The following is a 57,167-nucleotide window of genomic DNA, read 5'->3' on the forward strand; positions in this document are numbered from 1 at the left end:
CCGGAGGGCTTCTGCTTGCGGATGACGATGTCGCGCGGGCCGGGTGCGATATCGGCGACGATCTCATTGCCGTCCTGTCCGTCGCTGGTCAGCAGCGGCGCGGCCGCAAAAGCCTCTTCCTTGCGGCGCGAGCTTTTCCAGGCCCAGGACCCCGCATCCCATTTGTCGGGACGCTGCGTACCCGTCGTGTAGATGATCGGGATGCCCTTGCCGCGGCAGGTCTCGATGAGCTTTTGCAGCACCGGCATGGCTTCCCAGGCATATTCGCCGCAGGAAGTGCGCCATTTCTTGATGCTCTCGAGGATCGGCGTCGGCTTCTCGTCGCAGAAGGCGTAGTTGACGTCGATGATGAGCAGCGCCGGCCGCTTGCCCCAGTCCGCCAGCGAACCGAATCCGGAGGAGGCAAAGACCGCCTTGTCTTCCTCGCTCAGATACTTGTCCCAAATACGCTCGGTCATGGTCATAGGTCTCCCAGGTTGGTGTGAAGATGGATGCTCGTGTGGTCTGGTCGTCAGCAGGTGCCGGCCGCCGAGCAGGAAGACGGCACCGAAAGCGATGAGAAGCAGGGCGTTTATGAAAAGGCCGCCGTCGTAGCCGATGTGGCCGACATCGACGATGATGCCGATAGCGAGCGGGCCGACCAGGTAGCCAAAGTCACCGCCGAACCGCAGCAGGCCCATGGCGGCGCCCTGCTGCCGGGCCGGAACAACATCCACGGCGAGGGCGCCAATCGCCGGTCCGCCAATGCCCGAGGCAAGGCCAATGGCAATCATGCCGGCGAAGAGCATGGCGGGCGTGTCGGCCAAGGCGATGCCGGTCAGGGCAGCGGCGGTGGCCAGTAGCGAGAAGCAGATGATGGCAGCGCGCGGCAGCCGGTCCACGATATAGGCCGCCACCGGCAGGGACATCAGGTTGGCCACGGCCGACAGCGACATGGCCAGACCGAGTTGGTCAGGCCCGATGGCGTAACGCTGATCCGCCAGGAGGGGGATCAATTGCCACTGCCCGGCTGTCCGGGTCAGGAAGAAGCCGAAATTGGCCAGAAGGACGCAGAGGAAGGGCAGGATCAGCAACAGACCCAGCATGCTGCGAGAGCCTGCATGGTGAGGTTCTTCGAGATGCGACTTTCCATCCTTGAACAGCAGGAGCGGCAGCAGACCCGACAGCAATCCGATGATCGCGGCGACCCAAAATGGCCCGGAAAGGCCGAACAGATTGGCCGCCAGGCCACCGACACTGGGTCCGAAGGCCCCACCGACCAGGGTCGCCCCCTGAAACATCGACATGACCTTGCCGCGCATACGCCGATTACTGTTCTGCGCCAGGTAGATCATGGCGGCGGTCATGAAGAGGCCTGACCCCACGCCCTGCATGATACGTCCGGCCAGGAGGACCGTGTAGTCCGGCGCAACTGCGCCCATGACGGCACCGAGGGAGCAGAGCAAGAGGCCAATGCCGAGCAGGGGCCGGATCCCCACACGCGAGGCGAAGTGCCCGGCGGGTAGGTCCGCCACCAGCCGGCCGGCGGCGAAGACCGTGATCATCAGCCCGATCTGCCAATCGGGCACGGCAAAGCTCTGCGCATAGATGGCCATCACCGGTGTCAGCATGCCGAACAGCATCATGTGCCCGGCTACAGCCACCAACGCGACCGGTAGATAGGGCATGGCCTTGAGTGTCTCTCGCCATGTGGCGGGGGAAACCGGTAGGTCGCCGAAGAGCGCGTTCATGCCCTACTCCGCTGGCTCGGCCGGCTTGGCTGGTGCCTTGAGCGGGCCCCGGCTGACCGTGACGGCGGAGAAACCGAGTACGGTCGCGACCAGCACCGCGCCCCCGCTGTAGAAGGCCGCCGTCAGACCGAAAAGCTGACCCAGAACGCCGAACATGGCCGGGCTCAGCACCTGCGAGAAGCGATTTGCCAAAAGGCGCAGGCCCATCAGCTTGCCGCGTTCGCTTTCGCCTACTGCATCCACCATGATCATGATGCTGACCGGCAGGTTGACGCCGACCGCACCACCGATCACGGCGGCCAGCAGCAGCATGGTGACGGGACTGGTCACGGCCAGGGGCGTCAGAACGACGCCGAAAGCGGCAATCGTGCCGGCCGCCAGCAATATCCACTCGAGGGAATAGCGCTTCATCAGTCCGTTGAGGGCGAAGCGCGACAGCATGCCGGCGAGGCCCTTGAGCGAAACCGTGACCGCGATGAGGAAGGTGGCAAAGCCATTCTGCGCGAGATAGAGCGGCAGAAAGCTCATATAGAGCGCCTGGATATACATGACGAGGAAGGTGCCGGTCAGGCCGAACTGCACGGGGCGCGATCCGGCGAGGCCAATGCCGCGCTTGTAGCTGGAAAGGATGCCCGAAGGACTGAAGGCGTCGCGCACCCGCACATTGCTGGCGTCGGGGTGCGGGTATTTGGTGCTGAGCCAGAAGAGGGCGATCATGAACAGGATGCAGGCAACCAGCGAGGCGATGAAGGCAGCGCGATAGCCATCATTTGGGACGGCAAAGGCCGAGGCGATGAGACCGCCGATGACCGGGCCGAGCATGCCCCCGCCCGACATCCACATGGAGTATTTCTTTATCGCATCGTTGCGCCGATCCCGGTCCCCATGAGCAACCAAGACCTGGAACGAGGATGCCATGATGATGACTGAGGCGCCGATCAGCACCTGGGAGAGGGCAAGCAGCGCGATACCGGTGGCAAAGACAGTGCAGACCAGCGAGGCCAACAAGAACCAGGAGCCGTATTTCAGCATCTTCATCGGCCCGATGGAGTCGATGAGCTGCCCGGCCGGCATGGCAATGACGATCGGCAGGAGCGCCTTGAGCGTTACCATCAGCCCCACCGCGAAGGTGGATGCCCCCAGTTCGGTCGCGTAGAGCGCAAAGAAGGGGTTGGCGAGACCCTGGATGGTAAAGAAAACACCGCCGCCGACAACGCCGAACCGGGCGAAGCGCGCTCCGGCATCATCAGACGCAAGGTTAGTGGGCATAGTGGCAGGCTACCTGTCTTGAAAGGTCATGGTCGGGCAAGGCCGGCTTTTCGGCGCGGCAGCGATCAGTCGCCATCGGACAACGCGAGGCAAAGGCGCAGCCCTTGGGAAGGTTGAGGGGGCTGGGCAGTTCGCCCTGGAGAGGCGTTGCCGCGCGGCGGCTCTCTACCACCGGGTCGGGGACCGGGACCGCGTCGATCAGCGCGCGCGTATAGGGATGACGCGGATCGGCGAATACTTCTTCGGCCGCGCCATATTCCACCACCTCGCCCAGATACATCACGGCGATGCGGTCCGAGATGTAGCGGACGGTCAGCAGGTCGTGGGAAATGAAAACGAAGCTGATCCCCAGCTCCTCTTTGAGATCGACCAGCAGGTTGATGATCTGGGCGCGCACCGACACATCGAGCGCCGAAGTGGGTTCGTCGGCCACCACGACCGATGGATTGAGCGCGAGCGCCCTGGCCACGGCCACTCGCTGACGCTGGCCGCCGCTCAGCTGGTGCGGGTAGCGCTCGACAAAGGCCGGATCGAGGCCAACCTGGCTGATCAGGCGCTTGACCGTGTCGAGTCTCTCGGCCTTGCTGCCACGTGATTTGACCACAAGCGGCTCGGCGACGATGTCGCCGATGGTCATCTTGGGGTTGAACGAAGCCGCTGGATCCTGAAACACCATCTGCGCCAGGCCGGCGATGAAGATATCGCCAGATGTGGGCCTCTCGAGGCCCAGCAGCATGCGGGCGACAGTGCTCTTGCCGCACCCGCTTTCGCCCACGATGCCGAGCGTCTCTCCCTTGTGGACCCGCAAGTTGACGCCGTTGACCGCGCGTACAACCATTTTGCGCGATGTGGCGAACTGCTTCCTGAGAGCGTTGAGCTCGACCACGACGCTGCCATCGGGCTCGAACGGCTTGTTGAGCCGCGTCGCGTGCTGCTGCCCCGTCGCCAAGGCCTGCTCCAGACCATGCGGCGTCCAGCAGGCCGCCGTGTGTTCATGTCCGCGATCTGTCAGGCGCGGCGCTTCGGCAAGGCATCGGTCATGGGCGGCCGCGCATCGATCCTTGAAGGCGCAGCCCGTGATTTCGTGACGCATGTCCGGCGGCAAGCCCGAGATCTGGGGGAGCCGTTCGCTCTTGAGCATGGTTGTGCTCGGTATGGTGCCGAGCAGGCTCTGTGTGTAGGGGTGTGCCGGATTGGCAAAGATGTCTTCCACCCGGCCGAACTCGACAATGCGGCCGGCATACATGACCGCCACCTTGTGGGCGAAGCGTGCCACCAGCCCCAGATCGTGGGTGATGAACATCATGGCCGAGCCTGCCTCGGCAGTGAGGGTCTTGAGCACTTCGACGATTTGCGCCTGGATGGTGACATCGAGCGCTGTCGTCGGTTCGTCGGCAATCACCAGTTGCGGGCGGCTCGCCAAAGCCATGGCGATCATGACACGCTGGCGCATGCCGCCGCTCATTTCGAAGGGATAGGCCTCGATGCGGCGTTCCGGTTCGGGAATACCCACCTTGTCCAGCCACTTGATGGCCTCGGCGCGCGCCTGGTCCCGATTGAGGCGCAAATTCCGCATGATCGGTTCGATCATTTGCCGGGAGATGCGCATGACCGGATCGAGCGAGGACATGGGATCCTGAAAGACCGTTCCGACCAGGCGCCCCCGCACAGTGTTGAGCTGACCTTCGCTGAGGCGCGAAATGTCTCGCCCATCGAGCAATATCTCGCCGCCCACCACCCTGCCGGGATGGGTCAGCAATCGCAGGATCGACATGGCCATGGCGCTCTTGCCCGAGCCGCTTTCACCCACGACTGCGAGGCGCTCGCCGCGCTCGATGGTGAAGGACACGCCATCCACGGCCTTGACCGTGCCGGAGGCGGTCTGAAACTGGGTGCGCAAATCGCGCACTTCGAGCAGGGTGGTCTTGACGGGAGCCTGGTAGTTCATGTTGGCCTCCTCAGTGCGAACGGGGGTCGAGCAGCTCGCGGACACCGTCCGAGAGGAAGTGCAGGCCGATGGCGATCAACAGGATGACCACGCCCGGCAGGGTCGAAATCCACCAGGCCTGTTCGAGATAGGTCTGGCCGTCGCGCACGATGTTTCCCAGCGATGGTTGGGGCGGCATGATGCCAAGGCCGAGGAAGCTGAGGCTGGCCTCAACCAGGATGGCATTGGCCGCCGCAATGCTGGCGGCCACCAGCATGGGTGCGATGGTGTTGGGGACGATGTGACGGGTCATCAGCCAATATTGGGAAGCATCCACCGTGCGGGCCGCATCGATGAAGGCGCGGGAGCGCAGGCTCAGGACCTGCGAGCGCTGCAGGCGGATGAAGCGGGGTACATCGGCCAGCGAGATAGCGAAGATGACCGGCACGATGCCTGTGCCCATCACCGAGACCAGGCCGATAGCCAGGAGCAGCGAGGGGAAGGCCAGGAAGATATCGACGACGGTCATGATCGCCCGGTCGAGCCAGCCGCCATAGAAGCCGGCAAGTGTGCCCAGCACCATGCCGAAGGTCAGGGCAATCGAGGCGACGCTGAACCCGACCAGCAGAGAGATCTGCACGCCGGCCAGGGTGCGGCTGAAGATGTCCCTTCCCATCTTGTCGGTACCGAACACATGTTCGATCGAGGGGAACTGCATCATGGCGCGCAGATTGGTTTCGAGCGGCTTCTGGATCGGCAGGACCGGCGCGAGGATGGTGAGAACCAGGATCGGGATCAGGATGAGCAGCGCGAGCCGCACTTTTGCATGCGACAGCAGGGGGTGGCGCGAGGCGGCCAGAAGGATGGCGAATGGACCGGTCTTGGGTGCCGATGTCGTCGTGAGCGTGATGTCGGTCATGGGAGGGGTCCTTGCCTAGAACTGCACGCGAGGATCGAGGGTCTTGTAGATGAGGTCGGTCGCGAAATTGATGACGACGAAGAGCAGCGCGTAGAACACGATCAGCGTCTGCACGAGCTGGTAGTCGCGGCTGTTGATGCCGGAGATGAGCAGGTTGCCCACACCGGGAATGGTGAAGATGAATTCGACAATCACGGTGCCGCCGAGCAGGTTGCCGAAGCTCAGGCCGACCACGGTGGCGATGGGGAGGGCGGCGTTCTTGAGCGCGTGACGGAACAGGACCCGCAACTCCGACCACCCCATGGAGCGGGCCGTCCGGACATAGTCCTCGTTGAGCACTTCAAGCACGGCGGTGCGGGTTATCCGAGCCAGAGTCGCCACTTGTGACAGGGACAGGACGATGACCGGCAGGGCCAGGCGGAGAACCAGCGCCCAGGGATCGCTCCAGTTCAGTTGCCCTGACGCGGGGAACCAGCCCAACCCCAGAGAAAAGATCAGCAGCAGAACCAGCGCCATCCAGAAGGAGGGCATGAGGTCGATGATCATGGCCGCGCCGGTGAGGCCGTTGTCGAGCCAGTTCCGGCCCTTGTGGGCCATGAAGGCCGCGAGCGTTCCAAGGGGGATGGAAATCAAAATCGAGAGGACAATCGTTGCCAACGCGATGCTGAGTGTGATGGGCAGCGCCCTCAGCAGCAGCTCGGCTATGGGAATGCGGGTGGTGATGGTTTCGCCAAGGTCCACCGTCACCAGATCGCGCAGGAAGCCCAGATACTGATTGACCAGCGGTTCATCCAGGCCCATCTGCTCACGCAGAGCCTGAAGCGCCTCGCCGGACAGGGTGTCGCCCGCCATGGCCGAAGCCGCATCACCGGGGATAAGCCGGAGGGTAAAGAACACCAGGGTGATCACACCAAGCACGGTGATGAGCATCTGGACCAGTTTCTTTGCGGTGTATTCGGCCATGGCAGAACGCTCCTATTCAGCGATGTTGACGTCGTAGAAGTTGACCTGCGCGAGGTAGTTGATGTGCACCCCGGTCACCTCTGGCTTGCCTGGCCAGAAGACGTTGTTCGAATAGGTCGCCAGATAGACGGCGTCCTCGGCCACGATCTGCTGCACCTGCTTGTACATCTCGAAGGCCTTTTCCTTGTCGGGCTCGGCGCGCGCCGCCTCGAGCAGGTTCGTGACTTCGGGATTGTCGTAGCGGGCGCCGTTCAGGCCATTGGGCACCATGTTGTCGGGGTGCAGGTAGCTGAACAGGATCATGTCGGGATTGACCGCCGGCAGCAGACGCGAGGCCATGTCGAACTCGCCCGCATTGCGCCGCTGGTTGAAGGTGGGCGTATCAACCAGTTCCATTTCCATGTTGATGCCGACTTGGCTGAGGAAATCGATCTGGAACTGCTGGAGCTCGGTAACGCCCTGCGCGGAGGTGCCCAGGTTCTTGAAGGTGAACCCATCGGGATAGCCGGCCTCGACCAGCAGGGCCTTGGCCTTTTCAGGGTCGTATTCGTATTTGGGAACGTCGTCGGTATAGACGTCCATCCAGGGCAATAGCATGGAGTGATGTGGCTGGGTCAGGCTGGGTGAGATGGCCTGGGTGATCGATGCATAGTCGACTGCATGGGCCATGGCCTTGCGGACCAGCGGATTGGCGAATGGCTCAAACTCGGGGTTGAGCACGCCGATGACCACGGCATAGTCTTTCACCGAATTCATGGTGAAGCCCTCGGCCTCCAGCACCTCGAGGTTTTCTTCTTTGTTGGACCGCATCACCAGGTCCACCTCTCCATTGCGCAGGGCGATGGTGGCGGTCGCTTCGTCCTTGATGATGTTGAAGACGATCGTCTCGATGGGCGCCGGGCCCTTATAGTAATCCTCGTGACGCTTGAGCACGATCTGCGAGCTGACATCGATGGATTCGAGGTAATAGGGGCCCGTGCCGATGGGCTGCCACCGCACTTGGTCACCGGCTTCCTCGATGGCCTTCTGACTGACGATCTGGCCCTGGTGGTAATTGGCGACCGTGTGCAGGAAGTTCCCGTTCGGCGCATCCAACTCGATGATCAGCGTATAGGGATCGGGCGCTTCCATGCTGACAATGCCAGCAAGCTCCGAAGCGTATGGCGAGGCGGTCGCGGGATCCTTGATGCGATTGAAGCTGTAGATGACGTCGGCGGCGGTGAAGTCGCCATAGTCCTTGTGGAAGGTGACCCCCTCACGCAGCTTGAAGGTCCAGGTCTTGTTGTCCGTCGTTTCCCAGGACACGGCCAGATCGGGGACGATCTCGCCGGTTTCGCCATCATAAGTGGTCAGCCCACTGAAGATGTTGAACGCGATGTTCTCGTTTTCGATGCGGAAGATGTTGGCGGGATCGAAGCCCGCGGGGTCGTCATAGAAGCGGACTGTGAGAGTCTTGCCCTGGGCCAGGGCCGGCGACGAAATAGTGAGAACCAGCATCGTGGATGCCAGCAAGGTCAGGGTCGCGGCAAGCAGTTTGCGGATGTTGCCAATCATTGTCGTTCCTCGAAGAGGTGGGTGGGGCGGCGACGCCGCCCCCGTCGAGGAAGCGGCGGGGACGAAAGGTTCAGTCAGCTGGCCATGCGGGTCAGCGCGGGTTCGGACCCTGCTGCCAGCTTGCGGAAATAGGCCTTGGCGAATTCCGCATCGACGACATCGGCATATTTCTGATGCATGTCGTAGAGGTTCATCCAGTGTGATGCCTCGGTGCGGTCATAGGCGCAGTCCATCGGCACGCCGACCTTGAAACGGTGCGTGGCCGCATCGACGGCACTGGCGCGCAGGCAGCCGCTGGTGGATTCACCACACAGAATGACCGTATCGATGCCCATCGAAATCAGGTGGAAGGCCAGCGGCGTCCCCTGGAAGCCGCTCGGCGCGGTCTTTTCGATCACCACTTCGCCGGCAATGGGGGCGACCTCGTCGCAGATCTGCTCGCCCTTGCGCTTCATCTCAGCGCTCATGGTGGAGGCGCGCGGCTTGCGGTGCACCCATGGCTTCATGCCATTGTTCAGCCCCTTGACGTGCACGACCGGAACGCCGGTCTCGCGGGCGACAGCCAATAGTTCGGCGGTCTTGTCCACGGCCGCCCAGCCCTCAAGACCCATGCTGCCCGGCCAGGTCTTCATCGATTCAAAGATCGGTTCGCGCGTGAGACCGACCACGCTGTAATACATGTCGATCAGCACCAGCGCTGGCTTGGTGCCGAACCCCGAAAGCTCCTTCTTGCCCCATTGCTGATCGTGCAGCTTGTCCCGCTCGCTGAGGAAGTTTTCCCAACCATACATTGCCAGTCTCCTTGTCAACGCCAATTTGCCTATTTCTTAGGCGATATTTAACAGTGATTAGCGTATTGGCAATTTGGTCCGGTTCAAGCAAAACTAACTACACTCCTTCATAAGCCGGACTAATGAATGCCCCAGCCCCTGCCCTCCCTTGCGAGCCTAAGATCGTTCGAGGCCAGCGCAAGGCTCGAAAGTTTTTCCAAAGCCGCACAAGAGCTTAACCTGACGCAGGCGGCGATCAGCCAGCAAATCCGCCTGCTCGAGGACCGCGTTGGCGGGGAATTGTTCCGCCGCGAAGCCAGGCATGTGAAATTGACAGAGCTGGGTCGCCTCTATCGCAGCCTTACCGTCGAAGCGCTGCGGGAGATGGAAAGTGCCTTTGAAACGGTGCGGGCGCTGGCTCGCCCTGACGCCCTTGTGGTCAAAGCAACCCCCACATTCGCGGCCTACTGGCTCCTGCCCCGACTGTCGTCATTCCAGCGCGACTGGCCATCGGCAAGCCTGACCGTCACGGCGGTTGAAACAATGGGCGGACAATTCGATGGCGTGGGCGATGTGTCCATCACGACCGGCCAGCATCAATGGCCCGGCTTTCTGACCACCAAGCTGTTCGACATCGACCTGATCGCGGTGGCGTCCCCGGCGGTTGCGCGCCGGACCGACCTGGGACGGTTCCTGGCGGGCAGTACCGAAACCATTATCCACACCATGCGACGGCTGGACGATTGGCCCTTGTGGTGTGCCGGCGCTGGCGTGCCCAATTTCCCGCTCGATCGCGGAACAATCCTGTTCAACTCCGCCCTTTCCTACGGTGCCGCCGAGAAGGGAATGGGCATTGTCATCGCCGAAGAAGCCATGATCGCCGACCAGCTTGCCGACGGATCTCTCGTCGAGGTTCATTCCGCCCGCGTGCCATCTGGTCGGGGCTACTATCTGCTCGAGCCCGACCACCGGGCCAGAAAGCCGATCGTCGACGCCTTCATCCACTGGCTGCAGAAGGAGATGAGCACAACGACCGCGCTACTTTCAGAGAGGCGCGGCCTCGGCCATGTCATCAGCCAGGACTAAGGAGACGTCCTCTTCATGCTCGATTGGCCAATCTTGGCCAGATGAAAGGAATGGCAGTCGGGAGCGTGGCTGATCAGCTGGCCCGCCAAATGGCGCGCGCCGCATCAACGAGCTGGCTCGTGGTCTTGAGCAGTTGGGCGGTATCGCGCGTGGCCAGCCACTGGTTGAGGATACCGACGAAACACGCATAGATGAAGTTGGATAGCTCGGCGATACGGGGGGCATCCTCCGCCGATACGTCGCTGCAGCGCGCCAAGCACTCCGCGTAGAGCTGCTTGATCTCGCGCTCCTTTTCGGCCGCCAGATGCGCTGCCTGAGGCACCCGCAGCACGTAGAGCGTCATTTCCTGAAGCACCAGCTGTTCACCGGGAGCACTCTCGATCTCGCCCCAGATAAAGGCCAGCAGATCTTCGATGCGCTCATGCAGTGGCTGGGGCGCCCCGAAGCGCTCATCGAGCCGGCCGCGATAGTTCGAGGCCAGCACGCCCATGACGCTGAGGATGATCTCTTCCTTGTCGTGGAAATGGTAGTGCAGCGTGGCGACATTGACGCCGGCGGCCTCAGCGATCTTGCGGGTCGTGGCGTTGTAGACCCCGTCCGAGATCATCACCTTGAGCGCGGCATTGACGATCTGCTCCCGGCGCCCCTCGCTGTTCGGACGCGGCCGGCTTTTGCGAGGCAATGTTTGTTCCGCCAACTGATACTCTCCCATGGCGCGGTCAGTGCCAGACGGGATCGATTGGCCTGATCGGGCCGACCTTCCCTTCCATGACCCTGGCGGCCGCCAGGCATCGCTCATCCATAAACCGGGCAGCGGTGATTTGCACCCCGGCCGGCACGTTCCGGGCCATTCCTGCAGGGACCGAGATGGATGGCAGGGCCAGACCCGCCGTGGACGACAAAACGCTGAATGCCCGCATGATGGTTGCCATCGTCTCAGGACCTTCCTGGTCGTGCTGCAAGGGGAACGTCGGCTGGAACGAGGTGGGCAGCAGCACAATGGGATAGGTGGCGAAGAACATCTGCCATTCACGCTGAATGGTCATTCGCCGCTCCCAGGCCTGGTGCTCGGCCGCTGCGTCGAACACGGGCAGGTTGCCGGCCGTGTCATGAAACGCCTTGCGGAAGGCATCGTCGCCCACCGAGAGCATGAACTCGCGGGTCTCGCCGCTGCATTCAGCATAAAGGAGTGCCATCCAGAGTTCGGCCATCTCGGCCATGCGGGGCGGAGCCGCCTCCTCGACAACGTAGCCGGCTTCCTCCAGCCAGCGCGCGGCCTGTCGCAGCGCGGTGACAATTTCGGGGTCGGTGCCGAATTCAGCCTCGCCGGTGTAAAGTGCCACCCTGCAGGGCAGGTCCAGCCCGGGGCTGGCCGCCGGTGCCGGCACGAAGCCAGGGTCGCGATGATCGGGGCGCTCAAGGGCTCTGAGACCGACCTCAATATCGCGCACCGAACGCGCCAGTACACCCTCGGTGGCCGCGATCTGCAGACACAGGGACTTCTCGGCCGCCTGGGCGGGATTGTAGCTGGGCAAGCGCCCCATGGTCGGCCGCATGCCATAGATACCGCAGGCACTGGCCGGCAGGCGGAGCGAACCGGCCACGTCGTTGCCATGCGCTATGCTGCCGATGCCCGTCGCCGAAGCGGCCGCGGCCCCGCCGCTCGACCCGCCGGGTGACAGCGATGGCCCCCAAGGATTGCGTGTTTCGCCATAGAGCGCGTTGCTGCTGAACCAGCGGTAGCAGAAGGTCGGAATATTGGTGCGCCCGACGATAACCGCGCCGGCATGCCGCAGATTGGCCACCGAGGCGCTGTCCTCCTTGGCGACCGCATCCTTGAAGGCCACGACCCCATGGGTGGTGGCATGCCCGGCCAGGTCGACATTGACCTTGACCGTGACGGGCACCCCATGCAGAGGCCCTGTCGCCTCGCCACGAACGCTTGCCGCGTCAGCTGCATCGGCAGCGGCCAAGGCCTCGGATTCCAAAGTTTCGGCAATGGCATTGAGCACAGGATTGACCGCGTGCATCCGGTCGATCACCGACTGCGTCGCCTCCCGGCTGGAAATGACCCCGGCGCGGATCGCCGTGGCCGTCGCCACCGAATCCCAGGTCCAGATTTCCCCATTCATTGCGCATTTTCCTCCCGCCCAATCGTGTTCCGCGGCGCGGGTCCTGCTTGGGACACGCCGTTTCGGCCACGCCAAGGTTATTGACTCGGCAATATCTCAATCATATGATTTGGTCAATTGATTGGATCACTGAAGTGGTGGTTCACGATCCTTGGGAGGGGACTTCATGACCGAGACTAAACATGCAGCTATTGCGCCCGCGACCTCGCGTCGGTCGATACTGAAAGGCTTTGCTGCGGCCGGCATAGCGACAGCCTTCACGCTGCGCTTTCCAGCCGTACACGGCCAGGAGGCCAGCACGCTCAAGATCGGCTGGGTGGCTGCCCTGTCGGGTCCCGGCGCGCTGTTCGGCGAGGCAACCGACTTCGTCAAGGCCCAGCTCGAAGCCCGCTTTGGTGGCGGCATAGAGATCGGCGGCAAGACCTATTCAGTCGAAGTGCTGGTGCGTGACAGCCAGAGCTCGGTCAACGTGGCCGCGCAGGTCACGACAGAACTCATGACCCGCGACAAGGTGGACCTTATCGTTGCGTCCGAGGCGCTCGCTTCGGTGGCTGGCGGCCAGATGGCAGTCATCAACCGCACGCCCATCATTTCGACCCTGTTCCCATCTGACGCCATGATTGGCGTGCGTGGTGGACCGGAGGCCTATAGCAACAACGGCACGCCCTGGACCTTCCACTTCCTGTTCGACACCGCCGATGTCGGCGCTGCCTATATGGGCATGTGGGAGCCGGTGCGCAGCCGGCTCAATGACACGGTGGGCACCTTCTATGTAGATCAGCCGGCCGCGCAAGGCTTCGCGCATCCCGAATTCGGCCTGCCCGCCTTTCTCAACCAGGCCGGATATACAAGCGTCGAAGGCGGCATGTTCAAGGTGGAGACCGACGACTTCTCCAACCAGGTCGCGACCTTCCGGGACGGCGATGCCCAGATCCTGACGGGATTCATGTTCGCCAACCATTTCGCATCCTTCTGGCGCGGCGCGGCCCAGGGCAACTACAAGCCCGAGATCGTCACGATTGCCGGCGCCTTCCTGTTCCCCGGCGGCATTGATGCCTTGGGCGACCGTGGCGACGGTGTTTCCACCGAGATCTGGTGGTCGCCCAAGACGCCATTCGCATCGAGCCTCACCGGCCAGACAGCCGGCGCGCTCGCTGCCGAATGGGAAACGACCACGGGCACACAGTGGACCCCGGTGCTGGGCTACACCCATGCCATCTGGGAAGTGGCGATCCAGGCCCTGGTGGCTTCCGGTGACCCCAAGGACCGCGAGGCGGTTCGCTCGGCCCTCGCGGCGACCAAGCTCGAAACCATCGTCGGTCCAGTGGATTTCACCGATACGCCCGTCCCCGGCATCACCAAGACGCCGCTGGTGGCCGGCCAGTGGCGCAAGGCCAAGTCCGGGCCGTACAATTATGACCTGGTCGTGACCTATAACGGCACCTCTGCGCCTTTTGTGGTGGACGACGAGTTCAAGCTGCTGTCCGACCTTAGCTAAACAAGTCAATGGCCGGGAGCATTGCTCGCTCCCGGCCATCCATATGCTCGGGAGGAGCCGGTGGTTGCTGTTCTGGACGTTGCCGACGTCTCCAAGCGCTATGGCGCCAAGCTGGTGGTCGACAAGGTGAGCCTCGCCGTTTCAACTGGCGAGTGCCTGGGCATTATCGGTCCCAATGGCGCGGGCAAGACGACCCTGTTCAATCTGCTCGATGGCTCGGCCCAATCCGATTCCGGCACCGTGAACGTGGCCGGGGAAGATATTTCGCGCTGGCCGCAATATCGCCGGGCCCGGCTGGGGGTCGGGCGCGCCTATCAGGTGCCGCGTCCCTTCACCGGTCTGACAGTCTACGAAAATGTGCTGGCCGGTATCGAACATAGTCCGGTTGCTGGCGCCCGCCCCGGCCGGCGAGCCCTTGAGGTGCTGGAAAAAGTGGGACTGGCGGATAAGCGGAACATGATTGCAGGTCGCCTGCCGCTGCTGGACCGCAAACGGCTCGAACTGGCCAAGGCGGTCAGCGTGGGCAGCAAGGTCTTGCTGCTCGATGAAGTGGCCGGGGGCCTCACTGAAGGGGAGGTATTCGAACTGGTGGAGATGGTCATCCAGCTCAAGCGCGAACATGCCGTGCTCTGGATCGAGCACATCGCGCATGCCCTGATGGCAGCGGCCGATCGCCTCCTGGTGCTGCATTTCGGCGCCAAGCTGATTGAAGGAGCACCGCAGGAGGTCATGTCGGCCCCCATCGTCAAGGAAGTCTATCTCGGGATATCGGTCGATGACGCTGCTGGCGCTTGAGGGGGTCGATGTCTTCTACGGGGATTTGCAGGCCACTTTCGGGGTCGACCTGCATGTCGAGGAAGGCGAGGCTGTGGCGCTGATCGGTGCCAATGGCGCGGGCAAGTCGACCCTGCTCCGGGCCATGATCGGTTTGACACCCGCCCGCCGCGGCACGGTCACTTTCGATGGCGAGAATATCACTCGCCAGCGCTGCGATCTGGTGGCGCGGCGCGGCGTCGCCATCGTGCCGGAGGGCCGGCGCCTCTTTGCTTCGCTGACCGTGGAAGAAAATCTGCTCATGGGTGCAGCCCGTGCACGGCCCGGCCCGTGGACGCTGGACAGCGTCTTCGACCTCTTTCCGGCGATGCGCGATTTTCGGCATCACAACGCCGCCGAGCTTTCTGGCGGGCAGCAGCAAATGGTGGCGGTCGGACGAGCCCTGCTGACCAATCCCCGCCTCTTGCTTTGCGATGAGCTCTCGCTGGGCCTGGCGCCCAAAGTGGTGGGCGAAATCTATTCGTGCTTCGCCGGGATCAGGGAAAAAGGCGTCTCCATCATCCTGGTGGAGCAGGATATCGCGCGGGCGCGCTCGGCTTCCAACCGGCTCTACTGTCTGCTCAAGGGTCGAGTAACGCTTGAAGGCGCGTCCGACGCCGTGTCGCTCGACGACATCAGCCACGCCTATTTCGGGGACCGGCGCCAATGAGTTATGTCGAAGCGATCCTCAACGGCCTGATGGTGGGCGGCCTCTATGGGCTGTTCGGCCTCGGCCTGGCGCTGGCCTTTGGCATCATGCGCATCGTCAACATCGCGCATGGCGAGTTCGTCGTGCTCGCCGCCTATCTCGGCGTGACCCTACTGGCCGTTACGCCCCTGCCCTTGCCGGTTGTCGTGGTGGTGGTGGCCGCCGCCGCCTTTGCACTGGGCTGGGCCCTACAGGCCACCATGCTCAACCGGCTGCTGGGACCCAACCCGGTCCCGGCCATGGTGGTCACAATGGGTCTGTCGATCGTCTTGCGCAATGTGCTGGTGGAGCTCTACGGCGCCGATATCCAATCCATCGATATAGGTCCGCTGCAGAACATGGGCATCGGCTTTGCAGGCCTCTCCATCGGTCTCTTGCCAATCCTGATCTTCATCATTTCCGTGATCCTGTTCATTGGCGTCAACCTGCTCCTGACCCGCACCACAATCGGCCGGGCCTTTAGGGCGGCCGCAGATGACCATGAGATCCTCGAGACGCTGGGGTTCAACCGGCGGCGCATCTACAACGCTGCCTTGGGCCTTGCAGTCGCCTTGTCGGCGGTAGCGGGTTTGTTGCTGGCCATGCGCAGCTCCTTCACACCGTTTTCCGGGGTCGAGCGCCTGCTCATTGCCTTCGAAGTGGTGATCATCGGTGGTCTTGGCTCGCTGCGCGGCTGTTTCCTGGGCGGGCTCTTCCTGGGCGTGGTGCAGGTGCTTGGCCTCAAGCTCTACCCCAATGCGGGCCCCCTGTTCGGGCACCTGGCCTTTTTCATCGTGCTGCTGGTGCGCCAAAGCAACCTTGGTTTGTTCCTTGCCTGGGGGCGCAAATGAGTACCTTCCTGCGGTCCGGTCTGGCACTTCCCGCACTTGGCCTGGCTGTCGTCGCCGCGGCCCTGATCCTTTTGCCGATCGACCGGCGTCTGGCCATGGAGGTGCTGCTGGTGCTGGCCATGGCGCAGGGCTGGAACCTGCTCTGCGGCTACACGGGCCTATTGTCCTTCGGCCATCACGCATTTGTCGGCCTGGGTGCCTATGTCCTGTTCATGACCGTCAACACCACGGGCCTTTCGCCCGCCTGGAGCATCCTTGCCGCGGCCCTCGTCGCGCTTGTCGTGGGCCTCGGCATGTGGGCCTTGCTGCGCAAGCTCAGGGGGCCCTATTTCTCCATCGGCATCTGGGTGCTGGCCGACAGCCTGCGCCTGCTGTTCGCCCAGTGGGAATGGGTCGGCTCCTCGCGCGGGATTGTCCTCAATCCCATGAGCATCGACGCATCGACTTTCGCCGATACGGTTTTCTACCTTGCGCTGGGACTGGCCTTGGTCACAGTTCTTGGTGTCTTCGCCCTGCTGCGCAGCCGGACGGGGCTGGCACTCATGGCCATCCGCGACAATGAGGCCGGGGCCGCCAGCGTTGGCATCGCCGTGGCCCGCAACCAGCTCGCCGCCTTCCTCATTTCGGCTGTGGTCTGTGCTGCAGCCGGCGCGATCTATTACCTCTCAGTGCTCTATGTGGACCCGAGCGGCGCCTTTGACATCGACTGGCAGATCCGAGTGCTGTTCATCGTCATCGTGGGCGGCCTGGGCTCCATCGAAGGCCCCATCATCGGCATCGTCATCTATTTCGGCCTGCGCGAACTCTTCCGCGATGCCGGCGACCTGTTCCTGATCTTCCAGGGGCTGACAGCCTTCCTCGTGCCGCTGATCATGCCGGGAGGCATTTGGGGGCTCATCCAGTCGCGCACCGGCTGGCAATTATTCCCGACGCGCCGCATTGCCCAATAGCGTCGGTGGAATTCCAAAAGTTGGCCGAGCGATCCGGCAGACAGTCATTTCAAAAAAGACTTAGCAACAGGGGGTACAATTAAATGACGATCAAGAATCGGCTTTTCCATGCGGGCTGGATTATCATCCTGCTTGGTGCGCTACTGGCGCATTTCATCCAAACATCGGGCGGGATCACTATTCGAGATCTGCGTTTCCACGGCACCAATGGCCAGGTTCTCAGTGGCCTGCTTTATGTGCCGCCTGGGGTTTCAGCCGAAAACAAGGCCCCGGCCATCCTCGCCGTTCACGGCTACTTCAACAGTCGCGAAACCCAGGGCGGCTTTGCCATTGAACTTGCCCGCCGCGGCTATGTGGTGCTGGCGCTCGATCAGGGCGGTCACGGCTATTCGGACCCGCCGGCCTTCGCCAACGGCTTTGGCGGCCCTGGAGGCCTCGCCTATTTGCGGTCGCTCGATTTCGTCGACACGGACAATATCGGTCTTGAAGGCCACTCCATGGGTGGTTGGACCGTGCTGGCCGCGGCGGCGGCCATGCCGGACGCCTATAAGGCCGTGGTGCTGCAGGGGTCGAGCACCGGTGCTCCCTTCGCCAGGGAGGCCGACACGTCATGGCCGCGCAACCTGGCCGTCGTCTTCTCCAAGTTCGACGAATTTTCCGGGTTCATGTGGGGCGTCGAGCGTGCCCGGGACATGCCCGCGAGCACGAAGCTGCAGACAGCTTTCGGCACCACCGAGCCCGTCGTGGTTGGTCAGATCTATGGTTCCATCGACGATGGCACCGCCCGCATCCTGCATCAGCCCAACACCACCCATCCGGGCAACCATTTTTCGCCAGAGGCTATCGGCGACGCCATTGCCTGGTTCGACCAGACCCTGCAAGGCGCCGATCCGCTGCCGCCCGGCGACCAGATCTGGCTCTGGAAGGAAATCGGCACGCTCATAGCGCTGGTGGGTTTTGTCGTCCTGCTGGCTGGCGCCTTCGATATGCTGCTCAGGACACAGGCCTTTGCGCATCTGCGCAAGGAGCCGGGCGGCGCTGCTTATGATGGGCGAAACGGCAAGTGGTGGCTGCATTTTGCTCTGGCCACACTCATCCCGGTGCTGACCTATTACCCATTCTTCTACTGGGCAACCGTGGTCTTCCCGGAATCGGCAATCCTGCCGCAGAGCTTCACCAGCCAGATCGCCCTGTGGGCCGTGCTGAATGCGCTCATCATCGTTGCGCTGGGCTTGGTCTTCAAGGGTAACAAGGTCGAGGGACGAGGTGATATCTGGGGCTCTGTACTGATTGCCCTGGCAACCGTCGGCATCGGCTATATCGCTGTGGCAGCAACGGACTTCCTGTTCAAGGTGGACTTCCGCTTCTGGGTCGTTGCGCTCAAGCCCTTTGACCTGGTGCGGGCCAAGATCGCGCTGGTCTATCTGGTGCCATTCACGGTCTACTTCGTGCTGGCCCTGCGCGGCCTGCACATGGGCCTCTCGGTTCGCACTGATGGCCGCGTGGCACAATATGTCTCCAACATCGCGGTGATGATTGTCGGCTTCATCCTGTTCCTCGGTTTCCAGTATCTGACGCTGCTGTTTACCGGCCACCTGTTCAGCATGAATGAGTCCCTGACCACGGTGATCGGCATGCAGTTCGTGCCGCTTCTGGCGATTGTCGCCTTCCTGTCGACCTTCGCCTGGCGGCGGACAGGCAGTTACCTGCCGGGCGCGTTCATCAATGCGCTGTTCGTCACCTGGTACATTGTGAGCAGTCAGGCGATTCAGTTCGCGGCAAGCTGATAGCGCAAAGACTTCGCCCTGCAGCGTCGTTGGACGTCATCCATATGGTTTCCATTGGATAGGCACCAACGGCGCTGCGATTTCGGCCATCTTCACCCAAACAGTCAGGGTGAGGGCCGAGCCGCCGAACCGCAGGAAAACCCGATTGCTGCCGCTCGCGCCCCAGAACACCAATGCTCTGGATCGTTCAAAATCGTCGAATAGGGGAAGGGGATGGTCTGGCTGGGGCGCCAGGATTCGAACCTGGGAATGGCGGTACCAAAAACCGCTGCCTTACCACTTGGCGACGCCCCAACTTGGAGCCGGTTCCTACACGGTTCGGTGGCGCCGCGCAACACGCTCCGAACCCGCTATAAAAGGTTGTGAGAAGCGCTTGAACAGCGTGTGGACCGCGGCTATAAAGCCGCCACACCGCGACCGGGCCGACCCATCGGCTCACCAAGTCCCGAATAGTCGCGTGCCTGACGGAGTATAGCGCAGCCTGGTAGCGCACCTGCTTCGGGAGCAGGGGGTCGCGTGTTCGAATCACGCTACTCCGACCAATCAACCCCGGCATCTTCGGATGTCGGGGTTTTTCGTTGCAGAGGGCGGCTCTGGTCTCGCAAGCGCGGGCAGACCTGGCCCGTCTGCCGGCAATTCAAGACAGGCGGATGTACGGAATGTTCTTCCGCGCGATTTCCTCGTGGCTCTCGTCATAGCCAGCGTCGGCATAGCGCATGACACCCAGTGCCGTGTCGTTGGTCAGGGCATGTGACAGGCGTTCGGCGCCTTCATCACTGCCATCGGCCACTACTGTCACACCAGCCGAGGTCATGTAGCCGGCATAGCCGCCGCCACCGGAATGCACCACGACCAGATCGGCCATGGATGAGCAGAGCAGCATGGCATCCAGGATCGGCCAATCGGCAATGGCGTCCGAACCATCCTTCATCCGTTCGGTCATGATATTGGGATGGGCCATCGCGCCGGCATCGAGGTGATCGCGGCTGAAGGTTACCGGCCCCGCCAGCTCACCCTTGTGCACCATGTCGTTGACCGCCAATGCCAGTTGTGTGCGTTCGCCATGACCCAGCCAGGCGATGCGGGCCGGCAGACCCTCGAACGGCACATGGCGCCGCGCCAGCTGTATCCAGTTGGTGACGATCCTGTTGTCCGGGAACATCTGCAGCAGCCGGTCGTCGATCTTGCGGATATCCTCCGGGTCGCCGGATTGCGCCATCCAGCGGAAAGGACCAATGGCCCGGGCAAACAGCGGGCGGAGATAGGCCTCGGTGAAAATGGGAATGTCGAAGGCGTTCTTCACCCCGCCATCGTGGGCATGGGTGCGGATGAGATTGCCATTGTCGAACACTTCGGCGCCGCGCCTCTGGAATTCGAGCATGGCGATGACATGGTCGACAATCGAGGCCCGGCTGGCCGCCATCAGCTCCTCTGGGTTGGTCTCTCGCAGTTCCCGCACCTTGTCGAGCGCATAGCCCTTCGGAACATAGCCATAGACCAGGTCATGGGCGGAGGTCTGATCGGTCACGATGTCGGGCGTGATCCCGCGCCGGACGATTTCGGGGTAGATATCGGCCGCGTTTCCGACGAGGCCGATGGAGGTCGGGCGTTTTTCGCGAACGGCGGCCGCGATCATCTCGAGCGCTGTGTCGAGATCGGGCGCGATCTCTTCGAGATAGCCGATTTCCTTGCGTTTGCGGGCGCGTTCCGGGTCGATGTCGACGCAGAGGATGGCGGCGCCGGCCATGCGACCCGCCAGCGGCTGCGCCCCGCCCATGCCGCCAAGGCCGGCCGTCAGGATGAAGCGGCCCGCCAGATCGCCATCGAACCGGTTTTCGGCAATGCGCATGAAGATTTCATAGGTGCCCTGGATGACCCCCTGGCTGCCGATATATTGCCAGGCGCCGGCGGTCAGGCCTCCCCAGCAGATCAGCCCCTTGCGTTCGAGCTCGTAGAACACCTCGGCCCTGGCCCATTGGCCGACGAGATTGCAATTGGCCATGATGACCAGGGGCGCTTTAGCGTGAGTCTTGAGGAGGCCGATCGGCTTGCCCGACTGGATGATGAGGGTCTGGTCCTCATCCATCGTCTTGAGTGCCGAGACGATGGCGTCATGGCTGGCCCAGTTGCGGGCCGCCTTGCCGAGCGCGGCATAGACCACGAGGTTGTCCGGGTCTTCACCGACGCTGAGCACATTCTCGAGCAGGCGCAGCAAAGCCTCCTGCCGCCAGCCACGGGTGCGCAGCTCGTTGCCGCCGGGAATGGGAAAGCGCGGATGACGGGGATTTGCGGTCGGCATGGCTTAGCCCTCCCTGGACAGGGCATAGGTGGCCAGGTCGATGCCCAAGGTCTTTTCGACATGCGGATAGACGGCCGGGTCGAGCACGCTTGATGACAGCGGAATGATCGATTTGGGCACGTGCAGCACGAATATCTGCATGCCCTCCTCCAGCTGACCGACGCTCAGGGGGTCGCCCTCGGTCGACAGCGTGGTGATCACGTCCGGGAAAGTGGCCTGCCGCTGGCCGTCCTTATCATCAACCGCCATGTATTCGTTCATCACATGCAGCACGGCGCCTTTTTCCAGGGTCACCGTGCCGACATCGAAAGCTTCGCTGGTATAGGTCACGGCCTTCCGGCTGACCTTGCCTTCGACAAGGATCGCTCCGCCGGTCGTCTTGACGATGGTGTCGATGACCGCGCTGCCGCCCTTACCCTCTGCGGCCAGGATCGCTTCGCCGAGTTTGAGTGCCAGCGATATGCCGCCCAGCGCCGCGTGTTGACGGACATAGCTGGCGCGCACCGGGTTGCGGCAGGAGGCAATGAAGCCGCCGGACATGTCCGAGGCCGTGCGCAGGATCGGTGAGACCTTGGCCGTGGCGCCGCGGGTCACCAGTTCGATATAACGGTTCTCGTCGCGATTCCCGCCCACGGCCGTCTGGATCATCGGTTCGGGTGACCCGGCCAGGCCGATCGAGCCCATGTCGCCAGTGGGGTGGGCGCGGACATCCCCTACCGCGTCGACCACCTTGGTTCCGAGCACCGCCGAGGGCAGCCAGCCGTTGAGCGTCGAAGACTTGCCATTCTGCCCCACCATCAGGCCGGCCAGTTTTTCCCCCAGCGCATCCTCCAGCAATTGTACGGCCTTGATGTAGTCGACACCACGCATCTCCCAGGGCGTCGTCGAGGCAGGAGCACCGATGGCCGCGGCGGTAGCGACCCAGTCATTGTCGGCCAGCTCCTCGATCGAAACCAGTTCCGGCTTGCCGATGGAGACTGCGGCATGGCCAAGCATGCGGCCATGATCGGCCCAACCGCCTCCGCCTGCCGCATAGACCGAGCCGCCCTTGACGGCCGCTTCGACGTCCTTCTCGGTGAGGATGCGTCCCATTATGTTGTCTCCTGCAGGTCGTGATCGAGCCGCCGAACTGCTTCGAGCAGCACGGCAGCGCCCAGCGCGATATCTTCGGCGCTGGCGGATTCTTCGGGGGTGTGGCTGCGACCCTCGACGCAGGGTACGAAGATCATCGCGGCCTTGGTCGCCCGCGCCATCCACGCGGTGTCGTGCCCCGCACCGGACGCCATGCGCCGATGCCGAGCGCCTGTAACGTCGCAGGCAATGTCGAGCGCCGCCAAAACGTCGGCGTCGCATGGGGTCGGCGGATTGTCGGAGATGGTGCGCGGCTCATGTACCGAAACGCCGGTCTGGGCTGCAATTCCAGCTACGCCTTCGCGCAGTTCGGTGAGGAAATGCTCCATGTCCCGGCGCCGCTCGGCGCGGGCATCGATCAGCATGGTGACGCGGGCGGGCACGACATTGGCGGCATTGGGCTCCATTCGAAATTCGCCGACAGTGGCCGCGAAGTGAAAATCGCCACTGGCCAGATCGGTGGCGAAACGCTCCACGGCCAGAGCGATCCAGGCTGCGGCCGAGAGCGCATCCTTGCGACTGCCCATGGGCGTGGTCCCGGCGTGATCGGCCCTGCCCTCCACCACGATCTCGATCCGGGTGATGCCGGCAATGGCGGTGACCACGCCGATGTCGAGCTTTTCGTTTTCAAGCACAGGTCCCTGCTCGATATGGAGTTCGAGGAATGCTGCGATGTCATTGCGCCGCAGCGAGGCGGCTGGATTGCCGCCGACCTCGGCGATGGCGTCGGCAAGCGTAAGGCCCTCGCTTTTTCGGGTCAGCCACTCGTCGGGCCGGGTGCCGGTGATGCCTCGGCTGCCGATGCAGGAGACACCGAAAATCGAAACCTCCTCGGCCAGGAAGTCGATGATTTCGAGGTCATGGTCGAGTTCGATGTTGCGGTCGGCCAGCGCCCGCACAACCTCAAGGGCCGCCGAGACACCGGCAATGCCGTCATAGCGCCCGCCATCCGGCACGGTATCGGAATGCGAGCCCAGCATGATCGTGCCGAGGCCGGGTTTCCGGCCGACGCGGGAGCCGACCAGATTGCCGGCGGCATCGACATGAACCTTGAGGCCGGCGGCCTCGAAGCGCTGCGAAAGCCATTCACGGCCCTTGAGAAACATGGGCGTGAAGGCGCGGCGGGTATAAGGGTGATCCGGCTCGGTGATTGCGGCGAGGGCCGAGATGTCCTCGCTTATGCGAACGGCGCTGGTGGGCAGGTTGCGGGTCATGCGCGCACCTCGGGTCGAACGAAGCGACCAATGCCCGGCTGCGCCAAAACGTCTTTGCCATCAAAAGCTTGCCGCCCGCGGAGCCAGGTGCCGGCGACGGTCCAGGGCAGTTCGATGCCGTTATAGGGGCTCCAGCCGACAACGTTGTGGCCGCTGCGGGCGGCGTCATAGACCAGCGGGCGATCGACCAGAACGGTGATGTCGGCGTCCTTGCCGACCTCGAGCGCGCCTTTGGTTTGGTCGAGGCGGAAGTGGCGGGCGGGGTTGGCAGACATCAGCTGCGCGGCCCAGGTCAGGGCCAGGCCCCGGTCCAGGAGTCCCTTAATGAACAGCGGCACCATGACTTCCAGGCCCGGTACGCCCGAGGCATTGGCGAGCATGTCCGGATTGGTCTTGCGATCTTCGGACCAGCTGACATGATCGGTCGAGATCAGCGTGACATTGCCAGCCGCGACATGCTGCCAGAGCTTCTCGACTTCTGCGCGCGGCCGGATCGGCGGGTTGATCTTGGCCTTGCCGCCGAGCCGGGCGACGTCGTTTTCCTCGTCCAGGGTCAGATAGTGGATGCAGCATTCGATGGTGGCCGCATAGCCCTGGTCGCGATAGAGGCGCGCGATCTCGTAGCCCCGTGCTAGGGAGCAATGCACGACATGGGCGGGACAGCCGGTCTGCGCGCCGGTCTCGTAGATCTGCAGCGACGCCAGAAGTTCGGTCAGCGGCGGGCGGCTCAGGCCGTGCGCACGATAGTCGGTGATGCCGGCAGCCTTCACTTTGGCCATGGCGGCGCGGACCATTTCATCGTCTTCGTTGTGAACACCTGCCGTCAGTCCGGTCCTGGCCACGGCCGCAAAGCACTCTTCGAGCAAAGCAGGCGGAATGCGCGGAAATCGGATTGGGTCGGTACCGAAGGTGGAAAATTTGAAGGCCGCAACACCTGCCTCAGCCTGCTCGGCAATGCGGGCCGCGCCCTCCTCGGGATTGATGGTGCCATAAAGGGCGAAATCCACCCGCGCCTGCGGGCTGGCATGCTCGACCTTGATGCGCACGGCCTCTGCAGAACAGACCAGATTGCCCTCGTCATAGGGCATGTCGACAATGGTGGTGACGCCACCGGCGGCGGCCGAGCGGGTCGACCAGATGAAATCTTCCTGGTTCTTTTGGCTCAGCGAATGGGTCTGTGCATCAATGGCGCCAGGCAAGATCATGGCCGTGCCCAGATCGTGGCGCTCAGCGGCCTGCGGCCCCGCGCCCTCGCCAACCAGCGCAATCTTGCCATTGTGCACCGCCACATGGCCGCGCTCGATGACCCGGTCAGGAAGCACCACGGTGCCGGTCAGGCTGAGATCGAAATCGGACATTGTTCAGGTCCTTGGTTATCAGGCGTTGGCGCGCGCGCCCTGCCCGGTCCGGCGGGTCAGGGCCCGCTCGATGGCCGAGAGGCCGTCATAGATGAGCACGGCGAGCGCCCCGACGATGAGGCCGCCTTGCAGCACGAATGCGGTATTGCTCGAGAGCAGCCCGGCGATGATGACTTCGCCCAGCGTCCGGGCGGCCACGGTGGAACCGATGGTTGCCGTGGCCAGGGAAATGACCGTGGAGAGGCGCACGCCGGCGAGAATGACGGGCAGCGCCAATGGCAATTCGACACGGATGAGGCGCTGGCTGCCGGTCATGCCCATGCCACGGGCGGCTTCGGTTACCGAAGGGGGCAGACCTGTAAGGCCGGTCAGCGTGTTTTCGAAGATCGGCAACAAGCCGTACAGAAACAGGGCCACCAGGGTCGGCGCGGTGCCGAAGCCGAGCATGGGCACGGCCAATGCCAGCACGGCCACCGGCGGAAAGGTCTGTCCGACATTAGCAAGGCTTCGCGACAGCGGCAGGAACTCTGCACCAAAGGGCCGGGTCACCAATATGGCCAGACCCACGGCTACCGCAGTGGCCAGCGTGGTGGCGATGAGGACAATCAGCAAGTGGTTGAGGGTCAGATCGAGCAGACTGCCCTGGTTGTAGATCACCGGCTGGTTGTTCTTGGCCAGGGGTTCGAAGAGAAAGGCGAAGGTCTCCGGGCTGACCAGAAACACGACCAACAGGGCCAGGACGAGCAGGCGAATGACAAGGCCAATGCTCATGACGGCCTCGCTGCAGCTCTTGCCAGGTCAGCGCGGCTGACCTGCCCAATCAACTGGCCATTGTCGCTGACCGGCAGGGCATCGCGTCCTGACCAGAGGCATTCGGCATAGGCCTCGCGCAGGCTGGCGCTGGCTTGTATAGGGGCACCCTTGGCTTCCCCCGGCTGGACCAATGATGCGACCCGGGCCAAAGACAACAGCCGGAACGGCCTGTCGCCGCCAATCAGCTCGGCGACGAAATCGGTTGCGGGGTTGGCCAGAATATCCTGGGGCGTCGCATATTGCAGCAGTTTGCCACCATCCATGACGGCAATACGGCTGCCGAGGTGAATGGCCTCCTCCATGTCGTGGGTCACCAGAACGATCGTGGTGTTGAATCGTTTCTGGATGGCGAGGAGATCCTCCTGCGCCTTGGCCCGGATGACCGGGTCGAGCGCGCCGAAAGGCTCGTCCATCAAGAGGATATTGGGCTCGGCAGCCAGGGCCCGTGCTACCCCGACGCGCTGCTGCTGGCCGCCGGAGAGTTCATTGGGCATGCGATCGCGGAACTGGGCCGGATCAAGCTGGAACAGGTCCAGCAATTCGTCGACACGCGCCGAAATCCGTGCCGCGTCCCACCCCAGCAGATGCGGCACGGTGCCGATGTTCTGGCCCACCGTGCGGTGCGGGAAAAGGCCGTGACCCTGAATGGCATAGCCGATGCGGCGGCGCAGTTCGTGCGCCGGAACGCTTCGTGTGTCCTGCCCGTCGATCAGGACCTTGCCCGAAGTGGGCTCGACCAGCCGGTTGATCATGCGCAAAAGAGTGGTCTTGCCCGAGCCCGAGGTACCAACAATGGCACAGACATCGCCTGCCTCGACCGTCAAGGATACCTTGTCGACGACGGTGGTCTGGCCATAGACCTTGGTCAGCTCCTGGATATCGATCATCGGGCACGCTCCTTGGTGCTGACCATTTCGACAAAGGCATCGAGGATGACGGCCGCCGCGAAGGCCAGCGCCACCGTTGGCACGGCGCCGAGCAGCACCAGATCCATCGCCGTCTGGCCGATGCCCTGAAAGACGAAGACGCCAAAACCGCCGCCGCCGATCAGCGCAGCGATGGTGGCAAGGCCGATGTTCTGCACCAGCACAATGCGGATGCCGGTCAGAATGACCGGAAAGGCCAGGGGCAATTCCACCGAGACGAGTCGTTGCCGGCCGGTCATGCCCATGCCGCGGGCCGCGTCATTGGCAGCTTCGGGCACATTGACCAGGCCCACCACCGTGTTGGACACGATGGGCAGCAGCGAATAGGCAAACAGGGCCACCATGGCCGGCGCCGTGCCGATGCCCGAAATACCGATGGCGGAGGCACCGGGTATATTGGCCGCGACCCAGGCCAGAGGCGCAATCAGCAGGCCGAACAAGGCGATGGAGGGGATGGTCTGGATGATGTTGAGCGTGTTCAACACGGCCGCCCGCAGGCCTCTCACCCGGTAGAGGAGGATGCCGAGCGGCACGCCCGCAACGATGGCGAGGCCAACAGAACCAAAGGCCAGCAGCAGATGCGTTCGCGACTCTGCCCAGAAGGCGGGGGCCCTGTTGGCATATTCCTTGAGGATCGAGAGATCGTTCCAGGCGCCGGTCCAGAGCAGCAGGCCAAGTGCCCCCGCCACCAGAGCGAGAATGCCGATGCGCTGCCAGGGTCCGAAGCGCAACCTGGCCAGAGCATCGGTGACCATCAGCGCGAAAGCGAAGAGCAGCAGCCAGAATCCGGCGCCGGGAGACACGCGCGCAAAGGTGTTGTCGGGTGGCGTCAGATAGCTTGCGGAGCGACCGATCAACACCGCCAGGGCGGTGAGCAGAACGAAGCCCGTGATGAGCTTGATGCGGGTTCGGTCGCGCAGCAAGGCGATGACGATGCCGGCAAGGACCAGCAGGCCCAGTACGAGAGCTGGCAGCGTATCGAGCGCGGCCGGGATCGGCAGCCCCTCGCCCAGCACGATGCGATTGGCCCGAAACACGGAAAAGGGCAGAAATGCGCCGGCCACGGCGATGAGGGCGATCAGGACCCCAAGCTTGTCCAAGGCCAAGCGGAGCGAACGGACATTGCTGGCGATATCGGCGGTAGTCATGGCGCCCCCTCGCTGCCCCTTTGGGCGATGTGCCAGCGCGACCACCTCCTGGTCGGCCGATCCGGGAGACGGCGCGCGCCAGGCGCGCCATCCCTTCTTATCGGTGCCTCATGCGAGGCAAGGCCCGGTACCTCAGCTCAGAAAGCCGTTATTGGTGAGGAAGTCCGTGGCCACGGCGGAAGCGGCTTCACCGCCCACCTGCACCCGGCCGTTGAGCTCCTGCAGGGTCTCCAGCGTCAGCGCTTCGAAGACCGGCTTCAGCAGTTCCTCGATCTGCGGATATTCGTTCAGCACCTCTTCCCGGATGATTGGGGCCGGCTGATAGACCGGCTGCACGCCCTTGTCGTCCTCAAGTACCTTCAGACCGGAGGGGGCGATGCCGCCGTCGGTGCCATAGACCATGGCGGCATTGGCGCCGTTGGTTCCCTGGGCGGCCGCCGCGATGGTGGCTGCCGTGTCGCCGCCCGACAGGGTGATCAGCTGATCGGGGGAGAGGGTAAACCCATAGACTTCCTGGAACTTGGGCAGGGCGGCCGGTGAGTTGACGAACTCTGCGGACGCGGCCAGCTTCACTTCACCGCCACCGGCTACATATTCGCCGAACTGGCTGAAGGTATCGAGACCGTTGGCGTCGGCGAGGTCCTGGCGAATGGCCACTGCCCAGGTGTTGTTGGCCGGCGACGGGGTCAGCCAGACGATGTTGTTGGCTTCGTAGTCGAGCTTCTTGGCTTCCTCATAGGCGGACTGGGCATTGTTCCAGAGCGGATCGTCAGCGCGCTCGAAGAAGAAGGCGGCATTGCCCGTATATTCGGGATAGATGTCGATTTCGCCCGCGGTGATGGCCTCGCGCACGATGGGCGTGCCGCCGAGCTGGATGCGGTCTTCGACCGGAATGTCGTTGGCTTCAAGCACCTGCTTGATGATATTGCCCAGGACCCCGCCTTCGGTGTCGATCTTGGACGACACCACCACCTGCGCCTGCGCGGCGGTGATGGTCAAGGCAAGTGCGGTTGCCGCACCCACAAGCATTTTCGTTAGGCGCATGACTGTCTCCTTTGTGAGCCGGATTGGCCGGCTGTCCCTACCCAAGTGCACTGTCAGTATTTGACAGGGGCCGTTCCGCCCCGGTCTGCGGGCCGAGCGCAAAAAACTCGTCCAATTCCATAATGGCGGAGTGCGCAATCAGTTCAGCGACAAAGCCATCGGAGGCCAAAGCGGCCTCCACCGCCTCGACTTCAGCCGATAGCGGCCTGTCATGCTCGTAGAAGGCGGCGTGTTGCCGGACGAGGTTGTAGACCATGCCCGGAACATTGCCCGGCCGGTCGCCGGAAATATCCATGGCCTGGGCCGCCAGCAGTCCCTCAAGGGCGGCAAGGCGACGCAGAGCACCGGCCTGGCGCTCGAACCGCTCGACCACCAGCGGCAGAAACGCAGCCTCGTCTTCGAGCCCATTGGCCACCACCAGGGATTGGGCCGAGATGGCGTTGGAGAGCGAGAGGCAGCGGACGAAAAGTTCGCCGGCCAGCTTGATGATGGGGCCGAAGCCGGTGGCGATGGCACCGGGTGCTACCAGATTGACGGGCAGATTGCGCCGGCCCCCATTGCCGAGCAGCACGCAGCGATTGAACGAATTCCTGGCAACATGGGCGAGTGCCAGCTGCGCCGTCTGCAGAAAGACAGTGACATCGAGCGGCAGCGAGCCGCCGGAGGTAAGCACCTGGCCGCCAGCGACCACCGGATTGTCATCGGTGCGTCCGGTTGCGGCCAAGACGGTTCGCCCGGCCACAACGAGGCTCTCGAACGCGGTGGCGAAAACCTGGCTCATCATGCGGATCGAGAGCGGGTCCTGCACATGGGTGCCCATGGGCCAGTCCCAGCCCATGGCGTTGAAATAGAGCCAGGCACCGATACCGGCTTCGCGTTCGGTGCCGACATGGGCCACCGCTTTCCAGGGATCGCGCGATGCCCCCAGGGCGCCGGCCGTGGTCAGGCCGGTGGCCAGCATCACGCGCACTGCACTTGCGGCCTGCCGGATGGCGCGCATGGCGGCCGCATAGCCCACAGCATTGGTGGACACCGAGGCGAGGCTATCGCGCGGCGCAAGCTTGAAGGGCCTTAGTCCGGCCCGGGCCATGGCCTCCGCGGCAGGCAGGCGCTCGCCGCGATGATAGGCTTCGCCCACGCCAGTGAGGACAGCGCCGATCTGCCCCATCAGGCCAATATCGGCGCAGCCGATGGAGCCGGTGCGGCGGACCACGGGGATAACGTCGGCTGCAAGCAGTTTCTGATAGGCCTCGACCAGATCGGGCGTGCAGCCGACGCGGCCGGTCAAAGCCATGTTGACGCGGATCGCCAAGGCGTTGCGGATGACTTCGAGCGGAAAGGCGCTGCCGGTGCCGAAATGATGCGCGCGGACGAGGCCGGTGCTGAAAGCTTCCAGATCCTCCTCGGACCAGGACACGTCCTTCATGGCCCCGACGCCGGTCGTGGCCCCATAGACCGGCTGGCCGGCATTGATGGTGTCTTCCACAACCTGGCGGGCATGCTGCACGCGTTCGAGTGCAGCCTTGTTGGCGACGATGCTGGCCTGGCGCGCGCCGATGCGGACGAAGTCGGCGAAGCTGAGGGGCTTACCCTTAAGCTCGATCGTTGCCGGGGGGATGTTCGCCTGGGCGTTCACGTCTGTGGGGTCTCCTTGCATCGGTGACGCTATTGGAAATTTCTCGACCATGGGATATCCCAAAAGCTGAACAGGCTATGTTCCGTCTGTGAGCGCCGGCAAGACAGAGAGGCAGCGACATGGACAGCTCGACCCTGGTCCTGGTCGATGCCATTCTCAAGGCGGGTAGTCTGCGGGCCGCTGCCCGTATCGCCGCACGGCCGGCGGCCAGCGTATCGGCCGCACTGGATCGGCTCGAAGCGAGCCTCTCGACCACCCTGTGCCAGCGGGCCGGGTCAGGGTTGATCCTGACCCTGGAGGCCAACCGCTTGGCCCCCGAGATCGCAGGGGCCGCTGCATTGGCGCGTCGTCTCTATGCCGCGCAGGCCGATCCTTTCGCATCAGGCGTGCGACTGCAAGCGCTGGGACGATTTGTTGAAGTGGCCGAGCGCGGCAGTATTCGCCAGGCGGCGCGGGCGATGATGCTCGGGCAACCACAATTGTCCCGGCAATTGGCACATCTGGAGACGGCACTGGGGCACCGGCTGATCGAGCGCGGAACGGACGGGATCAGCCTGACGCAGGCGGGGCAATCGGTTCGGGAGACCAGCGAGGCCCTGTTGCAGGTGTGGGGGCAGATTTCCCGGTCGTCCGAGGATCGCTTCCGGCGGACACAGGCGACGGTGCGGCTCGGCTCAATCATGCCGCTGGGCTATGAGAGCGAGATCGCTCGCCAATTGGCCAGGCTGACGGCGGGCTGGATGGCGACGCATCCCAGGCAGCCGCTCTTCGTCAGCTCCACCACGGCCGAGGAACTGCTGCGCGGACTCAAGAGCGGGGTGTTTGACGTCGCCCTGCTCGATACCGAGCAATTGCCTGCCGATCTCGAGGGCGCCCGGATCGTGACATCGCCATTGGCCATTGTGGGTGCGGGCGGCAACGACATTGCACAGGCGCTGTCGTCCCGGCCGATTGCCCTGCCCAGCCCGAGAAGCGGACTGCGCCTGCGGATCGACACCCTGCTGGACATGACGTTCGAGCCGCAGCAGCGCGACCGGCTGCAATTGCTCGAGATCGACTCCATTCCGGTCATCCTCAATCTGGTCTTGCACCATGGCTTCGTGTCGGTGTTGCCTCTGGCCTCGGTGGCCAGCATCCGCCCGGAACTGCACAACATTGCGCTGCCGCCCGATTTCGACATGCATTATTGGCTGTGCTGGCCCAAATCTGCCGGGCGGCCGGATGCCGGCATGGCGGTCCTCGATGCCATCCGACGTGCAACCACACCGTCCCCGGTCTAGTTGTCCCGGGGAGGGTTGCGCCGGCGCGGTGCGGCCATCGTTCGGACAAGGGAGACATCGCGTCATGGATCGACATTTCGATGCCGTCATCATCGGCGCCGGCCAGGCGGGGCCGCCGCTGGCCGCGCGACTGGCTGGGGCTGGATTCGAGGTTGCGCTTGTGGAGCGGGCCCAGGTCGGCGGAACCTGCGTTAATACCGGCTGCACGCCGACCAAGGCGATGGTGGCCAGCGCCAAAATCGCGCATTCGGTTCGCCAGGCCAGCGAGCATGGCATTCACGTGTCGCGCGCGCCGATCGTCGACTTCCCCTTCATTCTCGGTCGAGCCCGCACGATCAGCGCCAATTCGCGCAATGGTCTGGAGACGTGGCTCGGCGGCATGGACAAGCTGACGCTCCTACGCGGCCATGCGCGGTTCGAGGGGCCCCAGCGCTTGCGGATCGGCGACGACATGATTTCGGCCGAACGTATCTTTCTCAATGTCGGGGCCCGGGCGAGTATCCCCGATCTCCCAGGGCTCGACGAAATCGAGCCGCTCACCAATTCCAGCATTCTGACCCTCGATACCCTGCCGGAGCACCTTGTGATCATCGGGGGAAGCTATATCGGCCTTGAATTCGCACAGATGTTCCGGCGGTTCGGCTCGCGCGTCACTATCATCGAAAAGGGGGATCGCCTTGCCAAACACGAAGACGCAGAGGTCTCCGACTGCATTCGCGACATCCTCGAACTGGAAGGCATAACCATCCGCACAAGTGCGGAGTGTGTGCGGTTCTCAAGCAATGGTCACGGACCCGTAGTCTCGGTCAACTGCAGCGAGGGGGAACCGGATATTTCCTGCTCCCACGTGCTGCTCGCGGTCGGCCGAACGCCCAATACGGGTGATCTCGGGCTCGATCACGCCGGGGTGGCGCTGGATGAGCATGGCTATGTGAGCGTCAATGACCGGCTCGAGACCAATGTACCGGGCGTCTGGGCGCTGGGCGATTGCAATGGCCGCGGGGCCTTCACGCACACCTCCTACAATGACCATGAGGTGGTGGCAGGCAACCTGCTGGAGGGTGAGGACCGGAAGATCTCCGAGCGGGTTTCCACCTATGCGCTCTACATCGACCCACCTTTGGGCCGGGCTGGTCTCTCCGAGGCGGACGCGATCGCCAAGGGACACAAGGTACTGGTCGGAAAGCGGCCGATGACCCGGGTCAGCCGCGCGGTCGAGAAGGGCGAGATCCAGGGCCTGATGAAGGTGGTGGTGGACGCAGACTCAAGAGCGATCCTGGGCGGCGCTATCCTGGGGCCAGGTGGCGATGAGGCGATCCATACCATTGTCGACATGATGCAGATGGGCGCCTCGATCGACGCGCTTCAGCGGACAATGCATATTCACCCGACCGTGGCCGAGCTGGTGCCAACTATCGCCGGAGCCCTTGAGGAGGTCTAAGTCATCCAGGCCGGCCGCCGGAATTGCCTCGATACCGGCAATCCTGTGGCCTTGCATTTGGGATTCGTTCATCCGAACCGGTTAGCCTTGCCCGATGATCCTCCTGGAACGGGGGCAACCATGCCTGCGAGCGCCAGGCGGGGGAGTTGGCGGCGCGTGCCTTATCAAGACGAGCAATCGGTACAGGAAGAGGTCGATCGCCTGCTCTCGGGGCGGACCCGGGATATTCGCCTCAGTAGCGAATTGCAGGCGCGGTTTCGCGAGCGCTCGTTCAAGCAGACCTCCAAGATCATCCGTGCATGGATGATATGGGTGATCGTGCTCGATGTCCTGGCGATGATCGTGAACCTGCTCCTGCTGCCCCGCGAACCAGCCGTCGCGATGCTTGGCCCGGCCTTGTTGATGCCGCCTGCGGCGCTCGCCGTCTACCTGGCCTGGGCACGCAAGCTGCCCTTCGCCGCCCTTGATGCCGTCCTGACCCTGGGCATGCTGGCCATCCTGCTTTCCGTCGCTCTGATGAGCTATGTGGCCGGCGATGAGCTGCAGGAGCGCTATCTCAGCGTCATGCTGTTTGTCGCTGTCACGGCCATCATCATTTTCAACGTGCCGCAATCGGTGACCTATGCGATCTCGGGCGCCGGGCTGGCGCTTTACCTGGTCTTTCAGCTGGCCCACCCGGCCCTCGGTACTGCCAGCGCCTTCGCGGCCTTCCTGTTTTTCGCCAGCGGTGTGACGGCCACGGTGGTGGCGCGACAGACCATGACCATCCTGGCGCACCGGACCTTCCTGCTCGAATTGCGGGACGCCCGAAGGGTGGCCGAACTCGCCAGCGCCAATGCCAAACTCGAGCAGCTCTCCCGGACCGACCCGCTTACGGGGCTTTCGAACCGGCGCCACTCCGATGATGTCCTGGCCATGCTCTTTGACCGGGACAGGCCGTCCACATCCTCCCTGGCGCTGCTGATGTGCGACATCGACTGCTTCAAGGCGCTCAATGACCGGCTGGGACATCTGGAAGGTGACAAGGCGCTCGCCGCTGTCGCCCGGACCATCACGCGATCGGTCCGCCCGAAGGATCATGTCGCGCGCTTTGGCGGCGAAGAGTTTTTGGTCGTGCTTGTCGATGTGAACACCCAAGAGGCGCAGTCCATCGCCCAGGACATCCGGTTGGGCGTTGAAGCACTCAAACTTGCCAATCCGGGCTCGTCCGCGGGACCGGTGCTGACCATCAGCATCGGCGTTGCCGCAGAGGTGGATCACCCCGGCTGCACAGCGTCCGAACTGCACCGGGCCGCCGACGCAGCCCTCTACCATGCCAAGAGCCAGGGCAGAAACCGCGTCGCCCTGGCTTCGGGCGGCACCGCGCAGCGCCGCCACGCCTCCTGACGGGTCCCACCGACTGAGCCTCTCGAACGAAAAAAGGGCCGGTGTGACCACCGGCCCTTTTCGCGTCTGGAAGCGTGATTTCAGCGCTTGGCGCCGAACAGACCCCACAGCCCGGTCACGGTCAGGGCGGCGAAAGCCATCTTGAGCGTGTCCCACACCAGGAAGGGCTGCACGGCCTTGGCGAAGGCAGAGGCCACAACATTGGTCTGGTCAACCCAGGCGGCCTGGCCGGCCATGGCCACCAGCCACGCAAAGCCGAAGGCGTAGAGCACGGCAGAGCCCACGAGCATGGCGCCGAACAGGGTGAAGGGGCGGCCGGACGCGCCACGATCAGCGGCAGCGCCGACGATGGCAGCCAAAGCGAGGAAGCCGATGAGGAAGCCGCCAGTCGGGCCGACGAGATAGGCCAGACCGCCGCCGGTGGCGAAAACCGGCAGGCCGAGTGCGCCTTCGAGAAGATAGGCAGCAACAGTGGCAACGCCGATGCGCAGGCCAAAGGCAGCGGCCAGCGCGGCAATTGCAAAGCTCTGCAGGGTCACGGGGACCGGCCACACCGGGACATTGACCTTGGCGGCGGCCGTGATGAGCATGGTGCCGATGAGGACGATCGCAGCATTGGTTGCCAGCTTGGCGACATCGCCTTTTGGCTGGAATGCACCGAGCAGCGTGTTGGGCGTGGTCAAAGTCACAGCCATTTCATACCTTCCGTAATTGATAGGGACCAACCCCCTCCCCGGGGTGGTCTGGTCCGGACACAAGCTTCTTACGGTTTCGTTACCACAGGCGCAATGGCCAGCACTTCCTCACCCCTTACCTTCGACACCGAATTCGTTGCCCGAACCGGCGAGGCAATTGCCGTTGCCCCTGGCGTCACCCGGGTCACGGCCCCCAACGCCTCCCCTTATACCTTTACCGGCACGAACAGTTTTCTCGTGGGGCATCATGAGGTTGCCCTGGTCGACCCCGGACCGGAAGACGGTGCGCATGAAGCTGCCCTGATTGCGGCGATCAGTGGCCGCAGGGTGACTGCTATCCTGCTTACGCATACCCATCGCGACCATAGTGCATCGGCGCAAGAACTGGCGCAGCGGCTGGACGCTCCGCTCTGGTTCGGTGGTCGCCATCGTCTGTCCCGTCCGCTGCGCCGGTTTGAGATCAATCCGATTCGCAATTCATGCGATTGGGATCTGGTACCGGACCGGACGCTGGTGGATGGCGAGACCATGCTGGCCGGCGACATGAACCTGGTCGTTCATGCGACGCCCGGGCATTGCGCCAATCATCTCAGTTTTGGTGTCGCCGGAGGAGACATCATGCTCTCGGGCGATCATGTCATGGGCTGGAATTCTACCCTCGTCTCGGTGCCGGATGGCTCCATGGCTGATTACTTTGCCTCGCTGGACAAGGTCATTGCCCTGCCCTACCGGCGCTACCTGCCAGCACATGGCGGCGATATCGCCAACGGCCCTGCCCATGCCGCCGCCCTCAAGGCCCATCGGCAGATGCGCAATGAACAGCTCCTCGACGCTGTCCGGCAAGGTGCACGAACCGTTCGGGCGGCGGTCGACGCGATCTATCCCGCCCAACCGGCCCGGGTGCGCTTTGCCGCCCGCATGACCATGATGGCGCATGTGGAATATCTGGAGGGATTGGGGCAGTTGAAGGTGAAGCGGGGGGTGTTGGGGATGCGGCTGGAGCTGGCGTAGGCACCCTTCACCACTCCCTTTGGGGGAGAGGTGAAGGAGCTAGTTCCTTTGAAACCCTATTGCCCCTTCGCGACCCGTCTGCCCGCGATGCCGCAGCATGTGGTCGGCCAGGACCAATGCCATCATGGCTTCGCCCACCGGCACGGCACGGATGCCCACGCAGGGATCGTGGCGGCCCTTGGTGATGATGTCGGTGTCTTCATTGGCCGTCGTGACCGTCTGGCGCGGCGTCAGGATGGACGAGGTCGGCTTGACGGCAAAGCGGCAGACAATGGGATCGCCGTTGGAGACACCGCCCAGGATGCCGCCGGCATGGTTGGAGAGGAAATAGGGCTTATCCTCGCCCGAACGCATCTGGTCGGCGTTTTCGACCCCGGTAAGGCCAGCGGCCTCGAAACCAGCACCGATCTCCACCGCCTTCACGGCATTGATGCTCATCATGGCCGAGGCCAGGTCAGCGCTTAATTTGCCATAGATCGGGGCGCCCCAGCCGGCGGGCACACCTTCGGCCACCACCTCGATCACCGCGCCCACCGAATTGCCTTCCTTGCGCAGCGCATCGAGATAGTCAGCCCAGAGCACGGCGGCCTTGGGATCGGCGCAGAAGAAGGGGTTCTCGCCCACCACGTCCCAGTCGAAATTGGCGTAGTCGATCTTGTGCGGGCCCATCTGCACGAGGCTGGCGCGGATGGTGACGCCGGCAAGCACCTGGCGGGCGATGGCGCCGGCCGCGACCCGGGCCGCAGTTTCGCGGGCCGAAGTGCGCCCGCCGCCACGATAGTCGCGGATGCCGTATTTCTGGTCATAGGTGTAGTCGGCATGGCCAGGACGGTATTTGTCGCGGATGTCCGAATAGTCCTTGGAGCGCTGGTCGGTATTCTCGATCAGCAGCGAGATCGGCGTGCCGGTGGTGCGGGGGCCATCGGTGCGCTCGTCCTCGAAGACGCCGGAGAGGATCTTCACCTCATCGGCCTCACGGCGCTGCGTGGTGAACTTGGACTGGCCGGGTTTGCGGCGGTCGAGATCGCGCTGGATCATTTCCGGCGTCAGCTTGAGGCCGGGCGGGCAACCATCGACCACGACGCCCAGCGCCGGTCCGTGGCTTTCGCCCCAGGTGGTGAAACGGAAAAGATGCCCGAACGTATTGAAAGACATGGCGCGGCCCCAGTTATGCGGGCGTTTTAGGGGGCCGTGGCCAGCCGGTCAATCGACGCTGGCGTCCCAGGTGTTCCGGGCAGAGTGCAAGGTCATCCGGCCATTGACGAAATGGGCGATGACGCCCTGCGGCGGCGGCCAGTTGAGAACATCGCCGCGCGGGGTTCCTTCCACCAGGTGGCGCAGCACCCGCAGCACGCCGCCATGGGCGACAACCACCGCGTGATGGGTCAGCTCACGGGCAAAATCGAGCAGGCGCGCAGCGACATCGTCGTAGTTCTCGCCATTCTCGGGCCGGAACTGCCAATAGCTCTCGTCCCGCTCGCCGGGTGCAAGGGCGGCATGCTCGCGCGCGATTTCGGCATGCAGGCGGCCCTCGAAATTGCCGAAGGAAATTTCGATCAGCCGCTTGTCGTGGATGACCGGCGGCAGCTCGATGTCGAATGCGGCGCGCATGCGGTCCATGGTTTCCGCCGCGCGGCTCAGCGGCGAGGCGAACCAGTTGAGCGAGGCCGGGTCCACCCCTTCGCGCTCCAGCAACTCGCGCAGCAGGATGCCATTGGCGTCGGCCTGCAATTGCCCGGTGCGGTTGAGCGGGATATCTCGGCTACCCTGATAGCGTTGTTCCCGGTTCCAATCGGTCTCACCGTGGCGCGCAAAGTAGAAATCGGGCCATTGGGGGGCAGTCATGGACACTTCCGCGCGGAAAAGGCGCGGCCTTTGTTCGTCTGGAACCTGAGGCCTGCTTGTGGCACACCGTTGACCGGCTGAGCAAGCGCAACACCCTCATAGCTCATCTGTTTTGGAGTCCTGCCATGCCCCTGACCACCCCCGAGATCATCACCGCCCTCGAGGAACTGGTGGGGCGCGACAATGTTGTCGCGGACGCGGCAAAGATGGGCGCCTGGCTCAACGAGCCACGCAAACGCTTCCACCAGAGCGCTGTCGCCGTGGTCATCCCCCCCGATGTCGCGGCGGTGCAGGCGGTCATGCGCTGGGCCAATGAACATCGTGTCGGCATCATCCCGCAGGGGGGCAATACCGGTCTCGTTGGGGCGCAGGTGCCGCTCAGCGGCAATGAAGTGATTTTGAGTCTTCAGAAACTCGACCGCATCCGCTCCATCGATACGGCGGCCGGAGTCATGACCGCCGAGGCCGGCGTCATACTTGAGAATGCCCACAAGGCCGCCGAAGCAGAGGGCGCCATGTTCCCGCTCTGGCTCGCCTCGCAGGGGTCGGCGCGCATCGGCGGGGTACTCTCGTCCAATGCCGGGGGCGTCAATGTGTTGGCCTATGGCAATGCCCGCGAGCTCACCATGGGCGTCGAGGCGGTGCTGGCGGACGGCCGGCTCTATAACGGTCTCAATGCCCTCAAGAAGGACAATACCGGCTATGACCTCAAGGATTTGCTGGTGGGGGCGGAGGGGACGCTGGGCATCATCACGGCGGCCTCGCTAAAAATTTATCCTCTGCCCGAGGACTATGAGACCGCAATCGTCAATGTGGCCTCGCCCGAGGCGGCGCTGGAACTGTTCCAGTTGATGCGGGATCGTGCTGGCGCGCGCCTCAATGCCTTCGAACTCATCCCCTGGATCGGCCTCGACATCCAGCTGCGACACGGCATGCTCGATGCCGATCCAACCGCCAGCGCCTCGCCCTGGTATGCGCTGATCGAATTGACCCGCATGGCCGGGACCGAGCCGGGCGCGCTGCAAACTTTACTGGAAGCGGCTTTCGAGGCGGCGCTGGTTTCCGACGCCGTGGTCGCCGAATCCCTGGCCGACCGTACGCGTATGTGGGCCTTCCGCGAGCAGATGAGCGAATGTCAGAGCCGCGAAGGGGCGTCGATCAAGCACGACGTCTCGGTGCCCATTGCCGCCATACCGCGCCTGATTGCCGAAGGCTCAGCGACCGCCGAAAAGCTGGTGCCCGGCATCCGCCCGGTGCCGTTCGGGCATATGGGCGATGGGAATATCCACTTCAATTTTTCGATGCCGGTGGGTGCCGACCCCAAGGCGTTCATGGCGCAATATGACGAGGCCGTGCACGAAATCATCTATGAGGTGGTGCTGAAGCTGGGCGGCTCCGTCTCGGCCGAACATGGCATCGGTCAGTTGAAGGTGGACCTGCTCAGGCAAGTGAAGGACCCGGTGGCACTGGAGATGATGCGGGCCATCAAGACGGCACTGGACCCCAATGGGATTCTCAATCTGGGGAAGATGCTGGGATAGCCGCTCCCGAGGCTCGATACTGATCGGTCACACTATTCCGGTCACCCCTATGTGCCTTCTTGCACCTGGGGCCTGGCCGGACCATGTGTGCCCCATGCTGCTCAAAGACATCCAGTTCCTCGACGACGCCACGCGTCCCCCGATCCCCAAGCTCGAAGGCGTGACCGAGGCGCAGAAGCTGCCCGGCGAGCACCTCAGGCAAATTCATGATCACCTGCGCGACAATATGAAGGTACTGGGGCGCCTGATCGAGCGTGCCGCGGAAGGGCATGCGAGCGTCGAGGAGGTCAAGGCGGAGACTACGGAGCTCGTCATGATCTCCAATTATCGCCGCTTCGGCACCTTGTGCGGGCAATATTGCCAGTTCGTACACGGCCATCACTCGATCGAGGACTACGCGATCTTCCCCGGCATCGCCGCCCAGGGACCCGCCTTCAAGGCCATTGCCGAGCGCCTGCAGGCCGAGCATGTGGTCGTCCATACCCTGCTCGAACGCCTCATCGATGCGCTGATCAAGTTGGCAGACAGCCCCGGACAATCCAATTTCGAGGATGCCGTGACCGTCTTCCGGGCGCTGGAGAAAGTGCTGCTCAGCCACCTGCACTATGAGGAAGAATCCATCGGCGACGCGCTGGGCTATTTCGAGATCGGGGTCTGAGCATCGCCGGATGAGGGGGGTGTTCGGCATGCCCGAGAGCCCAAAGCTACGCGCTGACCTCCCCTCACCGACCTTCGCTACGCTCCGGCCACCTGTCCCCATTGGGGAGAGGAACAAGGCGCCGACCTCAGAACAAATCCATCTGCCCGCCGCTGCCGGCAGCCTTCTTCCGCTTGGGCTTTTCTGCCGGCGGCTCGGACGTTGAGAGGTCCACCGGCTCGATCAACCCCGGGTCGTCGTCGCGGGCGGAATTGACGCGGGTCGAGACCGGATGAAACTTCAGCACGCCATCTTCGAGCGGTAGCGCCATCTGCGCGGCCTCATGGGCCCTGACGTCGCGGACGTTGAGCCAATCATCCCATTGGGCCTCCTGCATGAGGATGGCCGGCATGCGATCATGGATCACCGAGAGATGGGGGTTGGCCGCGACGGTGATGGTGGCGACGCTGTCCACCTCCTCGCCATTGGGACCGATCCAGTTGCTGTAGAGACCCGCCAGCGCCATGGGCTGCCCGTCGGCGCGGGTGATATAGTAGGGCTGCTTTTTCTTGTCGGGGCCGGTATGCCATTCATAATAGCCGCTGGCCGGCACGATGCAGCGGCCATGTTTGACGCGATCCCGAAAGGCCGGCTTTTCGGCCATGCTTTCCGCCCGCGCATTGACCAATAGCGGAAATTCCCGAGGGTCCTTGACCCAGTGGGGCACGAAACCCCAACGGGCGAAATGCGCCTCCCGTCGCCCTTCGGCCTCCCATATGGCCACGATGGGCTGTGTCGGGGCGATGTTGTAGCGGGGTACGATCTCGACGCTGTTCAGAAGCTTGAACAGCTCCTCCATCATTTCGGGCGGCAGGGTCGAGGCATAGCGGCCACACATAGGCGTGTCTCCTTCACCCTTGCAGAGGTAATCTCTAGGCGCCCGAATCGCAAATCACCCGGATGCACGCCCCCAATGATCGAGCCTCCCAACGCCGCCAGTGTCGGCATCGTCAAGCACGGCAAGATCCTGCTCATCAAGCGTGCATTTGCGCCCTATCAGAACCTGTGGACCTTTCCCGGCGGGCGCATGGAACCTGACGAGACGGTGGAGCAATGCGCCATTCGCGAGGTGCAGGAAGAGCTGGGCCTTACCATCCGCAATCCCCGCCATGCGCTGACCCAGTCGCTCGGTCGCGACGGCAGCTATCGCCTGGCCGTGTTCACTACCACCGATTATGTGGGCCAGGTCCGGCCCTCGAGCGAGATCAGCGACCACAAATGGGTGGACCCCGGCATGCTTATCGCCCTCAGGACCACTTCAAGGCTCGATGACGTGATCAGAGAATGCTTCAAGGTCCTGGGGCAAAGCTGGTAAGAGGGGGCATGGATGCGTTGAACTCTTCACTTCCGGCATGCGGCCCCACCCCACCCTCAGTCCCTCCCCATCGAGGGGAGGGAGGCGCAGGGTCGCAGCGCTTGGGTTCATCGTCTCCCTCCCCCTTGTGGGGAAGGATCAAGGGTGGGGGTCTGCGCGGCATACTCCTCGCCCTCCTCCTGGCCACCCCGGCCCACGCCATCGACCCGCTCTATCAGCGGCAGATGGAGCGGCTGACCGAGATCATGGGGAGCCTCTATTTCCTGGAGCCGCTGTGCGGCAACGGACAGGAGGATTGGCGCCAGCAGGCGGCCGAACTGATCGATCTAGATGAACCGGACGATGACCGGCGGCAGCGCCTGGCCGGGGCCTTCAACACCGGCTACACCGCCTTCGCGCGCCTGCATCGGCAATGCACGCCCTCTTCCCGCGAGGCGCTGGCGCGACTGCTCGACGAAGCGAGGAGGCTGGCGCGCGACATTCATACGCGTTTTGCCGAGTAGACCCGCCGGCCGGTCCGTGCAAATTGCCTACCCGCTGTTAACCTTCGGCTTACTTCCCCCTTGAGCGGAGACCCGGGCGTGCTATGCCCGGAACCATGAGCACACCCAAGACCATCTTCTCGCCCGCGTCCGGGATCGGTCCGTTCGACCCGCAGCAGTCTGAACGGCAATTGGCTTTGGAGTATCTGGCCGAGGCCTGGAACAGTGCCGAAGAAGACGGCCTGGCCTCTGCTTCACTGGCACATGCCTCGCTGTTTGCCGCGCTCGCGACCTTCGTGAAGATGCATGGCGACGAAGCCACGGCGGACCTGGTCGAGCAGCTTCCCGAGCGTATTCGCAACGGCGAATACAATCTCGAACGCATTCTGCAGTAATTATCCGGCGGCGCTGGGCCCTGCCCTCTTGCCAGGTGGAGCGTGAGGTTCAATGATCCGCGCCGGAGGATCATCCATGCGCCTTGCTGCCCTGTGCCTCGCTGTTCTTGCCGCCGCGCCTGCTGTGGCGCAGGACAATGCCGAGAGCTATCCCTACCCCAAATATGAGATCAGCGCCGATCTGTCGACCTTGCCCGCGCCGGTTGCCGAGACGCGCCAGCGCCTGATCGCGGCGGCGCAGTCGGGCGATATCGAGGCGCTGCGTCCCATCATCGAGGCCCAGACCCATCCGCCCACCGTCTCCTATGGCGGGCCGGACGATGCGGTGGACTACCTCAAAACCTACTCGGCGGATGGCGAGGGTCTGGAAAATCTCGCCATCCTGCTGGAATTGCTGGAGGCCCCCTATGCCGTTTTCGACACCGAGAGCGATGACCCCAGCTATGTCTGGCCCTATCTCGCCGTCGTCGAGGACCTGTCGGCGCTGACCCCGGCACAAAAAGTCGATGCCTATCGCATCCTCACCCATGAGCAGCTGGCCGAGCTTGTCGAACTCGAAGCCTGGTATCACTGGCGCGTCTATATCGGCAAGGACGGCGAATGGCAGGCGTTTGTGGCCGGGGATTGATCAGCCCGCCAGCGCCTCCAGGAACCGCATCGGCTGGCCCTTGCTCGGGGTTACCAATTCGCCCTGCCACATCACACGATTGCCGCGCACAATCGTGCCCACCGGCCAGCCGGTGACAGTGACGCCGTCATAGGGCGTCCAGCCGGCGCGGCTCCTGATCCACTCATTGGTGATGGTCTCGCGCCGCTTCATGTCCACGATAGTCAGGTCGGCATCGTAGCCCACGGCGATGCGGCCCTTGCCTGCAATGCCGAACAGGCGATTGGGGCCGTGGCTGGTCATGTCGACGAAACGCTGCAGGCTCAGACGTCCTGCGTTGACGTGGTCGAGCATGGTGGGCACCAGGGTCTGAACGCCCGTCATGCCCGAATGGCTCTGCGGGTAAGGGTGATCCTTTTCCTCGCGCGTGTGCGGCGCGTGATCCGAGCCCAGGATATCGGCAACACCATTGGCAACGCCCTTCCAGATGCCCTCGCGATGAGCCTTGTCGCGCACTGGCGGGTTCATCTGCGCATAGGTGCCCAGGCGCGTATAGGCGGTTTCGTCCAGCGTCAAATGGTGTGGCGTCACCTCGACCGAGGCCACATCCTTGTGGTCTGCGAGATAGACGATTTCTTCCTTGGTCGAAATATGCAGCACATGGATGCGCTTGCCGGTCTTGCGGGCCAGGTTCACCAGGCGCGTGGTGCAGCTCATGGCCACCTCGGGCGAGCGCCAAACCGGGTGGCTGGAGGGGTCGCCCGGCACGCGCAGGTGCTTGCGCTCTTCAAGCATATATTCGTCTTCCGAGTGGAAAGCGGCGCGGCGGGAGATGGCGCGCAGAATGGCTTCGACGCCATCATCGTCTTGCACCAGCAGCGAGCCGGTGGACGAGCCCATGAACACTTTGACTCCAGCGCAGCCAGGCAGCTTTTCGAGCATGGGCAGCTCGGCGACATTTTCGTGGGTGCCGCCGATATAGAAGGCAAAGTCGCAATGCATGCGGTTGGTGCCGGCGGCGATCTTGGCTTCGAAGGTTTCGCGCGTGGTGGTCAGCGGGTTGGTATTGGGCATTTCGAAAACGCCCGTCACCCCGCCCATGACCGCGCCGAGCGACCCGCTCTCAAGGTCTTCCTTGTGCGTCAGCCCCGGCTCGCGGAAATGCACCTGCGTATCAATGACGCCGGGCAGGATATGCAGACCCTTGCAGTCGACGACCTCGGCTGCACTGCCCTCGATGATGCCGAGCGCGACGATCTTGCCGGCCTTGACCGCGATATCGGCCAAGCCCTCACCATCCTGATTGACCACGGTGGCATTCTTGAAAATCGTGTCGTACTGCGCCATGTCTCGGGTCCCGCTTGTCGGTTTTGTATGGTCTTGTCGATCTGCAAAACCGACATATCGGACGGCAGCTTTGCAAGGCAAGTCACCATGAGCATACATCTGCGCGCCGACCGCGCCCTCTTCCGCTTTTCGGGCCCCGAGGCGCACCGCCTGCTCAATGATGTTCTGACCGGCATCATCCCGGAGAGAGATGACGGGCTCGCCCATTGGTGGGCCTTGCTTTCGCCGCAAGGCAAGATCCTGGCCGAGGGCTTGGCGATTTGGCGCGACGAGGCCATCTGGACCGATGTGCATGTCGGCGCGGCAGACGATTTCCTCAAACGCATGCGCATGTACAAGCTACGGGCGAAGGTCGAGATCGAGGATTGCCGCGAGAGCCATCGCATGGGCTTTTCAACTGGCGCCATCGAGGGCGCGCATCAGGACAAGCGTGGTGCCGTCATACTAGGCTGGCAGGTTATTGCCTCGCTGGCCGAGGCCGAGACCTGGTCGTCCGGCGATTTGGCTTTCCAAAAGGACCGCATCGCCGCCGGCATCCTGATCCAGGGCAATGACTTTCCAGCCAATGACGCCTTTGCCCACGATATCGGCATGGATCTCCTCGACGGCATCGACTTCGTCAAAGGCTGCTATGTGGGTCAGGAAGTCGTCTCGCGCATGAAGCATCGCGGCACGGCGCGGCGGCGGCCGGTGATCATTTCAGGGATCGAGGGCGACGCCGGTCAGCCGGTATTGGCTGGCGATCGTGAGGCGGGGACCATCGGCCAGGTGGTGGACGGCAAGGCCGTCGCCATCGTGCGGCTCGACCGGATCGCGGCCCCGACGGCGGTGACCGTGGGCGGCAAGCCGGTGCGGATCGAATTGCCAAGCTGGGCGAATTACGGTTTCGGCGGACCGGAGGGCGAGGAGTAGCCCTCGTTCTCGAATCGGCTCGATCTGCTATGGCTAGGGCTAACAGTCTGCTAGCCCATTTGATGCCGATGTCCCGCCAAAGCACTCGTGCCTGGCAGCGTATGCTGTCCGGGCGTCGTCTCGACATTCTCGACCCCTCGCCGGTCGATGTGGAGTTGTCCGATATCGCCCATGGCCTGGCGCGCGTGGCGCGCTGGAATGGCCAAACTATTGGCGATTATCCCTTTTCCGTGGCGCAGCACTCGGTTCTGGTGCTTGAGCTGTTCCGATCCGCCAATCCGGAGGTCGAGGCGGTCGCACAATTGCAGTGCCTTTTGCACGATGCCCCTGAATATGTGGTGGGCGACATCATCTCCCCGTTCAAGGCGGTGATCGGGGGCAGCTACAAGGAGGTCGAAAAGGGCCTGCTTGCCGCCATTTTCCTGCGTTTCTCCCTGCCTGCGACCATGCCGGCCAGCGTCAGCAAGCTGGTCAAGAAGGCCGATCAGGAAGCCGCCTTCTTTGAAGCCACCAATCTGGCCGGATTCGATCCGCCTGAGGCGCGGCGGCTGTTCGGCGTACCGGGTCAGTCCGCCTTCGACGTGGAGGCTTTCGACAAACTCATCCGGCCCTGGCCCACCCAGCAGGCGCATGAGCGATTTATGCTGGCATTCGAAGACATTAGCCGCCTCCTTCCCGCCCCCTGACAGTTCCTGTGCAGATTAACCCTAAAGCGGGTTTGCTGTTTCTTGGCTGGCACCGGATGGTTACTGATCCGTTAAGGCCTGTGTGCCGAAGTGGAACAGTATGGAGCGCCTGCGATGAACCTGCCAAGCCGCCACATGCTCATGGGCATGACCCTGGGCGCCATCTGTGCCACCGCGCTCGCCGCGATCGGTCCGGGCTATGTTCTGGAAGCCTTCGCCGACGAAATGCCGGCCGGCTTCGACACCGACAATCTCGTCAAGTTCGACGGTCGTGACTATGAGGTCGACTATGCCGACTGGGTTTCGACCGACCCGCTTTCCTCGAGCACTGTCAAGAAGATAGAAGCCGGCAAGGTAACCTATGTCAGCATCACCACGACCGCCACGGGCACCTATTCAACGGACGGCTTGACCTCGAAGCACGTGCAATATCCGGGCATTGACGTGACCGAGGTCACGCCTGACCGCCGGAACTGGGTGCGCTTCTGGACCAATGGAAGCTGGTACAGTTTTTCGAGCCGCGCCGGTCATTCCTTCCTGCGTCTCAGCGGACCGACCCGCTGACGCTAGGCGCCCACTGCAACCGCGCGCCTGATGGGTGTGCGGCTGCGCACGATGGCCCACTGCGCCACCACAAGATTGATCGCCCAGCCGGCGCCGAGCATGAGGTCACCCACGATCGGTGTCGGCTCGCCGAACATCAGCAGCACGGTAATACCGATCAGCATTTGCGTACTGGCCCCAAGGCCCAGCGCATAGGCCCTGATCATGTGCGGACGATGTTCGTCGAAACGCCGCCGCCGCGCTGCCCGATAGCCCTGCACCAGAAACCAGAGCATGGCCAGACCGGCCGCCGTGCGGAACCAGTAGAGCAGCGGCCCTTCATTGCCCAGCAGCGGATAGAAGTTGGTAAGCCAGAGTCCGGATGTGGCAGCCAGAACTCCGGCAATGACCAGCACGCGCCCAGAGAACCTGTGCCACGGGCTGCGCCGCAAGGTCGTGGAAAACTGTAAAGCGCCGACCAGGGCAAACAAGCAGGCGCTCACGATATGCAAGACCACCGGCACGGGCATGACGAAGAAGCGCGACGTATCCGCAAGCATTTCGGGCGGCGCGCCCACGTCCGCAAAGCGCACGACCATCCGCCCGACTGCGGGCAGCAGGGGCAAGAGACCTAGTACGATCAGCAGGGCCAGCGGCACCCAGTTGCTCAGTCTGTTCGCGTTTGCCGTCATTTGATGCGCTCCGTGGCCGATTGTCCCGGAGCACACCACGAAGCGCGATCAAACAAAATTGCAGATAATTGCCGATACGTTATACATCAACGCATAAGCGTCAGCCGAACAGCCACCCACGCTTGAACTTGTAGAAGACGTGCAACCCGATCTGGGTGACCTTGGTCATGCGCGGCGCCCAGGCCGGGCGGACATAGGTAGCGTGGTAGTGGGTGGCATCGCCCACCTCGGTGAGATAGAGCTCGCCGCGCGTGACCTTGCCAGCGATTTCTTCCGCCTGCTCCCAGGGCTTGCGCTCGGTCACGGTCTCGGGAATGCCGTCGCAGGCAAAGGAGAACTGGCAGGCGTTGCGGCGGTTCTGATTCTGGAACACGACGCCGCAAATGGTGTCGGGATAGCGGTGATCCTTGACGCGATTGAGGATGACCTGGGCCACGGCGACCTGACCGCGATAGACCTCACCGCGCGCCTCGAAATAGATGCCGGTGGCGAGGCACCAAAGCTCCTTGTCGGACAGGCCGGCCATGGGTTCGCCCTGTAGTTCCGTGACGGTCGAAGGGGCCGTGGCGCGGGCATAGGCCAGTTGTTCGGGCACCGATACGGGAAGCGTCACATCGGCCAAAGTCTCGCCTTCGGCCTTGGGGGCGATGCCAGCGATAGCGTCAAGCGCGGCTGCCGCATTGGGGTGCAGGGAAGCAACCGAAATGCGCGGACCGGCCGCCGCCTCAGCGTTGACCTCTGCGTCGGCAATGCTGGACTGGCCAAAGGCGGCGGGATCGGACGGCGCGCGCAGGGCGGCAATCTGCAGACGGGCAGCCTCGAAGCTCTTCGAAATGGCCAGGGCGTCGACCGCGGGACGGATGCGGTCGGTCTTTTCGGCGCGATTGGGACCGGTGAAGCTGGCGCTGGCGAAGAGGTGATCGACGGAGCCGGTTATGATTGGATCAACGCCGGAATAGCTCAGGCTCGCCTGGGCAATTTCGACCGGCTGGGGCTGGCCGGGCAGACCGGCAGTGCCAAGGGGGGCGGAGCCCGGACCAAAGGCTGCGCCAGCGAGGCCGACATAGGCAAGGGGGGCCAGCAATGTCATCGCAAACGTCCTTGCGACAACACCTGTTCGGCTAACCGCTCTGACCGGGCGCATGGACGCGGCCGGCCGGTGGGAAAGGGCCATAAACTCTACTCAACGCTACGCAACACAACTCAAGCCCGGCAAATGTGACGCTCAAATGCCGACTGTCGTGATGATCGGTTATTAAGGTTAGCGCTGGGTAAATGGGGTTCGGGGCGCGCAAAGGGCGCGTTTATGGCCTCCCTGCGGCAATGGGTGCGACAAAGTGTTTCGTGATGAGCCTATTGTCCGCAGGCGGCCATGACCGGCGCGACTTCGTCGGCGAAGTCGGCGACGCGGAAGCGGACGGAGAGCGAACGCGTGGTCGCCGGCGTCACCCGAACGGTCAGATTGGTGGCGCCAATCAGTCCGTCTAGAAAGCTTCTGGCATCCCGCGTGTTGTCGATCAGTATGGCGGTATTGTCTTCATTGACCGGCAGGGTCGAGCTTCTGGCGCGCTGCAAATCATACTGCAGGGTGATGCCGGTATCACTGCCCAGGGCCGACATGGAATTGCCAGCAAAGCCGAAGGCCACCTTGAGCACATCGGCTTCGCAAAAAACGGTGATGGTCGCAGGCGCCCGGCCGCTGGGGCGGGCGGGGATGAGTTGCTCGGATTGGAGCGTCACACTTGTCGCTTCCGGAACGATCCCGCCGGGGCGGAAGATCTCGTCGTAGCAGACAAGGCGCTCGGCATCGTTGTCGATAGGCGCACATTGTGCCCCCGATTGCGCCTGGGACGGCCCAGCCAGCCCCAAAAGCACCAGCAGCGCCAAGATGAATGCAGGACTTCTCACGTACACTGGGCCCTTCCCTTGTCCCGGCACTTGCCGGCCGGCTTTATCACTCATCGCATATAGGCATGCGATCGCAGCTATTTAAGCGGAAGCCTGCGCCAAGGTCAGCCGGGCCACCGGAACACGATAGGGTGAGCAACTGACATAGTCGACGCCCAGCCCGGCGAAGAAATTGAGCGAGGCCGGATCGCCTGCATGTTCCCCGCAAATGCCGATCTTGAGCCGTGGATTGGCCGCACGCCCCCGCGCAATGGCAATCTCGATCATCTCGCCCACGCCTTTTTCGTCAATGGTGACGAAAGGATCGCGCTCGTAGACGCCCTTGCGCTGATAGGCGGCCAAGAAGGCCGGCGCGTCATCGCGGGAGATGCCGAAGGTGGTCTGGGTCAGATCGTTGGTGCCAAAAGAGATGAAATCGACCATGGAGGCGATGTCACCGGCGCGCAAACAGGCACGCGGCAGCTCGATCATGGTGCCGAAGGAAAAGCGGATGCGGTCCGACCGGCCGAGACCGGCATTTTCGAGTATCGCCATGGCCCGCTCGCGGACCCAGGAGACTTCCGTGGCCGTCGAAACGAAGGGCACCATGACCTCAACCGCGACGGGTTGATTCTGCGTTTCGCTCGCGGCGCGGGCGCCGGCCACCACTGCCTGCATCTGCATCTGCAAGATTTCGGGATAGGTGATGGCGAGGCGCACACCACGGTGGCCAAGCATGGGGTTGATCTCGGCGATACGTTCGAGCCGCAGCCGCAGCGCCCGCACCGCCACACCGAGAGAGGCTGCCGTTTCCTCGATTTCCTCGTCGGTACGCGGCAGGAATTCGTGCAGGGGCGGATCGAACAGGCGGACCGTTACGGGCAGGCCCTGCATGGCTGAAAACAGTGCCGAATAATCCCCGGTCTGAAAATCGACCAGGCCGGCAATGGCGCGGGAGCGGGCATCCTCGTCTTCCGACAGAATCATGCGCCTGAGCGCCACCATGCGTTCTGGCGAGAAAAACATATGTTCGGAACGCGCCAGCCCAATCCCCTCGGCTCCGAAGCTGAGGGCGGTCTGTGCCGACTCCACGGTTTCCGCATTGGTGCGCACGGCAATCTTGCGGCTGGCATCGGACCAGCCAAGCAGCTTGCCGATCGCGCCGCCGATCTGGGGTTGGGCCAGGGGCAGTGTGCCCAGATAGACTGCACCATCGGTGCCGTCGATGGTCAGGCGGTCCCCGGCATGAAACTCGCGGTCGCCAATACGACAGACCATTTCCAATGTATCCACCGTCAGGCTGCGAACCCCGGCGACGCAGGGCTTACCGGTGATGCGCGCGATGACGCCGGCATGGCTCGACATGCCACCCCGCGCGGTGAGAATGCCGGTGGCGGCCTTCATCCCTTCGATATCGGCGGGGCCGGTTTCGTTGACCACCAGGATGCAGTGCTTGCCGCGCGCGCGCAGCCGCGCTGCATCGTCGGGGTTGAAGGTGATGATGCCACTTGCCGCGCCCGGGGACACGCCCAGCCCCATGGCTATCGGGGTCGCCTCCTCAGGAGCCTTCAGTCGCGGATGCAGCATCAGCGCCAGACGGCTGGCATCCACCCGCGACACCGCACCCTGCGGCGTCCACACCTTGCGCTCCACCCGGTCGACGGCTGCCTGCAACTCGGCGCCGGCGCTGGCCTGCACCGGCCGCGCTGACAGAAAGGTGACCTTGCCGCGGTTGATAGCCACCAAGCAGGCCATATGCCGCCCGGCCTTGGCATCAAGCAGCTCGATCAGGGCGTTGACGTCACTGGGCAGGCGCGGCAACGGGCTGCCATCAAGCGGTGCCGGGCCCATGGCGCCGGTGGTGGCGTTGCGGCTCAGGAACTGCTCGATATCGCCTTCGGCAAAGGCCTGAACCAGAACGATCTGGCGGCTCCGGTCATCCTCGTGACGTGGCCCGGCCCAGCCGCGCCCGGAAAACCCATAGCTTTCGAATGCCTGCTTGATGGCCTTGGCCAAGGGCCGCGTGGGATCGACCGAATCCTCCGGCGCGGCGGGCGCGGCAATGCCCAGCCGGGCCGGCGCCAATCCGCTATTGTGAGAGGATGCGGAGGTGCGCACCACCAATTGCGGCGGCGAGCCGTCCTTGGCAACGAGCTTATAAAGGCAGGCAACCCAGTGGGTGCGCAGCCGCGTGTCGCGACGGGCACGTTCGGACTGCAATTCTTCCCAGGCGGCACGCGTGATGGCGATGGTGGGAACGGTGGGGAAGCCGGCCTCGCCGACGCGAAAGATCCACCGCGCCTTCCCGGTGAGTAATTTGAGCTGGCCAGCACTCAGGTTCGCTTTCCCCATCGCCGGGGCAATCGCAAACATTTCCTGCGCCAAACTCACCTGGAACCGTCCTGGTCAAACTATTGCGTGCATATTGCCTATGCCCTGCCCCGGCTGCAACAGCACTTGACTTGCCGGGGCTGCGAAAGCATCTCTCCTGCCATGGAAAAAAGGCCGCACCTCGATATTCTGCTCTGCGCACCGCGCGGATTTTGCGCTGGCGTCGATCGCGCAATCCAGATTGTGGAACTGGCGCTTGAGAAATACGGGGCACCGGTCTATGTGCGCCACGCCATCGTGCACAACAAATATGTGGTTGAGGGCCTCAAGGCCAAGGGCGCGGTGTTTGTCGAAGAACTCGACGAGATTCCAGACACCGAGGCGCCGGTGGTTTTCTCGGCCCATGGCGTGCCCAAGAGCGTGCCGGCTGAGGCCAGGACCCGCAACATGTTCTTCCTCGACGCCACCTGCCCGCTGGTGAGCAAGGTGCATGTGGAGGCCTCGCGCCATTTTGAGGAAGGCCATGAGATCGTCCTGATCGGCCATGCCGGTCACCCCGAAGTGATCGGCACGATGGGCCAGTTGCCCGAGGGGGCGGTGACGCTGATCGAGACCGTGGAGGATGCCAACGCCTTCACCCCGCGTGACCCGGAGACCCTTGCCTTTGTGACCCAGACGACCCTGAGTGTCGACGACACACGGGAGATCGTATCGGCGCTCAAGACGCGTTTCCCCGCGATCAATGGTCCGCACAAGGAAGACATTTGCTACGCCACTACCAACCGGCAAGAGGCCATCAAAGCCGTGGCACCGCTGGTCGATGCGATGATCGTGGTGGGCTCGCCCCACTCCTCCAATTCTCAGCGTCTCGTGGAAGTGGCCCTGCGCAATGGCTGCAAGGTCGCTACGCTCGTCGACCGGGCCAGCGAGATCGACTGGTCGATCTATGGCAATATTGCCTCGCTGGGCGTCAGCGCCGGGGCCTCGGCACCGGAAAGCCTGGTCGAAGAGGTGATCGACGCTTTCGCCGAGCGGTATGACGTCAAGGTCGAGACCAAGACCACGGCCGAAGAACACATTGCCTTCAACATTCCCCGCGTGCTGCGCAATCTCGAAGCGGCCTCGGGGCGATGAGCCTGGATCTGTTCGAGACCGAGCGGCTGGTGCTATCCGGCTGGCGGATGGATCAGCTTGACGATCTGGTCGCCCTGCATGGCAATCCCAATGTGTCGCGATATCTGACCGCGAGCGGAGCGCCTTGGACGCGGGAGCAGGCGGAGGCCGCCCTCAGCGGCTGGATCGAACTGTTCGAAACGCGGCAACTGGGCAAGCTGCGCCTGACCCGAAAAAGCGATGGGAAATTCATTGGCCGTGCCGGCTACGGCATTTATCCCCGTACCGGAGAACCCGAGATAGGCTTTGCCCTGTTCGAGGAGCATCACGGGGCGGGTTATGCGACGGAAGCGGCGGCGGGCTTGCGGGACTGGATCTTCCGGGAGACCAGTGCCAACCACTTTATCGGCTTTGCCGACACCAGGAACGCCCCGTCCCTCGCCGTCCTTAAAAGGATCGGCATGGAAGAAACGCATGTCGAGACTGAACCGCACGGGCTCATCTGCCAGTTCCACATCTACTACCGGCCGGCCGATGTCTGACAGGGTCACTATCCACACCGATGGCGCCTGTTCGGGCAATCCGGGCCCCGGCGGCTGGGGCGCCATCCTGCAGTTCGGCAAGCACCGCAAGGAATTGAACGGCGGCGAGGCGCTGACCACCAACAACAAGATGGAATTGACCGCCGCCATCGAAGCGCTCAACGCGCTCACCCGGCCTTGCGCCGTGGACCTTCATACCGACAGCCAATATGTCAAGAATGGCGTGCAGAGCTGGATCCACGGCTGGAAGCGCAATGGCTGGCGCACCGCCGACAAGAAGCCAGTCAAGAACGTGGAACTGTGGCAGGCGCTGGACGAGGCCACCAAGCGGCACGATATCACCTGGCACTGGGTCAAGGGCCACGCCGGAGACGAACTCAACGAACGCGCCGACGAGCTGGCGCGCGACGGCATGGCGCCGTTCAAGAAAAAGAAGGTCGAGGGCTTTACGCCGCCGTTTTAGGCCGCTTGGGCAAGAGTTTCTTGATGGTGGCCCAGACCGGACTGATGACGTAGCCCACTACCGGGATCAGCAGCGCGCCAAGCGCCAGGCCGATGACGAAATCCACCAAAGCGGTGGCCAGCCACCCGGCCACCTCGGCAATGGCCGGGAATGCCTGTTCGGCCCAGTGGGCAGCGGCTTCGATGACATGTTCCGGGCCGGCGATGCCGAATTCGTAAAGGCCATGGGCGATGATGGAACCACCGACCCAGGTCATGGCGGCAGTGCCGACGAGACTGAGGCCCTGCATGAAGACCGGCATGGCGACGACGATGCCGCGCCCCGCGGACCGGCCGACGCCCGTTCGCGCGGTTTTGGCCAGCCACAACCCGAAATCGTCGGCCTTGATGATCAGCGCCACTGCGCCATAGACCAGAACGGTGATCCCCACCCCGGCGACCGCCAGAATGGCGGCGCGGGACCAGAAGTCGGGGACTTCAATGGCGGCGAGAATGATGGTCATGATCTCGGCCGAGAGGATGAAGTCGGTCTTGATCGCCCCGGCGATCTTCTGCTCTTCCAGCGAGTCCGGTGCGATGGCTGTATGCTCGATCGCGGCCTCGTGCTTTTCCGCCTCGTGCGGCGCGAAGAGGTGGAAGACCTTCTCGGCGCCCTCGTAGCAAAGATAGGCGCCGCCGACCATCAGAAGCGGTGTGATCAGCCAGGGCAGGAAGACGGAAAGCAGCAGCGCTGCTGGAAGCAGGAACAGCAATTTGTTCCTGATCGAACCCCAGGCGATCCTGCCGATGATGGGCAGCTCGCGTTCGGCCGTGAAGCCCTTGACATAGCTCGGGGTGACGGCCGCGTCGTCGATCACCGCCCCGGCGGCCTTGGCGCTGGCCTTGGCAGCCTGCCCCGCCACGTCGTCCAGCGAGGCCGCCGCCACCTTCACCAGGCCTGCAACGTCATCGAGGAGTGCGAGAAGGCCGACCGACATGAATGCCCCGCTTGGCTATTGGTGGAAGACAAGAGCCGGACCGCGTGTGCCCGGCTCCCGATGCTATCCGGCAACCTTCCCGAAATCGGCCACCAGATGCATGGTATCGCGCAAGCGGGCCAGAAGATTGAGGCGATTGGCGCGGACCGCCGGGTCGACATCATTGACCAGAACCGCCTCGAAGAAGGCATCGACAGGCGCGCGCAGGGTGGCCAGCTCGGCCATGGCGCCCTTGTAGTCGTCTTTTGCCACATGGGCCGCCACGGCCGCATGAACGCCATCGATCGCGAACGCCAGCGCGGTTTCTTCGGGCTGCTTCAGCGCCGACAGATCGACGGAGCCGTCATAGGCCTTGCCGTCCTTCTTTTCTTCAGCGGCCAGGATATTGGCGGCGCGCTTGTAGCCGGCCAGCAGATTGGCGCCATCGTCGCTGGACAAGAGCGACGAGAGGGCCTCAGCCCGCTGGGTAATCTGCAAGATGTCATTGCTCTCGGCCGAAATCACCGCATCGACGAGGTCGTGGCGCGCGCCGGCATCGCGCAGCGTGACCTTCAGGCGATCATGGAAGAAGGCCAGAAGGTCCGGCTCAACCTCAAGCGGGAACTTCAGCCCATTCTCGGTGATGATGCGAATGACACCCAGCGCTGCGCGACGCAATGCGAAGGGATCGCGCGAGCCGGTCGGCTTTTCATCGATCGACCAGAAACCGGACAGCACATTGAGCTTGTCGGCCAAGGCTACTGCGATCGAGACCGGTTCGGTCGGCACGCGGTCGGAGGGGCCCAGCGGCTTGTAGTGCATCTCGATGGCATTGGCGATGGCGGTCGGCTCCTTCTGGGCGGTCGCATAATAGCGCCCCATCAGGCCCTGCAGTTCGGGGAACTCGCCGACCATGCCGGTGACGAGATCGGCCTTGGCCAACATGGCGGCACGCTTGGCCAGTTCGACATCGGCCCCCACCTTGGGCGCTATTTCGGCAGCCAGGTGGACAAGACGCTCGACCATGGCAAACTGGCTGCCCAACTTGGCGTGGAACACCATATCTTCCAGCTTGGGCAGGCCATGCTCCAGCGGAATGGCCAGATCGCCCTGATAGAAGAAGGCGGCGTCGGAAAGGCGGGCGCGGATGACGCGCTCATTGCCAGCCACCACAACGGCGCCACCATCGGCGGGGATGGTGTTGGCGGTGATGATGAAATTGGGCGCAAGCTTGCCTGAGGCGTCGCGCAGGCAGAAGCATTTCTGGTTGGCGCGAATGGTGGCGATAATGACTTCCTCGGGCAGTTTTAGGAAATCAGGGTCGAACGACCCCATCATCACATTGGGCCACTCGACCAGGCCCGCCACCTCTTCGAGCAGGCCTTCGTCGTGGATGACGGTCAGGCCCTGTGCGAAGGCGAGATTGTCGGCGTCGGTGCGGATGATGTCCTTGCGGCGATCAATATCGAGCACGACCTTGGCGCGCTCGAGGGCGGTCTGGTAGTCGTCCAGACGCTTCACGCGAATGGCGTCGGGCGACAGGAAGCGATGGCCGAAGGTGGTTTGCCCCGATTCCAGCCCGGCCACGGAAAACGGCACCACGACGGGTTCATCATTCTCGGTGCCGAACGTGGCAGTGACGGCACGCAGGGGACGCACCCAGTTGAAGCTGCCCGAACCCCAGCGCATGGATTTGGCCCAGCCGAAATCGGTCATCACCTTGGGCAGGATGCCAGACAACAGGTCCACGGCGTCGGCGCCCGGCCGCTCGATAACCGCCACGTAGAAATCGCCCTTTTTCGGGTCGCTTTCGATCTTCGCCTGGTCGATCGAGCTCAGCCCAGCCGAGCGCAGGAAACCGTCAATGGCCGGTTGCGGCGCGCCGACCTTGGGACCTTTCTTTTCCTCGCGCGTATCGGGTGAGCGCGCAGGCAGGCCCGACACCGAAAGCGCCAGACGGCGCGGCGTGACAAAGGCCTTGGCGCCTTCATAGACCAGGCCCACATCGACAAGTGCGTTGGTGACGGCTTTCTTGAGGTCCTCGGCCGCACGGCGCTGGAAGCGGGCGGGAATTTCCTCGGAGAAGAGTTCGAGCAGCAGTTCGGGCATGAAGGGCAACCGGTTGTCTTGGGCGTGTGCGTGATTAGCGCGGGGGCGCGGGGATGTCTATCGGCTGGGGAACGCTTTGGCTACCAGCCGCCGCCACCGCCGCCGCCACCTCCACCGCCTGACGAGCCGCCGCCGCCGGAGCCGGATGAGCTGGCCTGGACCGGCTGGGCGGCCACCATGGCGGCCGCCATGCCGGATGATGCCGTTGCCACGGCCTTGGCGATATTACCGGAATTGAACGAGCGGCTGCCGGAATACCAGTGTGGCGAATAGGAACCGCCTTCGGCATCGCTGACCGCATGGCGGGCCAGTTCGGCCTCGAAATGCTCCGACCACGGCTTTTCCACGCCCAGCGCGATGGCGTAGGGCAGGATGCGCTCGAAGCG

Annotated in this window: 53 protein-coding genes and 2 tRNA genes (1 of these 55 running past the window's edge); 24 read left to right on the forward strand and 31 right to left on the reverse strand. The window is 63.4% G+C overall.

The genetic code is table 11. The features are described from left to right. From QZ564_RS08845 to QZ564_RS08875, 7 genes are all read right to left on the reverse strand, one after another. Positions 1-1,730: MFS transporter (locus QZ564_RS08845; protein ID WP_297108039.1), on the reverse strand; the 1,730-nt coding region annotated here is incomplete at its 3' end. Positions 1,731-1,733: 3 nt separating this feature from the next. Beyond that, positions 1,734-2,999, reverse strand: coding sequence for an MFS transporter (locus QZ564_RS08850; RefSeq protein WP_297108041.1), 1,266 nt, complete (start codon positions 2,997-2,999; stop codon positions 1,734-1,736). Continuing rightward, positions 2,989-4,947, reverse strand: a complete 1,959-nt coding sequence (locus QZ564_RS08855; protein WP_297108044.1) for an ABC transporter ATP-binding protein — start codon at positions 4,945-4,947, stop codon at positions 2,989-2,991. The genes QZ564_RS08850 and QZ564_RS08855 overlap by 11 nt, the downstream gene beginning before the upstream one ends. 10 nt (positions 4,948-4,957) lie before the next feature. Continuing rightward, complete coding sequence (locus QZ564_RS08860; RefSeq protein WP_297108046.1) at positions 4,958-5,845, reverse strand: ABC transporter permease; 888 nt, start codon at positions 5,843-5,845, stop codon at positions 4,958-4,960. 15 nt (positions 5,846-5,860) lie between these two features. Beyond that, positions 5,861-6,808 (reverse strand): ABC transporter permease, encoded by a 948-nt coding sequence (locus QZ564_RS08865; RefSeq protein WP_297108049.1) that lies wholly within the window; start codon positions 6,806-6,808, stop codon positions 5,861-5,863. Positions 6,809-6,820: 12 nt separating this feature from the next. Then, positions 6,821-8,362 carry an ABC transporter substrate-binding protein gene (locus QZ564_RS08870; RefSeq protein WP_297108052.1) on the reverse strand — a complete coding sequence of 514 codons (1,542 nt, stop codon included), beginning with the start codon at positions 8,360-8,362 and terminating at the stop codon, positions 6,821-6,823. 74 nt (positions 8,363-8,436) lie between these two features. Further along, positions 8,437-9,153 (reverse strand): isochorismatase family protein, encoded by a 717-nt coding sequence (locus QZ564_RS08875; protein WP_297108054.1) that lies wholly within the window; start codon positions 9,151-9,153, stop codon positions 8,437-8,439. A 126-nt stretch (positions 9,154-9,279) separates the two neighbouring features. Between QZ564_RS08875 and QZ564_RS08880 the strand changes: the two genes are divergently transcribed. Then, the gene (locus QZ564_RS08880) at positions 9,280-10,218 is read left to right on the forward strand and encodes a LysR substrate-binding domain-containing protein (RefSeq protein WP_297108058.1); all 939 of its coding nucleotides are present in this window, start codon (positions 9,280-9,282) and stop codon (positions 10,216-10,218) included. A 73-nt stretch (positions 10,219-10,291) separates the two neighbouring features. On the opposite strand, the gene QZ564_RS08885 is transcribed toward QZ564_RS08880, so the two are convergent. Both QZ564_RS08885 and QZ564_RS08890 read right to left on the reverse strand, forming a co-directional pair. Further along, positions 10,292-10,900 (reverse strand): TetR/AcrR family transcriptional regulator, encoded by a 609-nt coding sequence (locus QZ564_RS08885; RefSeq protein WP_297108060.1) that lies wholly within the window; start codon positions 10,898-10,900, stop codon positions 10,292-10,294. A 37-nt stretch (positions 10,901-10,937) separates the two neighbouring features. After that, positions 10,938-12,350, reverse strand: coding sequence for an amidase (locus QZ564_RS08890; RefSeq protein ID WP_297108064.1), 1,413 nt, complete (start codon positions 12,348-12,350; stop codon positions 10,938-10,940). A 166-nt stretch (positions 12,351-12,516) separates the two neighbouring features. Here QZ564_RS08890 and QZ564_RS08895 point away from each other — a divergent pair, with 166 nt between their 5' ends. The 6 genes from QZ564_RS08895 to QZ564_RS08920 all read left to right on the forward strand — a co-directional run bounded on the left by QZ564_RS08895 (position 12,517) and on the right by QZ564_RS08920 (position 18,937). After that, positions 12,517-13,848, forward strand: coding sequence for an ABC transporter substrate-binding protein (locus tag QZ564_RS08895; protein ID WP_297108067.1), 1,332 nt, complete (start codon positions 12,517-12,519; stop codon positions 13,846-13,848). 60 nt (positions 13,849-13,908) lie between these two features. Beyond that, positions 13,909-14,643: an ATP-binding cassette domain-containing protein gene (locus tag QZ564_RS08900; RefSeq protein ID WP_297108070.1), complete on the forward strand. Its 735-nt coding sequence runs from the start codon at positions 13,909-13,911 to the stop codon at positions 14,641-14,643. After that, positions 14,624-15,331, forward strand: a complete 708-nt coding sequence (locus QZ564_RS08905; protein ID WP_297108073.1) for an ABC transporter ATP-binding protein — start codon at positions 14,624-14,626, stop codon at positions 15,329-15,331. Before QZ564_RS08900 ends, QZ564_RS08905 begins: the two co-directional genes overlap by 20 nt. After that, the gene (locus QZ564_RS08910) at positions 15,328-16,200 is read left to right on the forward strand and encodes a branched-chain amino acid ABC transporter permease (protein ID WP_297108076.1); all 873 of its coding nucleotides are present in this window, start codon (positions 15,328-15,330) and stop codon (positions 16,198-16,200) included. The genes QZ564_RS08905 and QZ564_RS08910 overlap by 4 nt, the downstream gene beginning before the upstream one ends. Then, positions 16,197-17,150: a branched-chain amino acid ABC transporter permease gene (locus QZ564_RS08915; protein WP_297108079.1), complete on the forward strand. Its 954-nt coding sequence runs from the start codon at positions 16,197-16,199 to the stop codon at positions 17,148-17,150. The genes QZ564_RS08910 and QZ564_RS08915 overlap by 4 nt, the downstream gene beginning before the upstream one ends. Positions 17,151-17,233: 83 nt before the next feature. Beyond that, entirely contained in the window at positions 17,234-18,937 is a 1,704-nt protein-coding gene (locus QZ564_RS08920) for an alpha/beta fold hydrolase (protein ID WP_297108082.1), read from the forward strand. Between the two features lie 219 nt (positions 18,938-19,156). Here the strand turns inward: QZ564_RS08920 and QZ564_RS08925 are convergent. Further along, positions 19,157-19,231, reverse strand: a tRNA-Gln gene (locus QZ564_RS08925). 171 nt (positions 19,232-19,402) lie between these two features. On the opposite strand from QZ564_RS08925, the gene QZ564_RS08930 reads away from it, so the two are divergent. Then, positions 19,403-19,479 (forward strand) — tRNA-Pro (locus tag QZ564_RS08930). A gap of 95 nt (positions 19,480-19,574) precedes the next feature. Here QZ564_RS08930 and QZ564_RS08935 read toward each other — a convergent pair. From QZ564_RS08935 to QZ564_RS08975, 9 genes are all read right to left on the reverse strand, one after another. Beyond that, positions 19,575-21,236: a urocanate hydratase gene (locus QZ564_RS08935; protein ID WP_297108084.1), complete on the reverse strand. Its 1,662-nt coding sequence runs from the start codon at positions 21,234-21,236 to the stop codon at positions 19,575-19,577. Positions 21,237-21,239: 3 nt separating this feature from the next. Further along, on the reverse strand, positions 21,240-22,328 hold the full coding sequence (locus QZ564_RS08940) for a DUF917 domain-containing protein (protein ID WP_297108088.1): 1,089 nt from the start codon (positions 22,326-22,328) through the stop codon (positions 21,240-21,242). Further along, on the reverse strand, positions 22,328-23,581 hold the full coding sequence (locus QZ564_RS08945; protein WP_297108091.1) for a Zn-dependent hydrolase: 1,254 nt from the start codon (positions 23,579-23,581) through the stop codon (positions 22,328-22,330). Before QZ564_RS08945 ends, QZ564_RS08940 begins: the two co-directional genes overlap by 1 nt. Then, complete coding sequence (locus QZ564_RS08950; RefSeq protein WP_297108094.1) at positions 23,578-24,939, reverse strand: amidohydrolase family protein; 1,362 nt, start codon at positions 24,937-24,939, stop codon at positions 23,578-23,580. Before QZ564_RS08950 ends, QZ564_RS08945 begins: the two co-directional genes overlap by 4 nt. An 18-nt stretch (positions 24,940-24,957) precedes the next feature. Then, entirely contained in the window at positions 24,958-25,710 is a 753-nt protein-coding gene (locus QZ564_RS08955; RefSeq protein WP_297108097.1) for an ABC transporter permease, read from the reverse strand. Next, the gene (locus tag QZ564_RS08960) at positions 25,707-26,639 is read right to left on the reverse strand and encodes an ABC transporter ATP-binding protein (protein ID WP_297108100.1); all 933 of its coding nucleotides are present in this window, start codon (positions 26,637-26,639) and stop codon (positions 25,707-25,709) included. The genes QZ564_RS08955 and QZ564_RS08960 overlap by 4 nt, the downstream gene beginning before the upstream one ends. Continuing rightward, positions 26,636-27,826, reverse strand: a complete 1,191-nt coding sequence (locus tag QZ564_RS08965; RefSeq protein ID WP_297108103.1) for an ABC transporter permease — start codon at positions 27,824-27,826, stop codon at positions 26,636-26,638. The genes QZ564_RS08960 and QZ564_RS08965 overlap by 4 nt, the downstream gene beginning before the upstream one ends. 132 nt (positions 27,827-27,958) lie before the next feature. Then, entirely contained in the window at positions 27,959-28,870 is a 912-nt protein-coding gene (locus tag QZ564_RS08970; protein WP_297108106.1) for an ABC transporter substrate-binding protein, read from the reverse strand. A 37-nt stretch (positions 28,871-28,907) separates the two neighbouring features. Continuing rightward, positions 28,908-30,506 carry an aromatic amino acid lyase gene (locus QZ564_RS08975; protein WP_297108108.1) on the reverse strand — a complete coding sequence of 533 codons (1,599 nt, stop codon included), beginning with the start codon at positions 30,504-30,506 and terminating at the stop codon, positions 28,908-28,910. A 119-nt stretch (positions 30,507-30,625) separates the two neighbouring features. Between QZ564_RS08975 and QZ564_RS08980 the strand changes: the two genes are divergently transcribed. The 3 genes from QZ564_RS08980 (at position 30,626) to QZ564_RS08990 (ending at position 34,613) form a co-directional block, all read left to right on the forward strand. After that, positions 30,626-31,786 carry a LysR family transcriptional regulator gene (locus QZ564_RS08980; RefSeq protein WP_297108111.1) on the forward strand — a complete coding sequence of 387 codons (1,161 nt, stop codon included), beginning with the start codon at positions 30,626-30,628 and terminating at the stop codon, positions 31,784-31,786. 64 nt (positions 31,787-31,850) lie between these two features. Continuing rightward, the gene (locus QZ564_RS08985) at positions 31,851-33,227 is read left to right on the forward strand and encodes an FAD-containing oxidoreductase (protein WP_297108114.1); all 1,377 of its coding nucleotides are present in this window, start codon (positions 31,851-31,853) and stop codon (positions 33,225-33,227) included. 156 nt (positions 33,228-33,383) lie between these two features. Beyond that, entirely contained in the window at positions 33,384-34,613 is a 1,230-nt protein-coding gene (locus QZ564_RS08990) for a GGDEF domain-containing protein (protein ID WP_297108117.1), read from the forward strand. An 80-nt stretch (positions 34,614-34,693) separates the two neighbouring features. Here the strand turns inward: QZ564_RS08990 and QZ564_RS08995 are convergent, their stop codons facing one another. After that, on the reverse strand, positions 34,694-35,308 hold the full coding sequence (locus QZ564_RS08995; RefSeq protein ID WP_297108121.1) for a biotin transporter BioY: 615 nt from the start codon (positions 35,306-35,308) through the stop codon (positions 34,694-34,696). Between the two features lie 93 nt (positions 35,309-35,401). On the opposite strand from QZ564_RS08995, the gene QZ564_RS09000 reads away from it, so the two are divergent. Next, positions 35,402-36,319: an MBL fold metallo-hydrolase gene (locus QZ564_RS09000; RefSeq protein ID WP_297108124.1), complete on the forward strand. Its 918-nt coding sequence runs from the start codon at positions 35,402-35,404 to the stop codon at positions 36,317-36,319. A 39-nt stretch (positions 36,320-36,358) separates the two neighbouring features. Here the strand turns inward: QZ564_RS09000 and aroC are convergent, their stop codons facing one another. After that, positions 36,359-37,474 (reverse strand): chorismate synthase, encoded by a 1,116-nt coding sequence (gene aroC, locus QZ564_RS09005; RefSeq protein ID WP_297108128.1) that lies wholly within the window; start codon positions 37,472-37,474, stop codon positions 36,359-36,361. 48 nt (positions 37,475-37,522) lie between these two features. Then, positions 37,523-38,164, reverse strand: coding sequence for a histidine phosphatase family protein (locus QZ564_RS09010; protein ID WP_297108132.1), 642 nt, complete (start codon positions 38,162-38,164; stop codon positions 37,523-37,525). Positions 38,165-38,289: 125 nt separating this feature from the next. On the opposite strand from QZ564_RS09010, the gene QZ564_RS09015 reads away from it, so the two are divergent. Both QZ564_RS09015 and QZ564_RS09020 read left to right on the forward strand, forming a co-directional pair. Then, on the forward strand, positions 38,290-39,705 hold the full coding sequence (locus QZ564_RS09015) for an FAD-binding oxidoreductase (RefSeq protein WP_297108134.1): 1,416 nt from the start codon (positions 38,290-38,292) through the stop codon (positions 39,703-39,705). A gap of 94 nt (positions 39,706-39,799) precedes the next feature. Further along, positions 39,800-40,363 (forward strand): hemerythrin domain-containing protein, encoded by a 564-nt coding sequence (locus tag QZ564_RS09020; RefSeq protein ID WP_297108138.1) that lies wholly within the window; start codon positions 39,800-39,802, stop codon positions 40,361-40,363. Between the two features lie 127 nt (positions 40,364-40,490). On the opposite strand, the gene QZ564_RS09025 is transcribed toward QZ564_RS09020, so the two are convergent. Further along, positions 40,491-41,240 carry an SOS response-associated peptidase gene (locus tag QZ564_RS09025; protein ID WP_297108141.1) on the reverse strand — a complete coding sequence of 250 codons (750 nt, stop codon included), beginning with the start codon at positions 41,238-41,240 and terminating at the stop codon, positions 40,491-40,493. 75 nt (positions 41,241-41,315) lie between these two features. Here QZ564_RS09025 and QZ564_RS09030 point away from each other — a divergent pair, with 75 nt between their 5' ends. From QZ564_RS09030 to QZ564_RS09045, 4 genes are all read left to right on the forward strand, one after another. Beyond that, positions 41,316-41,717, forward strand: a complete 402-nt coding sequence (locus QZ564_RS09030; protein ID WP_297108143.1) for an NUDIX domain-containing protein — start codon at positions 41,316-41,318, stop codon at positions 41,715-41,717. Between the two features lie 101 nt (positions 41,718-41,818). Next, a complete protein-coding gene (locus QZ564_RS09035; RefSeq protein ID WP_297108146.1) occupies positions 41,819-42,220 on the forward strand; it encodes a TIGR02301 family protein in 402 nt (133 codons plus the stop codon). Positions 42,221-42,315: 95 nt separating this feature from the next. Further along, the gene (locus QZ564_RS09040) at positions 42,316-42,594 is read left to right on the forward strand and encodes a hypothetical protein (protein ID WP_297108149.1); all 279 of its coding nucleotides are present in this window, start codon (positions 42,316-42,318) and stop codon (positions 42,592-42,594) included. Positions 42,595-42,670: 76 nt separating this feature from the next. Continuing rightward, positions 42,671-43,222 carry a hypothetical protein gene (locus QZ564_RS09045; RefSeq protein WP_297108151.1) on the forward strand — a complete coding sequence of 184 codons (552 nt, stop codon included), beginning with the start codon at positions 42,671-42,673 and terminating at the stop codon, positions 43,220-43,222. Here the strand turns inward: QZ564_RS09045 and QZ564_RS09050 are convergent, their stop codons facing one another. Further along, the gene (locus QZ564_RS09050) at positions 43,223-44,548 is read right to left on the reverse strand and encodes a dihydroorotase (protein ID WP_297108155.1); all 1,326 of its coding nucleotides are present in this window, start codon (positions 44,546-44,548) and stop codon (positions 43,223-43,225) included. An 87-nt stretch (positions 44,549-44,635) separates the two neighbouring features. Here QZ564_RS09050 and QZ564_RS09055 point away from each other — a divergent pair, with 87 nt between their 5' ends. The 3 genes from QZ564_RS09055 to QZ564_RS09065 all read left to right on the forward strand — a co-directional run bounded on the left by QZ564_RS09055 (position 44,636) and on the right by QZ564_RS09065 (position 46,710). Continuing rightward, the gene (locus tag QZ564_RS09055) at positions 44,636-45,460 is read left to right on the forward strand and encodes a folate-binding protein (protein WP_297108157.1); all 825 of its coding nucleotides are present in this window, start codon (positions 44,636-44,638) and stop codon (positions 45,458-45,460) included. 68 nt (positions 45,461-45,528) lie between these two features. Beyond that, a complete protein-coding gene (locus QZ564_RS09060; protein ID WP_297108159.1) occupies positions 45,529-46,146 on the forward strand; it encodes an HD family hydrolase in 618 nt (205 codons plus the stop codon). A 114-nt stretch (positions 46,147-46,260) separates the two neighbouring features. Then, entirely contained in the window at positions 46,261-46,710 is a 450-nt protein-coding gene (locus QZ564_RS09065) for a hypothetical protein (RefSeq protein ID WP_297108162.1), read from the forward strand. Positions 46,711-46,712: 2 nt separating this feature from the next. Here the strand turns inward: QZ564_RS09065 and QZ564_RS09070 are convergent, their stop codons facing one another. From QZ564_RS09070 to QZ564_RS09085, 4 genes are all read right to left on the reverse strand, one after another. Further along, the gene (locus QZ564_RS09070; protein WP_297108165.1) at positions 46,713-47,381 is read right to left on the reverse strand and encodes a DUF2306 domain-containing protein; all 669 of its coding nucleotides are present in this window, start codon (positions 47,379-47,381) and stop codon (positions 46,713-46,715) included. Between the two features lie 100 nt (positions 47,382-47,481). Continuing rightward, on the reverse strand, positions 47,482-48,471 hold the full coding sequence (locus QZ564_RS09075; protein WP_297108168.1) for a cell wall hydrolase: 990 nt from the start codon (positions 48,469-48,471) through the stop codon (positions 47,482-47,484). A 263-nt stretch (positions 48,472-48,734) separates the two neighbouring features. Then, positions 48,735-49,289, reverse strand: a complete 555-nt coding sequence (locus QZ564_RS09080) for a hypothetical protein (protein ID WP_297108171.1) — start codon at positions 49,287-49,289, stop codon at positions 48,735-48,737. A gap of 81 nt (positions 49,290-49,370) precedes the next feature. After that, complete coding sequence (locus QZ564_RS09085; RefSeq protein WP_297108174.1) at positions 49,371-51,659, reverse strand: putative PEP-binding protein; 2,289 nt, start codon at positions 51,657-51,659, stop codon at positions 49,371-49,373. A 102-nt stretch (positions 51,660-51,761) separates the two neighbouring features. On the opposite strand from QZ564_RS09085, the gene ispH reads away from it, so the two are divergent. From ispH to rnhA, 3 genes are read left to right on the forward strand one after another with little or no spacing between them, the layout of a single operon-like run. Then, positions 51,762-52,733, forward strand: coding sequence for a 4-hydroxy-3-methylbut-2-enyl diphosphate reductase (gene ispH / locus QZ564_RS09090; RefSeq protein ID WP_297108177.1), 972 nt, complete (start codon positions 51,762-51,764; stop codon positions 52,731-52,733). After that, complete coding sequence (locus QZ564_RS09095) at positions 52,730-53,254, forward strand: GNAT family N-acetyltransferase (protein ID WP_297108180.1); 525 nt, start codon at positions 52,730-52,732, stop codon at positions 53,252-53,254. Before ispH ends, QZ564_RS09095 begins: the two co-directional genes overlap by 4 nt. Beyond that, the gene (gene rnhA / locus QZ564_RS09100; RefSeq protein ID WP_297108183.1) at positions 53,247-53,717 is read left to right on the forward strand and encodes a ribonuclease HI; all 471 of its coding nucleotides are present in this window, start codon (positions 53,247-53,249) and stop codon (positions 53,715-53,717) included. Before QZ564_RS09095 ends, rnhA begins: the two co-directional genes overlap by 8 nt. Here the strand turns inward: rnhA and QZ564_RS09105 are convergent. The 3 genes from QZ564_RS09105 to QZ564_RS09115 form a co-directional block, all read right to left on the reverse strand. Beyond that, positions 53,701-54,693: a DUF808 domain-containing protein gene (locus tag QZ564_RS09105; protein ID WP_297108185.1), complete on the reverse strand. Its 993-nt coding sequence runs from the start codon at positions 54,691-54,693 to the stop codon at positions 53,701-53,703. The two genes, rnhA and QZ564_RS09105, sit on opposite strands and share 17 nt — an antisense overlap. A 63-nt stretch (positions 54,694-54,756) precedes the next feature. Next, positions 54,757-56,781, reverse strand: a complete 2,025-nt coding sequence (gene glyS, locus QZ564_RS09110; RefSeq protein WP_297108187.1) for a glycine--tRNA ligase subunit beta — start codon at positions 56,779-56,781, stop codon at positions 54,757-54,759. An 80-nt stretch (positions 56,782-56,861) separates the two neighbouring features. Next, a protein-coding gene (locus QZ564_RS09115; RefSeq protein WP_297108189.1) for a DUF2207 domain-containing protein crosses the window boundary here: on the reverse strand, positions 56,862-57,167 show its 3' portion. Its footprint extends 1,608 nt past the window's final position; only the last 306 of its 1,914 coding nucleotides appear in the window; its start codon lies off the right edge, out of view — the gene reads right to left on this strand; it ends in the stop codon at positions 56,862-56,864.

It is taken from the genome of uncultured Devosia sp. (assembly GCF_913055165.1).
Taxonomy (GTDB): domain Bacteria; phylum Pseudomonadota; class Alphaproteobacteria; order Rhizobiales; family Devosiaceae; genus Devosia.

Coding starts and splice junctions, on each gene's coding strand:
- QZ564_RS08950 (WP_297108094.1), bottom strand. CDS start 24,939: ATGTCCGATTTCGATCTCAGCCTGACCGGCACCGTGGTGCTTCCTGAC.
- QZ564_RS08910 (WP_297108076.1), top strand. CDS start 15,328: ATGAGTTATGTCGAAGCGATCCTCAACGGCCTGATGGTGGGCGGCCTC.
- QZ564_RS09015 (WP_297108134.1), top strand. CDS start 38,290: ATGCCCCTGACCACCCCCGAGATCATCACCGCCCTCGAGGAACTGGTG.
- QZ564_RS08995 (WP_297108121.1), bottom strand. CDS start 35,308: ATGGCTGTGACTTTGACCACGCCCAACACGCTGCTCGGTGCATTCCAG.
- QZ564_RS08855 (WP_297108044.1), bottom strand. CDS start 4,947: ATGAACTACCAGGCTCCCGTCAAGACCACCCTGCTCGAAGTGCGCGAT.
- QZ564_RS08860 (WP_297108046.1), bottom strand. CDS start 5,845: ATGACCGACATCACGCTCACGACGACATCGGCACCCAAGACCGGTCCA.
- QZ564_RS08960 (WP_297108100.1), bottom strand. CDS start 26,639: ATGATCGATATCCAGGAGCTGACCAAGGTCTATGGCCAGACCACCGTC.
- QZ564_RS09030 (WP_297108143.1), top strand. CDS start 41,316: ATGATCGAGCCTCCCAACGCCGCCAGTGTCGGCATCGTCAAGCACGGC.
- QZ564_RS08920 (WP_297108082.1), top strand. CDS start 17,234: ATGACGATCAAGAATCGGCTTTTCCATGCGGGCTGGATTATCATCCTG.
- QZ564_RS08875 (WP_297108054.1), bottom strand. CDS start 9,153: ATGTATGGTTGGGAAAACTTCCTCAGCGAGCGGGACAAGCTGCACGAT.
- QZ564_RS08970 (WP_297108106.1), bottom strand. CDS start 28,870: ATGCGCCTAACGAAAATGCTTGTGGGTGCGGCAACCGCACTTGCCTTG.
- QZ564_RS09095 (WP_297108180.1), top strand. CDS start 52,730: ATGAGCCTGGATCTGTTCGAGACCGAGCGGCTGGTGCTATCCGGCTGG.
- QZ564_RS08980 (WP_297108111.1), top strand. CDS start 30,626: ATGGACAGCTCGACCCTGGTCCTGGTCGATGCCATTCTCAAGGCGGGT.
- glyS (WP_297108187.1), bottom strand. CDS start 56,781: ATGCCCGAACTGCTGCTCGAACTCTTCTCCGAGGAAATTCCCGCCCGC.
- QZ564_RS08895 (WP_297108067.1), top strand. CDS start 12,517: ATGACCGAGACTAAACATGCAGCTATTGCGCCCGCGACCTCGCGTCGG.
- QZ564_RS08870 (WP_297108052.1), bottom strand. CDS start 8,362: ATGATTGGCAACATCCGCAAACTGCTTGCCGCGACCCTGACCTTGCTG.
- QZ564_RS08850 (WP_297108041.1), bottom strand. CDS start 2,999: ATGCCCACTAACCTTGCGTCTGATGATGCCGGAGCGCGCTTCGCCCGG.
- QZ564_RS08965 (WP_297108103.1), bottom strand. CDS start 27,826: ATGACTACCGCCGATATCGCCAGCAATGTCCGTTCGCTCCGCTTGGCC.
- QZ564_RS08955 (WP_297108097.1), bottom strand. CDS start 25,710: ATGAGCATTGGCCTTGTCATTCGCCTGCTCGTCCTGGCCCTGTTGGTC.
- QZ564_RS08985 (WP_297108114.1), top strand. CDS start 31,851: ATGGATCGACATTTCGATGCCGTCATCATCGGCGCCGGCCAGGCGGGG.
- QZ564_RS09020 (WP_297108138.1), top strand. CDS start 39,800: ATGCTGCTCAAAGACATCCAGTTCCTCGACGACGCCACGCGTCCCCCG.
- QZ564_RS09060 (WP_297108159.1), top strand. CDS start 45,529: ATGTCCCGCCAAAGCACTCGTGCCTGGCAGCGTATGCTGTCCGGGCGT.
- QZ564_RS08890 (WP_297108064.1), bottom strand. CDS start 12,350: ATGAATGGGGAAATCTGGACCTGGGATTCGGTGGCGACGGCCACGGCG.
- QZ564_RS08905 (WP_297108073.1), top strand. CDS start 14,624: ATGACGCTGCTGGCGCTTGAGGGGGTCGATGTCTTCTACGGGGATTTG.
- QZ564_RS09045 (WP_297108151.1), top strand. CDS start 42,671: ATGCGCCTTGCTGCCCTGTGCCTCGCTGTTCTTGCCGCCGCGCCTGCT.
- QZ564_RS08865 (WP_297108049.1), bottom strand. CDS start 6,808: ATGGCCGAATACACCGCAAAGAAACTGGTCCAGATGCTCATCACCGTG.
- ispH (WP_297108177.1), top strand. CDS start 51,762: ATGGAAAAAAGGCCGCACCTCGATATTCTGCTCTGCGCACCGCGCGGA.
- QZ564_RS08915 (WP_297108079.1), top strand. CDS start 16,197: ATGAGTACCTTCCTGCGGTCCGGTCTGGCACTTCCCGCACTTGGCCTG.
- QZ564_RS08945 (WP_297108091.1), bottom strand. CDS start 23,581: ATGACCCGCAACCTGCCCACCAGCGCCGTTCGCATAAGCGAGGACATC.
- rnhA (WP_297108183.1), top strand. CDS start 53,247: ATGTCTGACAGGGTCACTATCCACACCGATGGCGCCTGTTCGGGCAAT.
- QZ564_RS09050 (WP_297108155.1), bottom strand. CDS start 44,548: ATGGCGCAGTACGACACGATTTTCAAGAATGCCACCGTGGTCAATCAG.
- aroC (WP_297108128.1), bottom strand. CDS start 37,474: ATGTCTTTCAATACGTTCGGGCATCTTTTCCGTTTCACCACCTGGGGC.
- QZ564_RS09055 (WP_297108157.1), top strand. CDS start 44,636: ATGAGCATACATCTGCGCGCCGACCGCGCCCTCTTCCGCTTTTCGGGC.
- QZ564_RS09070 (WP_297108165.1), bottom strand. CDS start 47,381: ATGACGGCAAACGCGAACAGACTGAGCAACTGGGTGCCGCTGGCCCTG.
- QZ564_RS09075 (WP_297108168.1), bottom strand. CDS start 48,471: ATGACATTGCTGGCCCCCCTTGCCTATGTCGGCCTCGCTGGCGCAGCC.
- QZ564_RS09065 (WP_297108162.1), top strand. CDS start 46,261: ATGAACCTGCCAAGCCGCCACATGCTCATGGGCATGACCCTGGGCGCC.
- QZ564_RS08935 (WP_297108084.1), bottom strand. CDS start 21,236: ATGCCGACCGCAAATCCCCGTCATCCGCGCTTTCCCATTCCCGGCGGC.
- QZ564_RS09040 (WP_297108149.1), top strand. CDS start 42,316: ATGAGCACACCCAAGACCATCTTCTCGCCCGCGTCCGGGATCGGTCCG.
- QZ564_RS09025 (WP_297108141.1), bottom strand. CDS start 41,240: ATGTGTGGCCGCTATGCCTCGACCCTGCCGCCCGAAATGATGGAGGAG.
- QZ564_RS08940 (WP_297108088.1), bottom strand. CDS start 22,328: ATGGGACGCATCCTCACCGAGAAGGACGTCGAAGCGGCCGTCAAGGGC.
- QZ564_RS09010 (WP_297108132.1), bottom strand. CDS start 38,164: ATGACTGCCCCCCAATGGCCCGATTTCTACTTTGCGCGCCACGGTGAG.
- QZ564_RS09105 (WP_297108185.1), bottom strand. CDS start 54,693: ATGTCGGTCGGCCTTCTCGCACTCCTCGATGACGTTGCAGGCCTGGTG.
- QZ564_RS09000 (WP_297108124.1), top strand. CDS start 35,402: ATGGCCAGCACTTCCTCACCCCTTACCTTCGACACCGAATTCGTTGCC.
- QZ564_RS08880 (WP_297108058.1), top strand. CDS start 9,280: ATGCCCCAGCCCCTGCCCTCCCTTGCGAGCCTAAGATCGTTCGAGGCC.